The sequence below is a fragment of the Bacillus sp. MUM 116 genome (assembly GCF_001866655.1).
Lineage (GTDB): Bacteria > Bacillota > Bacilli > Bacillales > Cytobacillaceae > Neobacillus.
This window is the reverse complement of the sequence record NZ_MLYR01000085.1, coordinates 1-45026: the sequence shown is the minus strand read 5'-3', so window position 1 is coordinate 45026 and position 45026 is coordinate 1. Positions and strand designations below refer to the sequence as shown.

Annotated in this window: 33 protein-coding genes; 27 read left to right on the top strand and 6 right to left on the bottom strand. The window is 38.2% G+C overall.

What is annotated here, in order from left to right:
- Positions 1–153: 153 nt before the first annotated feature.
- The gene (locus tag BIV60_RS19700) at positions 154–783 is read left to right on the top strand and encodes a class I SAM-dependent methyltransferase (RefSeq protein ID WP_071357417.1); all 630 of its coding nucleotides are present in this window, start codon (positions 154–156) and stop codon (positions 781–783) included.
- Positions 784–1019: 236 nt separating this feature from the next.
- On the opposite strand, the gene BIV60_RS30055 is transcribed toward BIV60_RS19700, so the two are convergent.
- Positions 1020–1169 (bottom strand): hypothetical protein, encoded by a 150-nt coding sequence (locus tag BIV60_RS30055; protein ID WP_218145953.1) that lies wholly within the window; start codon positions 1167–1169, stop codon positions 1020–1022.
- Between the two features lie 192 nt (positions 1170–1361).
- On the opposite strand from BIV60_RS30055, the gene BIV60_RS19695 reads away from it, so the two are divergent.
- From BIV60_RS19695 to BIV60_RS19680, 3 genes are all read left to right on the top strand, one after another.
- On the top strand, positions 1362–3146 hold the full coding sequence (locus BIV60_RS19695; RefSeq protein WP_071357416.1) for a S9 family peptidase: 1785 nt from the start codon (positions 1362–1364) through the stop codon (positions 3144–3146).
- A 1259-nt stretch (positions 3147–4405) separates the two neighbouring features.
- Entirely contained in the window at positions 4406–4606 is a 201-nt protein-coding gene (locus tag BIV60_RS19685) for a hypothetical protein (protein ID WP_071357414.1), read from the top strand.
- Between the two features lie 107 nt (positions 4607–4713).
- Positions 4714–5160, top strand: a complete 447-nt coding sequence (locus tag BIV60_RS19680) for an NUDIX domain-containing protein (protein ID WP_071357413.1) — start codon at positions 4714–4716, stop codon at positions 5158–5160.
- An 83-nt stretch (positions 5161–5243) separates the two neighbouring features.
- Here the strand turns inward: BIV60_RS19680 and BIV60_RS19675 are convergent, their stop codons facing one another.
- Complete coding sequence (locus tag BIV60_RS19675) at positions 5244–5471, bottom strand: helix-turn-helix domain-containing protein (protein WP_141770497.1); 228 nt, start codon at positions 5469–5471, stop codon at positions 5244–5246.
- 644 nt (positions 5472–6115) lie between these two features.
- Between BIV60_RS19675 and BIV60_RS19670 the strand changes: the two genes are divergently transcribed.
- From BIV60_RS19670 to BIV60_RS19655, 4 genes are all read left to right on the top strand, one after another.
- Positions 6116–8212, top strand: a complete 2097-nt coding sequence (locus BIV60_RS19670; RefSeq protein ID WP_071357411.1) for a hydantoinase/oxoprolinase family protein — start codon at positions 6116–6118, stop codon at positions 8210–8212.
- Positions 8209–9996, top strand: a complete 1788-nt coding sequence (locus tag BIV60_RS19665) for a hydantoinase B/oxoprolinase family protein (protein WP_071357410.1) — start codon at positions 8209–8211, stop codon at positions 9994–9996. Before BIV60_RS19670 ends, BIV60_RS19665 begins: the two co-directional genes overlap by 4 nt.
- Before the next feature lie 273 nt (positions 9997–10269).
- Positions 10270–10815, top strand: coding sequence for a dihydrofolate reductase family protein (locus BIV60_RS19660; RefSeq protein WP_071357409.1), 546 nt, complete (start codon positions 10270–10272; stop codon positions 10813–10815).
- 687 nt (positions 10816–11502) lie between these two features.
- Complete coding sequence (locus tag BIV60_RS19655; protein WP_071357408.1) at positions 11503–12117, top strand: Crp/Fnr family transcriptional regulator; 615 nt, start codon at positions 11503–11505, stop codon at positions 12115–12117.
- 75 nt (positions 12118–12192) lie between these two features.
- Here BIV60_RS19655 and BIV60_RS19650 read toward each other — a convergent pair whose 3' ends face one another.
- Positions 12193–12816 carry a Crp/Fnr family transcriptional regulator gene (locus BIV60_RS19650; RefSeq protein ID WP_071357407.1) on the bottom strand — a complete coding sequence of 208 codons (624 nt, stop codon included), beginning with the start codon at positions 12814–12816 and terminating at the stop codon, positions 12193–12195.
- A 581-nt stretch (positions 12817–13397) separates the two neighbouring features.
- Here BIV60_RS19650 and BIV60_RS19645 point away from each other — a divergent pair.
- From BIV60_RS19645 to BIV60_RS31030, 4 genes are all read left to right on the top strand, one after another.
- Entirely contained in the window at positions 13398–14618 is a 1221-nt protein-coding gene (locus BIV60_RS19645; RefSeq protein ID WP_071357406.1) for an amidohydrolase, read from the top strand.
- 93 nt (positions 14619–14711) lie between these two features.
- Positions 14712–16055, top strand: coding sequence for an MFS transporter (locus BIV60_RS19640; RefSeq protein ID WP_083402346.1), 1344 nt, complete (start codon positions 14712–14714; stop codon positions 16053–16055).
- Between the two features lie 289 nt (positions 16056–16344).
- The gene (locus BIV60_RS29240; protein ID WP_141770496.1) at positions 16345–16446 is read left to right on the top strand and encodes an ankyrin repeat domain-containing protein; all 102 of its coding nucleotides are present in this window, start codon (positions 16345–16347) and stop codon (positions 16444–16446) included.
- Between the two features lie 12 nt (positions 16447–16458).
- Positions 16459–16536, top strand: coding sequence for a hypothetical protein (locus tag BIV60_RS31030; RefSeq protein WP_371261567.1), 78 nt, complete (start codon positions 16459–16461; stop codon positions 16534–16536).
- 1233 nt (positions 16537–17769) lie between these two features.
- Here BIV60_RS31030 and BIV60_RS19635 read toward each other — a convergent pair.
- A complete protein-coding gene (locus BIV60_RS19635; RefSeq protein WP_256218472.1) occupies positions 17770–18414 on the bottom strand; it encodes a GntR family transcriptional regulator in 645 nt (214 codons plus the stop codon).
- A gap of 546 nt (positions 18415–18960) precedes the next feature.
- Here BIV60_RS19635 and BIV60_RS19630 point away from each other — a divergent pair.
- The 7 genes from BIV60_RS19630 (at position 18961) to BIV60_RS19600 (ending at position 32956) form a co-directional block, all read left to right on the top strand.
- Positions 18961–20181, top strand: a complete 1221-nt coding sequence (locus tag BIV60_RS19630) for a cystathionine gamma-synthase family protein (RefSeq protein ID WP_071357404.1) — start codon at positions 18961–18963, stop codon at positions 20179–20181.
- Between the two features lie 28 nt (positions 20182–20209).
- Positions 20210–21250, top strand: a complete 1041-nt coding sequence (locus tag BIV60_RS19625; RefSeq protein WP_071357403.1) for a homoserine dehydrogenase — start codon at positions 20210–20212, stop codon at positions 21248–21250.
- A gap of 51 nt (positions 21251–21301) precedes the next feature.
- Positions 21302–22756, top strand: a complete 1455-nt coding sequence (locus BIV60_RS19620; protein ID WP_256218471.1) for an aldehyde dehydrogenase family protein — start codon at positions 21302–21304, stop codon at positions 22754–22756.
- A gap of 90 nt (positions 22757–22846) precedes the next feature.
- On the top strand, positions 22847–24283 hold the full coding sequence (locus BIV60_RS19615) for an amino acid permease (RefSeq protein WP_071357402.1): 1437 nt from the start codon (positions 22847–22849) through the stop codon (positions 24281–24283).
- A gap of 379 nt (positions 24284–24662) precedes the next feature.
- Positions 24663–25595 carry a homocysteine S-methyltransferase gene (mmuM, locus tag BIV60_RS19610; RefSeq protein WP_071357401.1) on the top strand — a complete coding sequence of 311 codons (933 nt, stop codon included), beginning with the start codon at positions 24663–24665 and terminating at the stop codon, positions 25593–25595.
- A 1468-nt stretch (positions 25596–27063) separates the two neighbouring features.
- Positions 27064–29649, top strand: a complete 2586-nt coding sequence (locus BIV60_RS19605; RefSeq protein ID WP_083402344.1) for a beta-propeller fold lactonase family protein — start codon at positions 27064–27066, stop codon at positions 29647–29649.
- 145 nt (positions 29650–29794) lie between these two features.
- On the top strand, positions 29795–32956 hold the full coding sequence (locus BIV60_RS19600; RefSeq protein WP_071357400.1) for an efflux RND transporter permease subunit: 3162 nt from the start codon (positions 29795–29797) through the stop codon (positions 32954–32956).
- A gap of 209 nt (positions 32957–33165) precedes the next feature.
- On the opposite strand, the gene BIV60_RS19595 is transcribed toward BIV60_RS19600, so the two are convergent.
- Positions 33166–34077 carry a LysR family transcriptional regulator gene (locus BIV60_RS19595; RefSeq protein WP_071357399.1) on the bottom strand — a complete coding sequence of 304 codons (912 nt, stop codon included), beginning with the start codon at positions 34075–34077 and terminating at the stop codon, positions 33166–33168.
- A gap of 212 nt (positions 34078–34289) precedes the next feature.
- On the opposite strand from BIV60_RS19595, the gene BIV60_RS19590 reads away from it, so the two are divergent.
- The 4 genes from BIV60_RS19590 to BIV60_RS19575 all read left to right on the top strand — a co-directional run bounded on the left by BIV60_RS19590 (position 34290) and on the right by BIV60_RS19575 (position 39355).
- Positions 34290–35600, top strand: a complete 1311-nt coding sequence (locus BIV60_RS19590; protein WP_071357398.1) for an ArgE/DapE family deacylase — start codon at positions 34290–34292, stop codon at positions 35598–35600.
- 20 nt (positions 35601–35620) lie between these two features.
- Positions 35621–36973: a flavin monoamine oxidase family protein gene (locus tag BIV60_RS19585; protein ID WP_071357397.1), complete on the top strand. Its 1353-nt coding sequence runs from the start codon at positions 35621–35623 to the stop codon at positions 36971–36973.
- 187 nt (positions 36974–37160) lie between these two features.
- Positions 37161–37796, top strand: coding sequence for a GNAT family N-acetyltransferase (locus BIV60_RS19580; RefSeq protein WP_083402348.1), 636 nt, complete (start codon positions 37161–37163; stop codon positions 37794–37796).
- Positions 37797–37996: 200 nt separating this feature from the next.
- Positions 37997–39355 (top strand): APC family permease, encoded by a 1359-nt coding sequence (locus tag BIV60_RS19575; RefSeq protein ID WP_071357395.1) that lies wholly within the window; start codon positions 37997–37999, stop codon positions 39353–39355.
- Positions 39356–39551: 196 nt separating this feature from the next.
- Here BIV60_RS19575 and BIV60_RS19570 read toward each other — a convergent pair whose 3' ends face one another.
- The gene (locus BIV60_RS19570) at positions 39552–40154 is read right to left on the bottom strand and encodes a response regulator transcription factor (protein WP_371261565.1); all 603 of its coding nucleotides are present in this window, start codon (positions 40152–40154) and stop codon (positions 39552–39554) included.
- A 291-nt stretch (positions 40155–40445) separates the two neighbouring features.
- Between BIV60_RS19570 and BIV60_RS19565 the strand changes: the two genes are divergently transcribed.
- The 4 genes from BIV60_RS19565 to BIV60_RS31025 all read left to right on the top strand — a co-directional run bounded on the left by BIV60_RS19565 (position 40446) and on the right by BIV60_RS31025 (position 44743).
- On the top strand, positions 40446–42071 hold the full coding sequence (locus BIV60_RS19565; protein WP_071357393.1) for a flavin-containing monooxygenase: 1626 nt from the start codon (positions 40446–40448) through the stop codon (positions 42069–42071).
- A 67-nt stretch (positions 42072–42138) separates the two neighbouring features.
- Positions 42139–42873, top strand: a complete 735-nt coding sequence (locus tag BIV60_RS19560) for an SDR family NAD(P)-dependent oxidoreductase (protein ID WP_071357392.1) — start codon at positions 42139–42141, stop codon at positions 42871–42873.
- An 85-nt stretch (positions 42874–42958) separates the two neighbouring features.
- Complete coding sequence (locus BIV60_RS19555) at positions 42959–43924, top strand: alpha/beta hydrolase (RefSeq protein WP_071357391.1); 966 nt, start codon at positions 42959–42961, stop codon at positions 43922–43924.
- A gap of 669 nt (positions 43925–44593) precedes the next feature.
- Positions 44594–44743, top strand: a complete 150-nt coding sequence (locus BIV60_RS31025; RefSeq protein WP_371261566.1) for a hypothetical protein — start codon at positions 44594–44596, stop codon at positions 44741–44743.
- Positions 44744–45026 lie beyond the last annotated feature (283 nt).

Sequence of the window (45026 nt, the reverse complement as noted above, 5' to 3'; positions counted from 1 at the left end):
AAAACAACAATCTATGCGAAAATAGCCTTTGAAAATGATAAAGAAGCAATAAAGGTAAAGAACTTTATGCTTTAATGTAATGTAGCTTATGCTTATCCAAAAACAGCAGATTTTAAAGAAAGAGAGCCAATATTTGTAAAGGAGACCTGTGGTATGACAGAATTTTGGGAATCGAGTTTTATAGAAAATCAAATGATGTGGGGATTTGAACCTTCAGACTCCGCCATCTTGACGAAGGACTTTTTCCTTGAAAAGGGAGTTAAGGATATATTGATTCCTGGTATTGGATATGGTAGAAATGCAAAGGTTTTTATTGACAACGGAATAAATGTAACGGGTATTGAGATTTCAAAAACAGCGATTGAATTGGCAAGGCAAAATGGGCTTAATTTTAGTATTTTTCATGGTTCAGTAACCGATATGCCTTTTGATAACAAACTTTATGATGGTATATTTTGTTATGCACTTATTCACTTATTGAATAGCCGCGCGCGAGAGAAGTTTATTAAAGATTGCTATAATCAGTTAAAACCAAACGGATATATGATTTTTACTACTATTTCAAAAGAAGCCCCAATGTTTGGAAAGGGTAAACAATTAGGTAAAGACTATTTCGAGACAACGGCAGGGGTAAAAATGTTTTTTTATGATTCTGACTCAATAAAACAAGAATTTGGCAAATATGGGCTGATAGAATTTTCTGAAATTGTTGAGCCACATAAGAATATGGAAAATAAACCTCCATTTAAATTTATAATGGTAAAATGTCAAAAAGGACTATAATTTATTATTAAAAGGCGAATTAAGGGAAGTCTAAGTGCTTCCCATAAAGCTTGTTAAACCCTTTGAAATTAATTTTATCCAATTCTCCAGATTCACTCATGTTTATTCAACCGGATTATATATTTCTCTTTCACGCTTTTCAAGGATTGGGATGATTATTCCTTCAATAATTTCTTTAAAGTGAGGGGTATTTCGATGAGCCTCAAGAGCCGCTTAATCCACATATTGTTCGTAAATTAGGAAAATATCTTTATTTTCTGTTGAACGATTAGCGATATAAACAGTTTTTCATATTGATGAACCAGAGGCTGCATTTCCTTGAGATATGCTTCAACCTCGTCACCTTTACCGGGTTTACAAAAATATTTAGCTGTTAAAACCACCATGTTCATTTCCTCCTAATCATTTTTACCACATTTGTTTCATTGTTTCGTATTCAGTATTGGCCAACATAGCATAATTACCCTTCAGTTAAATAAAATGGATTGGAGAGTTTTATCCTGTTTTATTTCATTTGACCTTTAAAAGGCTTTCAATTGTATTGAACGATTTTGATTGTATACAGGAAGGGGGATTTTATGGATGTCGTAAGTTTAGACCCGTATTTACATGTGCGTACTGCGAAAAATCCAGAATACGCTCCTGTTGGTAACAAGTTACGCTTTATTGCTGATTATACGGGTGTACCTCAAGTATGGGAGCTCGATCGAGGTGAAGGCTGGCCTGCCCAAATCTCATTTACACAGGATAGAATCACCCTTATTAAGTATGTAACCGGTACATCTGATTTAATTATTGGGATTGATATGAAGGGAAATGAAAATGAGCAATTACTTTTACTAAAGAAAGATAATAAACTAATAGAGCTGACAAACTCACCAGAACATATTCATCGTTATGGTGGAAGCTCTCCTGATGGAAAATGGATTTCCTGGTCTAGTAATCGCAAGCATCCAGCTTATTTTGATATATACATTCAAAATCTAGAAACACTAGAAATCCGTCTTGTTTATTCGGATAATGGGCTATATTCATCCCTTCAATGGGCCCCAGATGGAAATTCGCTATTAATTGAGAAAATAAACACACCTCTTGATAATGATTTAGGTATCCTTTACCTTTCAACTGGGAGGGTGAACTGGATAACAGAACATTCAGGGGAAGCAAGCTTTATAAATGCTCATTTTAATAAGGATGGAACTCATCTTTATTTATTATCCAATAAAGATAGAGAATTCTTTGGGCTTGCATATATTAACTTAAAAACAAAACATTTCGATTGGATGGAGCATAGAGAGTGGGATTTCGAAAATCTAGAAATGAGTAATGATAAAGAAAAGCTTGCCTTTACGATTAATGAAGGGGGGATTTCCAAAGGGATAATCTTAGACTTAAACACAAGTGATCTTTATACATGGAAAACACCCGTTGGTGCCATATCAAAAATGAAATTTTCTCCTGATAATCAAAAACTGGCATATGAATTTAACGGGCCAGCCTATCCACCTGAAATATGGGAACTGGATCTTAAAACAATACAAGCTGAGAGGCTTACATATGTTTCCCGCTCGCCAGCTCTGAAGGATAAATTGATTGAACCGGAAATCATAACCTTCCGCTCTTTTGACAACCTTCAGATTCCAGCATTTTACTACCAACCGAAAAACATCACTAAAAAACTGCCTGTTGTCCTTTATATTCATGGGGGGCCTGAGAGCCAAAGCCGTGCAGTTTATAACTCGATCCAGCAATACTTATTAAATCAAGGGGTTGCTGTTTGTGCACCAAACGTTAGAGGCAGTACGGGCTACGGAAAAACGTTCACCCATCTTGATGATGTTCAAAAAAGAATAGACGCTGTAACGGATCTGGTTTATTTAGTTGAATGGCTAAAGACAAATAGGAACATAGATTTTGAAAGGATTGCCATAATGGGCGGCAGTTATGGTGGGTTTATGGTTCTTGCTGCCATTAGCCATTTTCCTAAGTATTGGTCTGCCGCGATTGATATTGTAGGAATGTCAAGTCTTAGAACTTTCCTCGAAACAACAAGCCCCTGGCGTAAGAAGCAAAGAGAGGCGGAATATGGAACAATAGAAAGAGACGGAATATTTTTTGATAGAATTGATCCATTGAATCATACAGATAAAATCACTTCCCCGCTAATGGTTCTCCATGGGGAAAATGATCCCCGTGTCCCGATAGCAGAATCCGAGCAAATTGTGAAAAAATTAAAGGATCGAAATCACCAAGTTGAATTTATTCGGTTTGAAGATGAAGGCCATAAATTCGAAAAACTTAAAAATAAAAGTACTGCCTATAAAGAAATGGTACAATTTCTCAATCGGCATATTGGCGAGTGATTAATGATGTAAATTACTACTAGCAGAAAGGAAATATAGGAACTTCAGTCATCGATTACCTTAAAGGACCTAAGAAGCTGCGCCCCAATTGCTCGGTACAACTAGCAATTGGAGGTGCATTTTTTATGACCAAATAATAGACACAAAAAATAAAAGACAAATAAAGTCAACAAAGCCGTTCCGTTTTGAGGTGCAAAATAGAACAGTGCAATTTTATGAACAATTTCTACAGTTTAAGATTTTATCAGCTGATAAAAATTGTGTGTCATTTAATATCGGCGAGAGTGTACTTGAATTTACGAAAGATGACAAAGAAAATAATCATTATTATCACATTGCTTTTAATATCCATTCTAATTTGTTTAAAATGGCAAAAGAATGGCTATCTAAGAGAATCGAGTTATTAAAGGAAGATGGATATTTTCAACAAAAGGTGCAGTAGCATCCCCAGTTACTATTTATACAAATAAGGGAATCGTAAGTAATCTATAAATTGATGTTTTACAGAACAAGGTATCCTTTAATAAGGCATCGCTTTTTGGTTTGAAAATAAAGCAGATTGTGAAGTATTGTCCTTAAAGTAACTGGTGCTTGCTTGAGTTTAACAAAAAGTCGTATCTGCGGCTAATTGTAGCTTGAGAGTAACGTTTTAAGTTACATAGGTATTTAGGAAAATAAAAAAAGAGGGGAAATGGATTTATGTTAAAGAAGGCGTTGCGGCACAGCAGCACTTATTTTATTGGATAGTTTTAGAATATCGACATATGCTTAAATGAATCACTAGATTATTTGAAGGGAGCTGTACCCTCATGCAATGAATAAAACTTATGATTAGAGGGTTTCTTAATGAACCTTTGTGGTTCAAAATACTAATCTCCGTAACTTTCCTTGCCTCAATTATTTTAAGCAATTCAATTTTTTCAAATCATGCATATTTGCAAAGTTGTTCCAAATTAGCAGCTGCTATCTTCTTTTGCACTTACGGTATTAAATTTAGGAGAAATTTTAAAACAGCTTTAATTTTTTTTGCTTGTTCGGTTATATGTATTTACCTATCCATCATGTCATTTTTTTAGTATTATCCAGTCATTATATTGGTTTGAAAATAGCTTCATAAAAAAGATGAAAACTAAGAGTCCATCTTTAGCTAACGAGGGCTTATGGTTATAAGAGGGTCGCTGCTGCGACTTTTTTTCTTTTTCCACTCCCTAAGTTGAAGGGAAAAATGGTATTATGAAGTTTTAAGGAGGTTATTTTTTATGGTGATTCAATCAAATATGACTTCAAAAGCTATAACCGAATTGTGGGAAGAAACAATTGAGGTTTTTCAAAAATACAATGTTCCAATTACAGAAAAGGTATTACAGGTATTAGTTACAGAAAACACTCTCCAAGTTTTATTGACTGAATTAAATTATGTTATAGGTAGTTCCGCTGCAACTTGTATAGAAGGTGGCTGACAAATACCATCTTTAAAGGAGTAGGTTACTTCTTTTTATTCATATATTTGAAATCAGGTAAAAGGTTTTGTTTACTTTCGTAAAGAATTTTATCATTGGAGGTATTTATGGGATATTGTGAAGATATAAGAGAAATGATTGGAGATTCTCCACTAATCATCGTGCGACCTAGTGTAGCTATCATTAATGATAAACGAGAAATTTTACTGAGTCGAAACGTAGGTGGAATGTGGACTATTCCAGGGGGAACTTTACAGTTAAATGAGTCAGTTGAAGAGTGTATTACACGAATTGTCTTTGAAAATATAGGCGTTAAAATAAAGGTGTTAAAATTGTTAGGTGTCTATTCAGGCAAGGAATTAATAAATCGAGTCGATGAAAGGTATCATACTGTTGCAATTGGTTATTTATGTACCGAGTACGAAGGAGAAATAACTCCTCAGAGTGATACAGGAATTGAAGCCAGATTTTTTAGATTAAACCAATTACCCGAAGAAGTCGAACCTTTTATTAAGAACAAATTAATTGAATTAAAGGGTCACTTAAAAAAATAAAATCTCTTATTCAGCTAATGGGTTTTTTTGCTTTGTTAATTTTTAAGGGATTTCAAAGCGTGAAATCCCTCGAAATTATACACCTAATTTACCTCAACCCAATCCTCTGAAAAATCTGGAATTAATCCCAACATGACAGCTGTTTGTGGAGCAAACCAAAGCTCAGCAACACTTTTGGTGACATTAAGCCGGCGTCCTGTTAGTTGCTCGATTTTGCTGATACGATAAACCAATGTTTGTTTATGAATATATAATTTATTGGAAGTTATCTGCCGTGAACGGTTTTCATTTAGGTATATAAATAGAGTCATTACCAACTGACTTGTATTCTTTTTGTCATATGCTAACAGTTAGCCAATTACTTGTTTAACTAAATCATGTGCCTCTTCTCTGCTTGGGGCAAAAAGGGGAAAACCGGTAATTCCTCATTATAATAGACAATGTTTTTATCATTGTTTTCAGCTGCTTTTAATGCCCATAAGGCTTGTTGCAGAGCTTCTGGCGTTTGTAAAGGATTCTCAAAGATGTTACTGATTCCAAAGCGAACATTCGGCGGTAATTCATCTATTAAACTCGAAATTGCCTAAGTGTTTGAAGGAAGATAGGCTAATATATTATATTACACTTGTCTTCAAATGTGGGTTGCTAATTATTTCACGAATTGTAATCGACATAGGCATTCGTCCAATCGTATGAATGTAAGTTTTTAAGTTCGTCTTTTCGACGTATTGTAAGAGGCTTTCATATAAAATATACTGAATATATAGATAATTACAACCATTAAGGCGTAAATCACTTTCCTTTGTAATTATCTTTGTTAATAAGGAATGGATTGGACAAAGTGCCAGTAAATAGAACATTGTTTTTTTTTGGTTTCGCTAAAGGAAACCTGTAATCCATTTGTTATTAACAACTTCTTAGGATTAACAGAACTACCAAAAAAGGAGGAAGATATATGTTACGAGTTGGAATTGATGTCGGCGGAACCTTCACCGATTTATTTGCTTGGGATGATGGGGTTAAGGGACAAACTAGTGTACGTACTGCAAAAGTTCTTTCAACACCAAAGGATCCTGTAATCGGTTTTATGAATGCGCTTTCGAATGCAGGAATCAAGCCTTCTGAGATTGGTACAATCATACACGGAACAACCATTGGTACTAATGCTTTAATTGAACGTAAATATCCCGAGCCAGCACTCATTACAACAGCAGGATTCCGCGACACAATCGAAATTGGTCGCCAACGCCGCCGACATCTTTATGATCCCTATCAGGTTAAAAGTCGCCCAATCATCAACCGGAGTCGTCGTTTCACTGTAACAGAAAAATTAAGTGTTGATGGTTCAACTGTAAAGCCCTTAGACCGCGAAGAAGCACGGAAAACAGCTGAACATATCGCTTCACTTGGCATTAAAAATATTGCCATAGCATTCATTAACTCATATGTAAGCGGCCGGCATGAGCAAGAAATGCGGGAGATTATTTTAGACGTAATTCCTGATGCACGTGTTGCCCTCTCCTCAGAAACCCGCCCCAAGATCCGCGAATTAGGTAGATTTGTTACAACAGCAATTAGAGCTTCATTATATCCGATTGTCAGCGATTACTTCTCCCGACTGGAAGAAAGATTGAAAGAAGAAGGATCAACTGCCCCTATTTTCATTGTTAAAAGTAATGGTGGCATGATGAGAAGCAGCACGGCTAAAGAACGTCCTGAGGAGTTAATTGGTTCTGGACCAGCAGGTGGTGTTGCAGCAGGTGCTTTTTTAAGTAACTTACTCAATATCAAGGACATGATTATTACCGATGTAGGGGGAACAAGTTTCGAAGCTTGTCTAATGGAGAACGGACGCGGGCTGGTTACAGACGAATACGAGCTTGAATGGGATATGCCAATCATTACTCCAATGCTTGATATTAGGAGTATTGGTGCAGGCGGCGGCTCAATTGCATGGATCGACCAAGGTGGTTCATTACGTGTCGGCCCTCAAAGTGCTGGGGCAGATCCAGGACCAGCCTGTTATGGACGTGGAGGAACTCGCCCAACAGTAACAGATGCAAATCTAGTTCTAGGGCGCTTAAACCCGACACTTAATGGGAAATTCAAACTTGATTATGTTGCTGCAGTTACAGCTATTCAAACTGTAGCAGACCCACTAGGATTAACAGTCCATGAATGTGCTGAGGGAATTATCGAGATTGTGTGTGAAAACATGGCAGGTGCAATTCGGATGGTTTCAACTGATCGAGGCCGTGACCCGCGTGATCAAACACTTGTGGCATTTGGGGGCGCTGGTGCAATGCATGCCTTTAAAGTTGCTCGTGCTGCGGGAATTAATCGAATTCTAGTACCACCTTTTGCAGGTGTTGCATGTGCTTTTGGCGGTACTACCATGGAAGTACGTCATGATCTTGAATCCACATTCTATGCGCCTGTTGACGGTCTTGATTCAAAACAATTAAATATTGCATTAACCAAGCTGGAGCATGAATGCAGAGAATTACTTAAAGATGACGGAATACTTGATGATCAAATGACCTTTGAGAGAAATGCACTAATGCGTTATATCGGTCAGTCCTATGAAGTAGCTACACCAGTACCTAATGGTGAATTGGATGAAAAGGCTATTGCCGGGGTAGCAGCTGCATTCCATAAAGAGCATAAGCGTGAATACGGTGTTGCATCAGAAGATTTCCCTGTTGCTTTTGTCACCTTGCGCTTAACTGGATATGGCCAGGTGGCTAAGCCATCTGCAAAAGATTTAAAAGCTGCCCTTGGAAATGAAAGGATGGGCAAAGATTCTGTTTCGAAAAATCAGAGAGAGGTTTATTTTGACGGTCAACAATATACTGTTGATGTTTATAATTCTACCCAGCTTAACTGTGACCAAAAAATTCAAGGTCCTGCGGTTATTGAACAGCCTGACAGTGAGATTATACTCCCACATTCGGCTGAGGCAAATGTAGACCAATATGGCAACATTATTATCATTAATACGTCGAAGACAGGCAGCAAATCATTAGTAGCTAATAAGGAGGGTGCCCTATGACCACTATCAATACCAATCAGAGGAAACTTGATCCAATTACTTTTGAAGTGTTACGTCGTTCCTTCGAATATACTTGTGAAAGAATGAGTCAGGTATTACAAAAGGCATCGTTCTCACCAATTATTTATGATATGGTGGATTACTCCAATGCCATTTTTGACCCAGATGTCAATCTAATTGGTCAGACAGCTAATTGTCCAGTTCACATTGCAGCTATGCATTTTAGTGCACATGCTTCATTAAAGAAGTTCCCCATTGAAGAGTTGGGGGTTGATGATGTAATCATCCTTAATGACCCCTATGATGGCGGGACCCATACCCCGGATGTAACGATGACCATGCCTGTTTTTTATGATGGAGCCTTACTTGGATTTGCCGTGAGCAGAGCTCACTGGACGGATGTTGGCGGTGGGTTTGACACCCATATAGCCGGTGAAGGTCTACGCCTGCCTCCTTCCATGCTCTATAAGGGCGGAAAGCCAAATAAGGAACTGATTAGCATTATCAAAAATGCTACTCGGACACCACAATATATTGAGGGAGACATTCAGGCACAGCTAGGTGCACTAAGGGCGGCACGAGACGAGTTTACGAGATTAGCAGATAAATATGGACCGGATATTGTAAAGCAGGGAATGCATGAGATTCTTGATTATACACAGGAGATGACCAAAGCGGCAATAAGACAAATTCCAGATGGTGTCTACGAGGCAACTGATTACGTGGATAGTGATGGATATAGCAATGATCCTGTTCGGGTTTGCCTAAAATTAACGGTTATGGGAGACTCCATTGATGTTGACTTTACTGGAAGTGACCCAACAGCTATTGGTCCAATCAATTCTCCTTATGCCAATACTATTTCTGCAGTCTATTATTCTTTAAAGTTCTTTCTAAACCCAGAGGCGCCAGCAAACGCGGGAATGTATCGCCAAATTAATGTAAATATTCCTGAGAATACGTGGTTAAATCCGCAATGGCCAGCACCAACCCTTGGATGTACGACAGCTACTTCCTCTAAGATTACTTCAGCCATTTGGATGGCTTTAGCTCAGGCAATTCCTGATAGAGCAGTAGCACCGACTTGCTCTGATGCGAACTGGTTTGTAGCAGGTGCTACTGATCCGGATACTGGTGAATTGCATGTATTCACCGATTTGCCAGCTGGAGGTTGGGGAGGAACTCCAACACACGATGGTATGCACGTAACCATGGATCCGCTTGGCAACTGTCAAAACCTCCCTGCGGAAATAGCTGAGCTTCTATTTCCAATCCGGTACAATGCATTCGAAATGCGTACGGATTCTGCAGGGGCAGGACGCTATCGCGGTGGGGTAGGTGTCCATGTTGAAATCGAGTTTCTTGGCAGAGGTGAAATGATTTGGATGGAATGTTCCAGAACTCTCGAAGGCTCCCCGGGAGTTAATGGTGGATTACATTCGGCTCAACAACGGCAACTTCGTAGAACTCGCGATGGCAGATTAGAAACCATTGGCGGTTTGGCTGATGATGGGACTTGGCATCCACAAATGCTAGGAGGAGTACATTTCCAGCCTGGTGACTCCTTTGTATTCGAAAGTACCGGCGGAGGCGGCTGGGGTGATCCATTGACCCGTGAGCCAGAACAAGTTGCACAAGATGTAAGAGAGGAATTTGTTTCATTAGAGCAAGCGTTAAATGTCTATGGTGTAGTATTAACCAAGGACTCATCTGTAGACTTCCAAGCAACTGATGAAAAAAGAACAGAACTCGCATTAAACCGTAAGGCAATTGCTAAAAACTAGCTTTTGAATAAAACAATGAAGGAAGTGGGGAAAACCTGCTTCCTTTTCATTCATAAGCATGTTATAAGTTTAATATTTAAATCAAATAAATAGCATTGAAGTATCAAAGAGAGGAGGATTTACATTGGCTAATTTTAAAACCCTGTTTAGTCCTATTGAGATTGGAAACATCAGACTGAAAAATAGAATTATGAGTACAGCACACCAAACCAACCACGTCATTAATGGTATATTTTAAGAAAAACAAGTACTAATTAAGGGGGGATAAACTATATGACTACCGAGTTAATTTATCATGTAGCAACCACAGCTGATGGCTTTATTGCAGATCTCAATGGTGTAGCCGACAATTCAATTTTTCTTTATGATGATGAGCACGTTTCAGATTTTATTTCCGCCATTCAACAATATGATGCGGTTTTAATGGGTGGTAAAACATATGAGTATGGATTTCAATTTGGAAAAAAACCAGGTGAGCCGGGATATGACGGAATTAAACACTATATATTCTCTAAATCAATGGAGTTTGAGTCCAATGAGGAAGTAGAATTAATAAAGGACAATGGGGTTGAGTTTATCAGGAATCTAAAACAGACAGTGAATCAAAAAATTTGGCTTTGTGGTGGTGGTCAACTGGCGGGTTCACTTCTTGACTACGAATTGATCGACACTCTTATACTAAAAGTCAATCCTGTCATGATTGGAGAAGGGATCCCGCTTTTTGGATCTAGCAAAAAGAAGATTCATTTAGAATTAATGGATATTAAAAAATATGATAATGGTGTTGTTTTACCAAAATATAAGATCTTATATAAATAAGCAACAGCAGTGCGTCCGGGATTAAAAGGGCAACTTTAACTACGTCCCATTATGAAAAGCAATGTAGCCTGATCCCAAATGGATACAGGCCTTTTTACTTTTTTATCGAACCGTACTTTTATTTATGATATGAGAAGTAGAATAACGAATTAGTATTTATATATAAAAATATTACAACATAGGAAGAGATAATTTTTTAATCAAGCAGCGTTCAGAATAATCAACTCCTTTGTTTTAATATATGAAAAACTTAAGCAAAACTTATTTTTTTTATATTTTCCTTATAGTTATTCCTTTGTTAGCATATTTCTTAGAGGGACCGAAGCCATTGCAAGGAGTATGAGAAGGTAGCTACGATCTTATAAAGAAATCATTAACAAGGTAGGGGTTTATATGAACGGTTTTCCATTTTAAACAAGAAAAATTTATTTCATTCAAAAATAAAATTGCTTACATTGTGTTCGTCTATTAAACGCTGATTAATAAAGTATGCCTTCATGTATGTTGGTTAAGTATTTGACAGTCTGTTTACGTCCTTAGCTTCAACATATTTATCGGAATGTGATGGTTCGCGATTCATATTTTGGAATGTAGCAATACACATTTCTAAAGTTTCTTTAATTACTAATTTTTCTTGAATCCATTAGTTTCTTACTTGTTAATTAACCTGTTAGAAAAGGTGATGAAATGTTAGATCTTCGCTACACGTGGGAACCCTTTTTACACTATGGACAAAAGATTGAGTTAAAAAAGAACACAGTAATCTACCGCCAGGGGGAGAGTGGGAAAGGTTTTTACTATCTTAGTACAGGAGAGGTTAAAATTCTACTTCTTTCGGATAAAGGGGACGAAAGGATAGTTAATTACGTTCCGAAAGGGATGTTATTGGGAGAACATGGGGCTCATAAAGAGAACTATCTTACTACTGCAGTTACTATTGCCCCTTCCATTTTGTATTATTTCTCTGATGAAGATTTATCAAAAGTTTGTGCGGATTATCCGAATCTTGCTATGATATTTACCCGTTCACTCATCTACAAATTTAGGTTGCTTGCCGAAATTATGTCGTTTCTTGGTAGTGGTGTAGAACAGCGGATGGCTCACTACTTACTAAAGTTAGTGTACGAAAATAAGGGTGTTTCACTTAACCAAACATCATTTGCTCAATATATTGGGACTTCGCGTATCACCGTAAATAAGACGTTACAGAAATGGAAACAGGAAGGACTGATTGAAACCAAACGCCGGGAGATTCAGATTCTCGATATCGGGAAAATGAGCGAAATAGGGAAGGCTACATAATCGAATACGTATAAAAATGGGGGGATTTCACCACCCATTTTTTAGTTTGGATTAGTATAATTCATTTTTGTCTGGCTACTTTATAAGCCTTCTTAAAAGTTCGGGTTTTTTAATAATAAATCTCCGATTCTCGACTTGTATGATGTTCTGTTTCTTCCACTCCTTTAGTATTTTATAAACCGTGATTCTTGTTAGACCTGTACAATATACAAGATCTTGTTGTGATAGTGGAACACCATAGTTTTTGAAATCGTCGCAAATATTCAAGATAAGTACAGCAATTTGCTGTTTAGATGAAAGTGCATTCATATTTAAACCTTCAAGGAGGATGTGCATTTTGTGATTTATCGTTTTAGTAAAGAGATTTTGTAAATCGGTATGTTTCGTTAGTAAATCCTCAAACTGATTGCAAGGTAGATAATAAAGTACAGAATCTTTTACAGTTATAGCTGTCGTAAAGTGTGGGTGTTGGTCCATCGCTTGAACGCCGAAAATTTGTCCGGGAACTACAATGTTTAATATTCGGTCTTGCCCATTTGATGTTGCAGTCGAGATTTTCATTAATCCTTTGTGAAGAAAATAGAAACCGTCCCCAATAGAACCTTGGTTGTATATCACTGTTTTTCGTTTTACTGCTTGCCTTTTTCCATATTTTAAATAAGGTTCCCAATTGTATACGGTTTCAAAAACAGTTGTCATCATACCACTCCTAAATATGGGTTACTCATGGAATCATTAAAATGAAACTTCTGAAAATTATTATAATTTGTTCAAATACTATAAACAATAACTATTTTTTACAATGAGCTAAAGGGTATCAAGGGTATCTATTTTAACAAGTCATATTGGATAAGGATTATTCTATCGTTCTTTTTAAAATGTCGGAAACATTATCCACATAACTAATGCAAAACCACCGTTAGTCCACCTGAAAACTACTCATACACCGGGTTATGAATTAACTAACCTCAATTTCTATAATTTAACTACTGTACACAAATTCTATTTTAAACGTTAACTACTTTACAATTTATAGATAATAATAATGATAGTGTATTTATAACGATCTGTGAATTCAGAAAAGTCAGACGGATGATGCGAAGGGGGTTGAAAATACCGATTTTAAGTACATTAATAATTTATTTTCCTATACTTTCAATGCCAGTTTGTTCAAACTTTTTAGTTTCTTTATTAACACCTTAGATGTTATCAATAAGTCATCACAATTATACCGGCGATATTGTCGTCAAATTCTATAAAAAAGAAAGTGAGTGAAAAAAATGATTTCAGCCTACTGGTTGACAAATGTACGCTTGGATAGCGGTTTTAAACAGGATGAAGATGGTATTATTCATACACAATCTGAATTTTGTCATCTTTTGATTGAAAACGGTAAAATCACCAACATTATGCCAGCAGAACTGCCGTTGGTGACCGATCTACCTAAACGTGATGTGAACCGTTTACTTGCTCTTCCTTCCTTTGTTGAAAAACATATTCATCTGGATAAAACCTACATGGGACATGGATGGAAATCATGCAAACCCGTGAAAAATCTGATTGAACGATTGGATTTTGAAGCCAGAGAGAACCTTGCTATGCTGGATACAGTCAAAGAAAGGGCAGAAGGGATGCTAGAATTGATTTCTTCATCTGGTGTAACTCATATTCGCACTCATGTTAACATAGATCCCTATGTTGGGTTGAAGCATTTGGAAGAAGTACGTAACGCACTGGAGACATATAGTGATAAAATGACGTATGAAATCGTAGCTTTTCCACAGCATGGTTTGCTGCGCTCGCAATCGCTTGAGTTGATGAGGCAAGCCATGAAAAATGGAGCAACGATTGTTGGAGGACTTGATCCGGCCGGAGTGGATGGAAACATGGAGCTGTCTCTTGCGCAAATGATGGAAATCGCTGTTGAGGCTAATGCTGATATTGATATCCATTTACATGATCCTTCTGAACTCGGCTTGAAAACAATGAATCGGTTGGCTGCAATGACGAAAGAGGCCAATTATCATAATCGGGTGGCGATTAGTCATGCCTTTGCTTTGGGGGATGTCCCAATAGAGGAAGCAATTGAAACGATCGATTCATTTGCCGAATTAGGCGTCTCCATTATATCAACGGTACTGATTAACAGAAAGATCCCGCCACTCACGCTTTTGCATGATAAAGGAGTGAAGGTGGAACTGGGGTGCGATGGATTCTATGATTCGTGGTTCCCTTTCAGAAACGGGGATATTCTTGATAAAGCAAACCGGTTAGTTGAACGTTATAGTTGGATTGATGAACGATCACTTATGGAGGCGCTCGCATTCATTACAGGTGGAAAAACCACATTGGACCCAAACGGAAACCGGATTTGGCCGTCAGTAGGGGATGATGCAAATCTTGTCTTGGTGGAAGCATCCTGTTCGGCGGAAGCCGTTGCGAGAAGATCCAAGCGGTTGGCAGTCATGTTTAACGGAAACTTAATTCGTAGCGTGATCTAAATAGAGTAGGGGAATCTTGTTCTAAAGCTATCCCTCTCATTTCATACTTGGATTTCTGAATATTATGAAATATAATTAGGAAGGGGCTAAATCATGAGCGTCAATGAAAATCTCTCTATAAACAAAGATTCGGAGTCTGCTATTTTTCCAAAAAATCCAACACGAACTGTAAAATCGTTAACTGCTCTTGTCGTCTTTTGTTGTTTTCTAGCCATTATGTCTGAAGGATATGATCTAGGTATTTACGGAGCAGTTCTTTCAAGTTTATTAGCCGATAAAAACTGGACATTAACGCCCGTTCAGGCCGGCCTTATCGGCAGTTATGCCCTGATTGGAATGCTGCTTGGGAACATTCTCATCGGAACATTGTCGGATATAATCGGCCGCAAATGGTCACTTATCACTTGTCTTGCTATTTTCTCATTGACGATGGGTTTATCGGCGATGGCTTCTTCTCCGGAAATGTTGGGAATTGTCCGTTTTGTTGGGGGGATTGCCTTAGGGGGAGCAATGCCTATGGCTACGGCTATGACCATCGAATACTCTCCTACTAATCGTCGTTCTCTAATGAATGCGATAATGTTTTCTGGTTATTCGATTGGAGGCGTACTTGGAGTCGTGTTTTCCCTACTTTTCCTCAATGCATACGGCTGGAGATTTTTGTTCTGGTTAGGGATGAGTCCCATAGTCTTGGTACCTATACTTATTTGGAAGTTGCCCGAATCACTCGATTTTCTGATCTCGCGTAACCGTAAAGAAGAAGCAGAAGTCATTTGCAGAAAGTATCAGATTAATCAACCAGCAATACAGAAAGTAGAAAGCAGAACGGAGACTAATGCCAAGTGGGGTGCGATTGCTCTCTTATTTTCCAAACACTATTTACGAACAACCGTATTTTTTTGGCTTACGTTTTTCATGGGTTTACTATTAGTTTACGGGCTAAATACATGGTTGCCTAAAATGATGATTCAAGCTGGATACCCTCTAGGTTCTAGTTTGAGACTCCTATTAACTTTAAACTTTACATCAGCGCTTGGAGCCCTAGGAGCTGGTGCTGCTGCAGACCGGTGGGGTTCAAAACGAGTGATTAGCATTGCTTATTTTGCTGCGGCTGCAAGCATTGCTTTATTAAGCTTAAAACCTCCAGCACTCTTACTGTATCCACTAATTGGAATAGCAGGAATAGGGTCAACAGGAATCCTTATTATCTTAAGTGCTTACATTACAAAATACTTTCCTACACACGCTCGGGGAACGGCTTTGGGTTGGGCATCCGGCGTTGGAAGAATAGGTGCCTCTTGCGGGCCAATTCTAGGGGGGCTTCTATTGTCTTGGAAGGTCGATATTAATGTGAATTTTTATATTTTTGCGATTGCTGCCTTAATTGCTTCTATTTCTATCTTATTTATCCCCGTAGAAAAGGACAGATTGATATAAAGCGGCCATCTTTATAAAGGATTTAAAAATATTAAGAGCGTGTTTTGATCAATCAATTTTTCAAAACATGCTCTTTTTCTATAATCGTATATCAAGGTTATTAGTATCAACTTGATCAAACTTTATTTCAAAGCAACAGTAACGAAGAAATCCAATTTTTCAATTATAATACTGGGAAATTGGGCTTTTTATATTGGAATTTCCTTAACGTTTCTGTGTCTCCCAAGGAAATGATAAACCGACAAAACAGGTAGTAAAGACGGAAAATGGAGAAAAAGCGGAAAACGAAATGGAGAAACAATTAATCCAAGCAGCTGAACAGAAAGATTCTAAAACGGTAAACAGTTTAATTAAAAAAGGCGCTGATATCAATGCACAGGGCTCAAAATGAAGGACGGCTACTATGATAGCCGCCTATAATAATGATATCGAAACCGCTAAAATCTTGATTGATGCCGGTGCAGCCGTCAATACCCAGTAATGTCCGGCTGATCCTATGCCAACGATCGTTGTATCTAAGCCCTTCAAGTCTTTTAAACGGTTAATCCATTGTATTAATCTAGCAAAACCATCTTCTTAGGTACTTTCGTTATAGTGTTTGCAGGAAAAAAGGAGAAATTCCTGCAATTATGGCTATGGAGGAATTAAACATGAAAAAATGATTTTATTGGTTAGTTATAGAATATGAAGGAAACCTAAAAAAGTATTAAAATATAATAGAAGAAACTCGTCAAAAATAGCCGTTACTCATCAAGAGCAAAAGCTATTTTTTAATGGAAAAGTGCTTTTTTCCGAATTGAGGCTAAAAGGAATATGAGAGGCTGTAATTTTTTTGTTGTTGAACTAATAGGGAGTATTCTACGTATCTTGTGAAATAAAATTAGTTACTTTTAACTTTGTAGAAGGAATATATTCAGAAAGTATTTATTGTATCGGATTTCAATTGAAGTGAATTTGGAGACTTTAAGAATTAAATTGGTAAAATAAAAAGAATTCATTTATTTGCAGGGTGGAGCATTAAACTTAACCATTGCTTTTTGCGCCTGAAAAAACAGTTAATTTTTAGTCCAAGCGCGGTTTAAAGGATTAGGAACATTTGTATTTTTATATAAAGCTTTCATACAAATATAAAATGGCATGATCATTCCGCTTCTGTGTAAGCTTCATTTGTTGTGTCTCTGCACTCCCAGCATTCCGCTCGATTCCTCTCCATAGTAGATAATACTTCACCGCATGAAATGCAAATATCCATTAGCAATCCACCTTTCTGTGTTTTTAATAGAAAAACTACAACTTAATTTAGTAAATAAGTTGTCAGAATTATTATAACATGGAATTTTCTGAAAAGAAAGAACATAAACATGTTAAGTTACATGAATTGCGATCATATCACTGTACCATCTTGAAATAATGTAAAATCTAGAAAACTACAACTTCAGATTTTAGGAGATAACCCGAAGAGAGGGGCATAAATATAAGTGATAGGGCTAATACCGTGTGAGTTCTTTTCTTTAGAAAAGATAAGATTTTTGGAATTGGAAATCGCTATTTTTCCTTGGGAAATTTTTCGAAATGGATAATAAGGCCATAAGGCAGGCTGGGGGCGCTGACAAGAGCGCCAATTTATGTCTTTACGGGGGAAGCGAAATTACTAGAAAAATCATTTGACTCAAATTATTTTTCTAGTAATTCTTTCTTACCGGCCTCAAATACACTATATCATATCGATATGGGTTATTTTCCAATGTTCATTCTTAATAAGGTACTCCAAGCTTTCTTTGTCTTTATTCTTAAAGTAATCAATAATTTGTTTATGCTGTTCATTCATTTCTTCTAATGCTGTAAAGAGTTTTTCTTCGTCTTTACTTAAATAAATCTGCCTGACAAAACTATTCTGTAAAGAATCAAGAAGCTCAATTAATGTAGGGTTGTAACACTTATCAATGTATACTTTATGGAATTGGTTTTGGTATTTTTGATAATCTGTATAATTTTTCTGAGAAATGGAAAGGTCTATTTTCCTAACCAACTCTTCCATTCGTTCAATATCATCTTCGGTCAAATTCTCCAGAGCTAAAGTGGCTGCAAAGGCATCTAGTACACCAACAACGCTAAAAACATCGAGCTTTTTCTTGGTATCAATCTCTTTAACAATAAATCCTCTTCGAGGAAAGAACTCTAGGAAATTTTCAGAAGCTAGTTGGATTAAGGCTTCCCTCACAGGGGTTCTGCTGACTTCTAATTTCTCGCTTAGTGCTATTTCATTTATCTTTTGATTGGGAAGTAATGTTCCATTCTGAATTTCTGTGGCTATATAATCATATACATGATCTTTTAGTGATCGGTACCTCTTTTTGATAGTTATTCCCCCCTATGTTAAAAAGTGTGAATTCTCGCATTTTTATATTAGCATGAGCACCCAAATTCTTCAATATCTCTTCAATATTGTCCCTAAGTAACTCATTATCCTTTTAAATCTATTATCTCCAAGTCTAATATGTTATGAATCGATGCATATTAGATTCCTATTTTAGGAAAATTAAAAGAATAGGGATGAAGCGAGGCTGTGTTTTTTTAAGACCAGCCATACAAATAAATCTTAATTATTAAAACTAGACAGTTAAATTTTAAAATATTTTTTTAAATTTAACATTGAAAATGGAAAAGGTACATTATATAATCTTCATACGGATATTTGTCAGATAATTCAGCGTATTATACATTATACAATATATTGTATAATACTAGGTGTTTTAGTAAGAAGGTGTCCAAAGAACGCACTTCATTAAAAATGAGAAGTGCAAACAATTTAGAGAAAAGGGGGATTTTTTTAAATGAAATTTAGTTGGGATTTAAGATACAAAAGGACATTTTCAGAGTTATAAAAATGAGAGGTGGAAGAAGCATGAGTGAAAGTAACTTTAAAGATATACAAGACGGTACAAAAGCTGTATGGGCGGGAGAAAAAGAATCTCTTGCTTACAATGCAACCCAAGTTCCTGTAGTGCTTAGTGTAGCCTACAATTACGATGACGTGGATGAGTGGCAAGAGGTTGCTATCGGAAATAAACCTGGGCATATTTACAATCGAATGACAAATCCAACTGTGCAGGCTTTTGAAGAAAAAGTACGAATTCTTGAGGGTGCGGAGGAAGCAATTGGTTTCTCATCAGGAATGGCCGCTATTAGCAGCACCTTGTATACATTTTTAAGGCCAGGAGACCGGGTAATATCTGTAAAAGACACCTATGGGGGAACTAATAAGATCTTTACTGAATTTTTACCGAATATCGATGTAGATGTAACGTTATGCAACACTGGAAATCATGAAGAAATTGAATCTGAAGTGGCCAAAGGATGTAAAGTTTTATATTTGGAGTCTCCAACCAACCCTACCATGAAAATTACAGATATTGAGAGAATGGTGAGAGCCGGAAAATCGGTGGGGGCATTGGTGATAATAGACAATACTTTTGCTACTCCCATTAATCAAAATCCAATTCAATTAGGAGTTGATATCGTCATCCATAGTGCCACTAAATTTTTAAGCGGACATGCCGATGCGTTAGGGGGTGTGGTGTGCGGCTCCAAAGAACTGATGAAAAGAGTCTATCACTATCGCGAAATTAATGGAGCAACCATGGATCCGTGGTCAGCTTATCTGATTTTAAGAGGGATGAAAACGTTAAAACTTCGTGTCAGGCAGCAAGAAAAGAGTGCAATGGCGATTGCAAAGTATCTGCAAAAGCAAAAGCAGGTGGAAGCAGTTTATTACCCTGGATTAGAAACACACCCGCATTACCAAATCGCAAAGAAACAGATGAAGGGTTTCGGCGGCATATTAAGTTTTGTATTGAAAGATGAAATGGAGGCGATCAAAATTTTATTGCCAAAATTACAGTATGCAAACAAAGCTGGTAATCTTGGAGCTGTTGAAACGATATACGGACCGGCAAGAACGACCAGTCATGTCGAATGTACTCTTGAAGAAAGAAAAGCTCTTGGCATTCCAGAAGGTTTGGTTCGTATCTCCGTAGGGATTGAAGATACAGAAGATCTTATTTCGGATTTAGAACAAGCTTTTTCCCATTTAGAATCGCAATTGCCTGTTAATAGCAGCAAGTGAAAATATAACAATGGAAGAGGTATTGAGTATGACACATAAAATTGCGTTGCTTGGTTTTGGAGTAGTTGGTCAAGGATTTGCAGAGATTTTAGAAGAAAAAGGTGAATTGTTACGCAGCGGCCTTGGCTTTGATGCAAAAATTGTTGCCATTTCCGATTTTCTTAAGGGATCTCTTTATCATCCAGAAGGCTTGGATATTGCTAAAGCATTACAAGCTGTAAATGAAACAGGGAAACTTGATTGTTATCCGGAAAGCACTGGTTTGGTAAGAGGATGGGATAGTTTTCAGACAATCCGTAAGAGTAATGCGGACACCATTGTAGAAATTACTTTCACAGATGTAAAAACCGGACAACCTGCCATTGATCATTGTAAGGCAGCATTTGAAAGCAGAAAGAATGTAGTAATGAGCAATAAAGGTCCAGTTTCTTTAGCATACCAAGAGCTGATTGAGTTAGCCAGCAAGAATCATGTCCGATGGGGCTTTGAAGGAACCGTTATGAGCGGAACACCTGCATTGAGAATGCCCCTCGTTGCATTGGCAGGAAACAATATTTCTGAAATACGTGGGATTTTAAATGGAACGACCAATTATATTTTAACCAAAATGGAAGAAGGCTTGAGTTATGAGGCAGCATTGGCTGAGGCGCAAGCTCTTGGCTATGCAGAGGCAGATCCTACAAGTGATGTCGAGGGGTATGATGCTCAATATAAAGCTACTATTCTTGCTAATATTGTCATGAATGTTCCGATGAAACGAGAAGAAGTAGATTGTGAAGGAATTAGTCATCTTACACAAAAAGATATCCAATGGGCAAAATCTGAGGGGAAAAAGTGGAAACTTATTGCTAAATGTATAAAAGATGGCAATAAAGTCATCGCAAAGGTAGGTCCCGAAGCGATACCGATTACAGATCCTTTAGCTGGAGTCTCAGGTGCGCAAAATGCGATTACATATGATTGCGATTTAGCCGGTCCGATCACGCTTATTGGTGCGGGAGCTGGCCGAAAGGAAACCGGATTCTCTATTCTTATTGATTTAATTAATATTAGCCGCGGTCAATTGTAATCTTTTGCACTATTAAAATTACAAAATGAAAACATATGAGGTGGTTACAAAATGACATTTATAGAGACACAGACAAAAGAAAATAAGATGTTTCTAGCTGGAAAATGGGTATCCCGCTCCAAAAGTATTAAAATCTGCGACCCCCAAGATAATCGTTTAATCGCAACTGTCCCTGCTGCTGATCAGGAAGATGTCCTTTATACCATAGAGGAGGCAAAAAAGGGAGCAAAAATTGCTGCTGACATGTCGACACACGAAAGAATCACGATTCTAAATCGTGCTGCTGACTGGATTTTTGAGCATAAAGAAAAATTTGCAACTACCATTGCATGTGAGGGAAGTAAAACAATTAAAGAGGCAAAAAAAGAAGTATTACGCTGTATTGAGACTCTTCGTATTAGTGCTGAAGAGGCAAGGAGAATGAATGGAGAAACGATATTATTTGATCAAATGCCGGGAAGTGAAGATCGCATGGGATATTATTATCGTTTTCCTATTGGAATCATTGTGGCGATCACGCCTTTTAACGATCCATTAAACCTTGTTGCCCATAAAGTGGGGCCAGCTATTGCTGCTGGAAATGCGATCATCGTTAAACCAGCACCAGCTACACCACTAAGTGCTCTTTTATTGGCAGAAGCATTTGAAAAAGCAGGTTTGCCTCCTAAAGTTTTGTCTGTCATTACCGGTTATCCAAGTGATATGGGAGAAAGCCTGATTACCCATCCAGCGATACGAATGATCTCTTTTACAGGGGGGCTTTCTACTGGCCAAGCGATTATGCAAAAGGCGGGCATGAAAAAGTTCAGTATGGAGTTAGGATCGAACTCCCCGGTTATAGTTCTGGAAGACGCTGATTTAGAAGAAGCCGTTGAATCAACTGTTTCCGGAGCCTTTTGGGCTGCAGGTCAAAATTGCCTCGGAGTGCAAAGAGTATATGTTCAAGAAGGGATATATCAGGACTTTGTCGGAAGGTTCCTTACTCGTACTCTAAAGTATCGAGTGGGTAATAAATTTTCAGAGGAAACCGATATGGGTCCAATGATATCAGAAAAGGAAGCAAAGCGGGTGGAGAGTTGGGTTAATGAAGCCATTGAAGGCGGTGCAAAATTGCTTTGTGGCGGTAAACGTAAGGGATCTTTTTATTACCCAACTGTTTTAGAGAATGTCCCAGCTGATTGTAAGCTGGCAACAGAAGAAGTCTTCGGACCAGTTGTAACCCTTTATAGTGTTCCTGATCTCGATACTGCCATTTTTCAATCTAACAATGTGGCTTTCGGGTTGCAAGCAGGTATTTTCACTCAAAATTTAGATTATGCTTTGGGGGCTGTACGGAAGTTGGATGTAGGCGGAGTTATCGTAAATGACAGCTCCGATTATCGAATAGATGCGATGCCTTTTGGGGGGGTAAAAGGTTCTGGTATAGGTCGTGAAGGAATTAAATTTGCACTTCAAGAAATGACTGAACCAAAAGTTGTTTGTTTTAAGGTTGGTGTTAAAAGATAATAAACACAATGTAGTGGTATAATGCTAGTTTAATAGAAATTGACTTAATAGGTTGGCCACGTGGTTACCTATACCAAAGGAGGAAACTGGATGCAACAGGAAAATAATTCTGATCAAAATCAGTTAAAGCGTACTATGAAAAGCAGACATTTGTTCATGATATCGCTAGGCGGGGTAATTGGAACGGGCCTTTTTCTAAGCACGGGCTATACGATTAATCAAGCTGGACCAGGAGGGACGATTCTCGCATATTTGGTTGGGGCATTGATTATGTATCTTGTTATGCTATGCCTTGGAGAATTAACTGTAGCCATGCCGGTAACCGGTTCATTTCAAACGTATGCTACAAAGTATGTCGGTCCTGCTACCGGATTTACTATTGGAGTAATGTACTGGCTTACCTGGGTGGTAACAGTAGGATCGGAATTTACCGCATCCGGTCTATTAATGAAGAGATGGTTCCCTGATACTTCTGTTTGGATATGGAGTGCTATCTTTGCGATTGCCCTTTTTCTACTAAATGCCTTTTCAGTAAAATTTTTTGCGGAAGCAGAATTTTGGTTTGCCGGAATTAAAGTAATTACCATTATTTTATTTATCATATTGGGGGGAGCTGCGATGTTTGGTTTCATACCAATGAAAGGCCATGCATCTGCCCCGATGCTCTCACATTTTACTGGAGAAGGAGGTCTTTTTCCTAATGGGCTGCTTCCAGTTTTAATGACTATGATTTCCGTAAACTTTGCCTTTTCAGGAACAGAACTCATTGGAATTACCGCGGGAGAGAGTGAAAATCCAGAAAAAGATATTCCCCGATCCGTTAGAAATGTAATTTGGAGAACCGTTTTCTTCTTTATCGGTGCTATATTTGTATTATCTGGATTAATCTCTTGGAAAGAAGCGGGAGTCATTGAAAGTCCGTTCGTTATGGTCTTTGATAATATAGGAATTCCTTATGCAGCTGATATCATGAACTTCGTTATCCTTACAGCTTTATTATCCGTAGCAAATTCCGGTCTCTATGCATCTACCCGAATGTTATGGTCTCTTTCCAATGAAAAAACAATAAGCCCCCTGTTAGGAAAGGTAACCTCAAAAGGAGTGCCGCTTAATGCGTTAATAGTAAGTATGGCAGTAGCCTGTTTGTCTTTATTCTCTAGTGTAGTTGCACCAGATACGGTTTATTTAGTCCTTGTAGCTATTTCTGGATTTGCCGTAGTTATTGTGTGGATGGGAATTGTGTTATCACAGTATATGTTTCGTAAACATTTTATTAAAGAGGGTGGGGATATTACACATTTGAAATTTCGTACACCTCTGTATCCCTTTGTGCCCATCACTGCTTTTGTTTTATGTTTTGTTTCTTGTGTAGGACTTGCTTTCGACCAAAGCCAACGAATTGCTCTGTATAGCGGAGTACCTTTCATCGCTTTATGCTATTTTTTCTACTTTATTAAAAATCGTGGAAAAAAGAATCTATTAGATTCTCATGATGAACTCGATCAGTATATAGAGAATATTAAGTAGAGAGGGTCGGTGTAAGAGATCCGTTAAACTGGAATATACTACTGATACTATCGGGGGAAAAACTATAAATAAAATAAAAATACGTACAAAATCTTCGGTTGTCAGACTCTTAATCTATTAATCCAATCTATTGCTGAATGAACTTCACCTTACTTTGGACAGACTTCTCCGCAGGAGAGTCTGTCCTTTTTAACCAAATTTATTCGCTTTGACTCTACTTAAAATCTGTCTAACTTAAGTAACGGCCAAAGGCATTTTTCTACTTTGGTCTATATTGATGAACTTAATGAACACTGATGACATATAAGAAATAGAATGTCCTCGTCCTTTCATCATTTCTACGGGCGCAAAGAAAATTGACTTTAGCGGAGGTACTACAATGAATCCTATCGAAAACATATTACAGAAATTCCCGGTAGTTATACTAGACGGTGCAATGGCAACTGAGCTTGAGCGTCATGGCTGTGATTTGAATGACAGCCTTTGGTCGGCAACCGTACTTATGGAAAATCCGGAGCTTATCAAACAGGTACATATGGATTATTTTACAGCAGGAGCTGACTGTGCTATCACCGCAAGTTACCAGGCAACTGTCGAAGGATTTGCCCGACGCGGTTTAAGCGAGGCTGAAGCGCTAATTCTCATCCAGAAATCCGTCCAGATAGCCTTAAAAGCACGCGATGAATTCTGGGGGAAATCCGAGAACCGGTCAAACCGACCGAAGCCTTTAATAGCGGGTTCAGTAGGGCCATATGGCGCATTCCTTGCTGACGGATCTGAATATCGAGGAGATTATACGTTGACGGAAGATGAACTTATGAATTTCCATAGACCCCGTATGAAAGCCCTGATTGATGCCGGTGCCGATATCCTTGCCAGCGAAACTATTCCATGTCTGATGGAGGCCAGAGCAATTGTCAGGTTATTAGAAGAGTTCCCCAGAACCTATGCATGGATCAGCTTCAGTGCAAAAGACGGTCTGAATATTAGTGATGGAACCCCGATTGCTGAGTGTGCAGAATGGCTGGATAAACATGATCAAGTGGCTGCCGTTGGTATAAACTGCACGCGGCCCCAGTACATTTCTTCGCTGATAAAAAAAGTGCACAGTCACACAGTCAAACCCATCATCGTATATCCAAATTTAGGCGAGCAATACGATGCAGTCTCCAAAACATGGTATGGGGTATCATCCGAAGAAACTTACGGCGACAGTACCCATCACTGGTATGAATGCGGTGCTCGATTGATTGGCGGCTGCTGCAGGACAAAACCGGAGAACATAACGACCATTGCTGCATGGGCGAGGTAAGAATAAAAAGCAAGGATTTTAATGATAGAGTATACTCTTCATCCTTACTTTTTCGATTGAATTTGGTCATGATGTAACAATTGTTGGTTCTGCCAAAAAACTTCAATATAAATAAAGAGTCAGTGTAGAAAAATAACGCATCTTGATTCAGAAGGAATTAGGATTGATTTTTAAATAAGTAAAGCAAGGGACTGTAAATCGCTTTTTCTGGATTTGCAGTCCTTTCATATTTAAAAGCTACGCTTTATCACAGTAGACAAGAACCTCTTTTGTCCTATAGCGATTGAAGTGTTAGGGAAAGAGAAAAAGATGCCCATCGGCATTCAAATAATGCAAGTAAAATGTCTTAATTTTAATTCGCCCTCCTTTGTTTATTTGCATAATTTGATTTATCAATCAAATCAATTGCTCCCTCTTTTGTCTCCATGTACTCACCAATTCGAAGTTACCAGTGTATTTAGTAACTAATTTTATTTCAATCGTTCTGACCTACATGTGATTTGAAAATTATACAAACTTTGGCAAAAGCGCAGGTAAAGTTAGTCAGGATTTATATATAAATCATGTAAAAGTTATGCGAATTTACATTCCTTTTACAATGAATTCTTATTGAATTTACAAGCATGTTTTATACTGGACTTGTGTTTAAGGAGGTGAAAGGTTAATTGAATTACGAAAAATAAACAAAGAATTTGATAGGAGTTAGTATTAGAAGAATTTATTTTTGAAATTTAGGAAGGAGCAATTCATTACTAGATCCAAGTGGAAGAGGGAAAACAATTTTATTAAATATCATCTTAGGATTAACTCAAATGGATCTTGAAAAATCTTTTTTATTGGAATGAAACTAAGTAAGATTCCAATAATACATGGTTTAAATAAGAGGATTATCTGAGGAAGAATTACAAGGGTATATTGATTTCTCAATGCTAGAACTGCATTTATGCAAAAAAATTGAATTATACGATGATCAAAAACATAGGGTAGCTCTTGTGTCTGCGATTCTAACAAACCCCAAAATATTAAAAATCTTTATAACAGAGGAAGTAGTTCTAATTTGGATGCCTTTAGACATTATTATCTGCCGAATAAAGATATTGTTACATAATTCATTATAAATCAACTAAATAGAAACACTATCTTTTAAAAATTTTGGCGGAAAATATGCCTAAAGTAGAACCAGAATGCCATTTTATATATTCATTCTATACTTTGAAATGAGTCATGAGTTCAGTCTATTAAACAAACTGTTGTGCTTTCCAAAAAATGAGGGACCATTTAGAGAGAATGGAAGAGATTAATAAAATGATAGTACAAGGAAAACCTAAAGTATAATCATTAAAATTTGAGGCAAGAGGATGATATCCACTATAACCTCGAATGTATATGAAGTGTATTAATAAATCGATTTTTATATCTAATTTGATGATGCTGTTCACATTGATAAGAATCATAAGGAGTGTTATGTATGAAAGGAAACCTAAAAAAACGTAAACAGTTATTGAAACATAAATTTGTTCCAACTTCAGCCATTGCTGCTCTTACATGCGCTGGCGTTGTTGCACTATCTGGTGTTGGAATGGCATCCAATTTGTTCACGAATAGCCATCCAGGTCCACAGGGAGACGGAACCGCCTACACACCTGCAGGCTGGAAAATGACACCTGTAGGCCAGCAAAAAAATGCAGGGTATTATCCTATAAACGCAGTACTTTCACCTGACGCATCTGCGGTACTTATTCCTAATATTATTAAGAACCAGAACGGTAAACAAACGGTACAGGTCATGGACGCCAAGGATGGCAGTCTTATCCAGATGGTGGAACTAACTGGAGCTGGTCAAGGTGTAGCTCCTGGTATTGCTTTTAGTCATGATGGTAGTCATGTTTACCTAACGACTGCCAATAAAGATGCGGTGGTTGTGTTTGGTTGGGATAATAGCTCTCGTAAATTAACCATTCAGAAAACTCTCATGCTTCCGAAAGGTACCTACCCTCAAGGTGTTGCTGTAGCTTCAGATGACAAAACCATCTATGTTACCGGACAGCTTAGCCGTTCTCTTGTAGCAGTTGATGTTGATTCAGGTAAGACTTCCACGGCATCAACAGGTGACTATCCATTCGGAGTTGTTCTTTCATCAGATGGAAAAACAGCTTATGTTAGTAACCAAGGAGAAAATAACTTGTCTGTCTTCACAGTGGACGGGTTAACGCTAACACCAAAAAGCAATATTAAGGTTGGTACCCACCCGAATAATATGTTGATCGATAAAAAGACAAACAGAATGTTTGTCGCAAACGGTGACAGTGATAACGTATCTGTAATTGACACAACCAGCAATAATGTGACAGACACAATTTCACTTGCCCCCTTCAAAGAAGCGCATGCTGGATCGCAGCCAACAAATTTAGCACTCTCACCTGAAGGGGAAACATTATATGTTACGAATGGCGGCAATAACGACGTTGCAGTAGTAAATGTCTCTGATAAAGGTAAATTCGGACGTATAAAAGGACTAATTCCAACCGGCTGGTATCCAACTGGGGTACAAGTAACACCAGATAACAACAGAATACTTATCACTAGTGCAAAAGGATCAGGTACAGGTCCAAACAAAGGTACGGACCCGTCGAATCCTAACAATCACCCATATATAGAAAATCAGCTGCAGGGAACTTTATCGATTGTTCAGACACCCGATGAAGACCAATTGGCTAAGTACACCAAACAGGTGAACAACAATAATGATTTTGGTCAGCATAATAAAGTACGCGGTTTTGATGAAAAGTCACAGGGTACCATTATACCGCGTCATGTTGGAGAGTCTTCTCCAATCAAGCATATTATTTACATTGTGAAAGAGAACCGTACTTATGACCAGGTGCTTGGTGATTTGAAGAATGCTGATGGTACTCCGCGTGGAAACGGTGATCCTTCCATAACACTCTTTGGTGAGGATGTTACTCCAAATCAGCATAAATTGGCTCAACAGTTCGTAACGCTAGATAACTTCTACGTGAATGGGGAAGTAAGCCAAAACGGATGGCAATGGGTAACTCAAGGAAGTTCCAATCCTTATAACGAAGTAGCCACTGCCCAAGGATATGCAGGAAATGGTTCCGAATACGATTCTGAGGGCTATCATCCAATTGTCGCTGCGGGAAGTGCAGATCCAGCTAAAGCTTACTTATGGGATAAATTAGCTCAGAACAATATTTCCTTCCGTAACTATGGTCAGTTCGTTGTACCAAATAACTGGATTAGTTCAAAAGAGGGTATAAAAACAGAACCAGGTAAGTTTTATGCTCATGACAAAGTTTTAAACGAGAATACGAATCACGACTATCCATGGTTCGATATGGGTGTAAGTGATCAGCACAGGTTTGATTTGTGGAATAAGGAATTTCAGTCGTACGTTGAGAACGATAATCTTCCAACCATGCAATTCATCGATCTTCCTCGTGACCATACCGCGGGGGGAGCAACGGCTAAGGAATTGGTTGCTGATAATGACTTGGCATTAGGTAAGATTGTTGAAGCTGTATCGAATTCGAAGTATTGGAAAAACACAGCAATTTTCGTTGTGGAGGATGACGCCCAAGCTGGTCCGGACCATGTGGATGCTCATCGTACGCTTGCACAGGTAATCAGTCCATACACACAAATTGGAAAAGTTGACTCACACTTCTATAGTCAGGTTTCCATGCTGCGCACAATGGAATTATTCCTTGGTATCGAGCCAATGACTCAATATGATGCGGCTGCGCTGCCAATGATCTGGTCCTTTACTGACAAACCAAATTATACTCCTTTCACGAAACTTATACCTAATCAAACTGTGCAAAAGTCGACTCCTTCGAGCGATCAATCGGTCATGAATCAACAGCAAATGGTCGGACAGCCAGACCAAGTCGACCCGCAGAAGCTTAACGAGGATATCTGGAAATCAATCAAAGGACCGCATGTTCGTATGCCAGAGTCTCAGCACCATGTAATGGGTAATGGACCTGATGAAGACAAAGTGTCTAAGAAAAATGGAACAGTGGGCTGGTAAGAGTTTAACATTCTATTATTCGTAGGTTAATAATCGTTCGGGGTCTTGGGATTTTCCTAGGATCCCGAATCTTTTTCAAAAGTTTACCTGTTAACCAGATAGGCCGAGGAGGGATTTCGGGCTAATCTTAGCCCGGATATTTAATATGAAACGATTGATAGATGGATCCATGCACCGTGCATTCTTGATTGTAACCTTTGTCGTTCTATTAATAGTGTGGGGAGGAATGTCCGCATTGCAAATACAACGTGATTACCTTCCACAAATCAATAATTCGACACTAACGGTTACTGTACAAGCGGAAAATTACCAAGCGAGTGAAATAAAAGCCAAGATTACGAAGCCAATTGAACAGTCCGTTCGAGTAGTCGATGGTCTTCAAGATGTAGAGACAACCTCATTCAATGGAGGCTCTTTGATCAGACTTAATTTTCCAATGAGTTATAATATGGAAAAGGCTGAAACACAAGTATCCAAAGCATTAGAAGGGATTTCACTGCCAGCAGGGGTTCAAAAACCCTTGGTCTCACAACTTAGCACTAATTCGTTACCGATGATGCGAATGAGTTTGAAGAGCTCCTCTGAAAATATCTCAGAAAATATACTCAGAACTGCTATTCAATTGGACATTGTAAATGAATTAAAAACTGTCCCAGGAGTAAAAGACGTAGTGGTGACAGGAGGAGGAAGTGCTGGATATGCTGTAACCATTCGAATGATGGATTTAAAAAAATTTGAATTAACTGTAGATGATGTTAAACGGTCTCTAGAAGAGAATTTTACAACCGGGATGGAAGGAACGATTTCTAATCAACAGGTTTCCTTTCCCATACAAGTTTCAGGTTGGGGTTTAAATCAGCAGGATCTCACACAGCTGCCAATTCATCTTCAAGATGGGAAAACGATTCCACTTTCTGATATAGCTGATATCACCCATTCGATTGTGAACCTGCAAACCATTTCGCGAACAAACGGAACACCTAGTGTCCTTTTGGATGTAATGAAAACTCCCTCATCGAATATTACGGAGGTATCTGAAAGAATCAGGAGCAAAATCAAGGATATTCCCGAAATAAAAAATAAAGATGTAAAGCTTTCTATCCTTTTAGATCAAGGGAAGCAAGTGAATTCGTCTTTAAAGGGACTCATTAAAGAAGGATTGCTAGGTTGTGTGTTTTCGATGATTTGTGTTTTTCTGTTTTTCCGAAAAGTTCGTTCTACCTTATTAATAGCGATCTCGCTGCCAATCTGTTTACTAGTAACAACCGGCATCTTAAAAATGATGGGCATCAGTCTTAATATTCTTACTGTTTCAGGACTTATTGTAGCAATGGGAAGAGTCGTCGACGATTCGATTGTTATTTTAGATAATATGAATCGGAAAGCCCATGAGAAAAGAGGAAAGTTCAGCCTGATTCAGTTATCACAGGCAGTGACCGAAATGATTCCTGCTATTGTATCCTCCACAGCTACAACTGTTGCCGTTTATATTCCAATAGCTCTTCTTGGAGGAATGGTGAGTTCCGCATTTTCCGGATTTGCATGGTCTGTTGTGATTGCACTAATCTTATCTCTATTTGTTTCCATCTTGGTTGTACCAGCCCTTTACAACCTTTTTTGGAAGGGACAACCAATATCTGTAAACGATCATCTAGAACCATTGTCTCAGAAAATTTTAGCTTGGGTGTTTCAACGAAAGAAAATCGTTGTTGTTTCCTTCCTTTCATTATTTTTAATAACGGCAGCAAGTGCAGTGTTTCTTCCTGTTAATTTTTTACCAATGACAAATAATAAAGGTCAAATCAGTGTTCAAGTGGAAATGCCGTCAAGTGCTCCATTAAAAGAGGTAGATACTGAAGTAAAAAGATTGGAAACCTTATTAAAAACCAATCAAAAGGTTAATGAATTTTCTTCAAGTCTTGGTTCAACATTTACCCCCCAATCTGACGATGTTTTTGATGTAGGAGGCGGATGGATTCAGAAACCAAATGTTGCGAATCTTTCCATCCAAGTAAAGCCAGGTACAGATGTAAATACATTGATTCTCGAGTTGCAAAATCAATTTAATTCTTTATCCAGCAAAGCAATTTATACCGTTACCAATCAAAGCATCTCAGGGGATGATTCACAATTAAAGATAAATCTTACAGGTTCGGATAGTCATACATTGGAATATATGGCTGGTACAATCGCAAATCAGCTTACATCCGTTACAGGATTGTCCGTGCAGGGATTAGCTGAACATGAAGATAACGTAACCCAGTATAATATCAAGCTCAATCGAAAAGACATTGAAATGAACGGGCTTAAAGTTGACGATATTTTAAATCGTATCCAGCTATATATGGCCGAAGGATTAATAGGTTCAATTTCGCTCGATAATAATATATACCCAATAGTTTTCCACTCTGATTTACAAAAATATTCCAAGCAGCAGAGTGGAAGGAATATTACTAGTAAAGATCCCTCTCAAGATATATTTACCATGATAGGTAGAGAGACATTTAAGAATAACAAAGGGAAAGAGGTGCCTTTAAATCAACTTGCAACCCTTGTACCAAATTCAGATCCATCTGTCATACAAGAGAAGGATGGTCTTCCCTTTGCAGTAGTGACTGCTAACATTACTTCCAGTGATATAGAAAAAGTAACGAAAGAGGTTAAAAGTGAATTAAGGAATATTCCGTTACCTGTAGGAGTGAAGTATTCATTTGCAGGTGCACCTGAACAAGTAAATCAAATGATTTATGAAATGTCCATTGCCTTATTCTTTTCTATTTTATTAGTTCTCTTAATCATAAGTGCTGTTTTTCGTGGATGGAAAGCACCGCTCTCGGTTTTAATGTGCATACCATTAGCATTTAGCGGATCGGTAATCGGTATGTTCATCTTTCATAAGCAGTGGAACCTAGCAGCTCTTGTCGGATTATTGATGCTAACGGGAATTGTGGTCACAAATGGGATTGTTCTGGTTGATAAGATTGAAAGAAATATAGCCGGAGGGATGGAGCATGAAGAGGCTATATTTCAGGGTACACTGTCTCGGGTCCGTCCCATACTGACAACGGCTTTAACGACGATCTTAACTTTACTTCCTTTAGCTTTATCTTCAAGTAATGATACAGTAATCTCCCAAACTTTAGGGATTGTGGTTGTTGGAGGGTTAATCAGTTCGACTATTACAGGTATCCTCATCATTCCTATTATTTACAGATGGATGAATCGAGAACGAACAGCATCTTTTACTAGGCCTTCAGTAAAAGGATTACGCTTTAGGAAAGTGAAATTAAAGACATTTTATAAATAGGATCATTCTGTAATGTAAAATCAAGAACAAAAAGGACCTTCTGGGATAAAAGAAGGTCCTTCGTTACGGTTGTGATAGATTGAAAAATCAACTTAATAGACAAACATCTATTAAGTTGATAAAAACTATATATTTAACCTTTTTAAAAAATTGTTATAAAATAAAAACAATTCAAAATACTTTAAAGAGGAGGCGGAATATATTTATAGCTAATAGATACGCGCATTTAAATCTTGAGAAAATTGTACGACTTGTTGAATGAAGTGCTCAGTGGCGGCGCTTTTCACTCTGTCTTTTAACGTAATAAGTTCCAGGCTCGATCGTAAAATAGGGGATTCAATTTCTTTAAATACAGGTAATCCTTCTTTAAAGGGAAGTAGTGTATAGGATTTTGGCAAAAAGGTAACGCCGACTCCTAAACTGGCCATGATCATCATCGGTAGACCTTGGTTCCCCCAGTACTTCACTTTGGGAGTAAATCCTTCTTTTTTACACATTTTGAGAATGTAGTCAGATAAACCGGAACCGGTCGTTGTGGTATTAAGAAGAAAATCTTCCTCTGCAAAGTCTTTAAGATGTACCTGTTTCTTTTTTACGAAAGGATGTTCACGGTGCAGGCAAGCTACGATTGGTTCAGTGATAATCGGGTATGTATCAAAAAAATCATTTGAAAATTTGGTCCGAACAATCGCAGCATCCAATTGATTCGCAATCAGCTGCTCTGCAATAAATTTAGTATTTCCTTCAAGGACACGAATCGTAATATTGGGAGCTGTTTTCTGAAGGCTCTCAACAATTTTCGGAATCACCACTAAATTTGCAGCCGTCGAACAACCTATTTTAATTTCACCGGAAATCCCTTTGGAAGCGCCATCTAACTCAATGAGCATATTATCAACCTTAGAGATGATCTCTTTAGACCTTTTATATAATAAATCACCAGCATTCGTGAGAATTAGTTTTCTTTTTTCTCTTAAAAAAAGCAATACACCCAACTCATCTTCTAGTTTTTTGATCATGATGCTTAATGATGGTTGCGTTATATGTAATTTCTGAGCGGCAGCGGAAATTCCTTGTGCTTCTACTACCGCTACAAAATACCGAAGACGATTTATATCCATGGTAAGACATTCTCCTTTCGAGTGTTCTTCCATTTTACGAGAAAATTTTTTATCGCAGTAATATTCAGAATAACTATTTAATTTTTAAAATAATATTTCAGAATTGATTTTAATAGACAAACGAATAAAAGTCTACAGTATTTGGTAATTAGAGAGGCTCAACTATAAAATTCCAGAATCGTTATGAAAGACACTTGTAGGTGGTAGATGCTATGAATTCCTATCGTGAACAAATAGACCAGTATATCGAAACCAATAAAGACCAATTAGTAAAACATATACAAGAAACCGTGAAAATAAAAAGTGTAATCGGAAATGAAACAGAAATGCAGGAATATATGGAGAAAATTTATAAAGAAAGTGGTCTGGAAATACATGAAGTGATTCCCGATTATGGTAAATTGTCTGTGCATGAAGCATTCGTCGATTCAGGAATCCCCTTTTGGAATCGGAAAAATATTATTGGTTTGTATAAAGGGAAAGGCGGCGGCAGATCGCTAACCTTGCATGGCCACGTCGATGTTGTTTCACCCAATCCGCTGGAGAAGTGGTCAAAATCCCCATGGGAAGGAAAGGTCGAGGGAACGAAGCTTTACGGAAGAGGTTCAGCGGATATGAAAGCGGGCTTGATTTCCAATTGGTTTGCCTTAAAAACATTACTAGATTTGGACATCCCTTTACAAGGGACTGTACAGCTTCATAGTGTGATAGAAGAGGAAGCAGGTGGCGGGGGAGGTGCATTGGCCTGTTTAGAAGAAGGGTATGTAACAGATGGTTTTATCTCAACAGAACCGCATCATTTAAATGTAACCGTAGCACACGCGGGCATTATGTATTTCAGGGTCAAAGTTATGGGGAAGACGGCCCATGCCGGTTTGGCGCATGAAGGGGTAAATGCAATAGGGAAGATGTACAGGATCTATCACGCCCTTGAAAGACTTGGTCAAAAACGGGCAAAAGAAGTTCAATTCGAATTATTTAATAAAGGCTCTGGACAGTCTGTCCACTTAAACCCAGGCACCCTTCATGCGGGTGATTGGGTGTCGAATGTAGCGGGGCTTGCCGTACTAGAGTGCCGAATTGGATTTATACCAGGTGAGGACCGAAAGAGTATGAAACAACTTATCCATGAAATAGTAGTGAAAGCCGCGAGTGAAGATGAGTGGCTACAACAAAACCCGCCGGAAATCGAATGGTTCGGCTGGTCGACAGAGCCTTGGTTCCAAGATCCGGGGCATGAATTTGTCGAATCTTTTGTTCATACCGCTTCAGACATTTTGGAAAAGAAAGTAGAGATTATTGGCAGGGCCTCAGGAAATGATGCCCGCTTTACCCAATATTATAACAAGCCTGGGATCTGTTTCGGTCCTTCAGGGGGCAACATCCACGGTCCCGATGAGTTTGTCGAGTTGGAAAGTGTTGTAAAAGCAACGAAAGTATTGGCGAATTTCATTGTTGAATGGACGAGTGGTCACAACTGTTTAAAAAAAGAGCAGGAGCAAACAGAAAGGGCAACTACTTAAACAAATTGGAGGTATAAAGCATGGTTCACCCAAATGATTCTAAAAACTATGATGCGATTATTGTTGGTGCAGGATTTGCAGGATTAATTGCTGCCCGTGAACTCACGATGTTAGGACATCGTGTTCTTATACTAGAAGGCCGGGACCGTATAGGTGGGCGTACCTGGACCGACCACCGATTAGGGGCAGACCTTGAAATGGGCGGAACGTATGTCCATTGGTACCAGCCACATATTTGGTCTGAAATAACACGTTATAATCTTGAAATCTATCGTAGTCCAGCAGCGAAGAAGGCTTATTGGATTACCGGAGGGAAATTACGTTCGGGAACTCCACAAGAGTTAAACGATATCGTAAAAGAATGCTTTGAAGGTTTAATGGCAGAAGCGAACAAGTATCTTCCTCTTCCTTTCAGCCCATTGCACTCTTCCGCCTTTAAAGAGTTAGATGGAACAACCGTACGAGAGTATTTGGAACAATTTGACCTAACGACGGAAGAATACGATTTTTTAAGCAGCTTGTTAGCGACCGATTTTAATGGTCCTCCGGGTGAAGGAGCCATAACCCAAATGTTTCGATGGTGGGCTTTCTCTAATGGCAACCGCTATGTGTTTTCTGATACAGTGGCAGGGTTCAAAATTAAAACAGGCACACGTTCTCTAATCAACGGTATCGCTTCTGATGTGAATGCAGACATACAATTATCCACTACGGTTACATCGATTGAACAAAAAGAAGGACGTGTTACGGTTTATTCAGAGGATGGGCAAAGGTATCAAGCGAATGCAGTGATTGTTACCTCTCCTTTAAGCGTATTAGATCGCATCAATTTTGAACCGCCGCTATCAAAAGTAAAACAAGCTTTTGCAAAGGAAGGGCAGATCTCAAAAGGGGTAAAAGTATGGGCACGCGTAAAAGGGGAGATAGAGCCTTTTGTCTGTTATGCACCTGCGGAATATCCGCTTAATTGTGTCAATTTCGATACGATGGTGGATGGAGATAGTATTATCGTTGGTTTCGGTCCTGATGCCAATAGCTTAGATCCAAATGATTGCCATGCAGTAGAAAAGGCGCTGCGTTTGTGGCTCCCAGATATAGAAGTGGTCGAAAGCACGGGTCATAACTGGGCAGCAGATGAACTATCCCTTGAATCGTGGACAATGTTGAAGCCCAATCAATTAACCGCATATGCTGAGGAAATGAAGCAACCAGAAAATGGCGTATTCTTAGCAGGAACTGCCTATGCGAATGGCTGGGGCGGATTTATTGACGGTGCCATTGAAAGCGGTATCACCACAAGCAGAAAAGTACATGAATATCTAGGTGCAAAGAAAAGCGCAAACGCCGCGGTCAGCCCGACCGAAGCAACCTAGGAAAAAAGCAGTTCATTTTTTCCCTCGAAGGGCTAGGAGCTGGAGCTGGACAATTTTCAAAGTCAAAAATTTTCTTTCTTATCTTGAAAGAAAATACAGATGTCCCATCATTTGTAAAGCTAATAAATAGGAGAAGGAAACATGTAATCTACTAGAAAGGGGATAGAAGCATATGGAGAGTGGTTATTTGAAATTAGAAGATGAGGTTCAGGTTCACCCAATTATTCATGAGGATATTGATGAGATCGTTAAGCTGTCTCAGTTGGTATATGATCCTAGAATTGCTTACAAACGGGAACATTTAGAGAGTCAATTGGACATTTTCCCTGAAGGGCAAGCTTGTATTAAGTATAAAGATAAAATTGTGGGGTCCTGTTCCAGTTTAATCGTAAACTTTGATGAATATGGATTGAACCATTCTTTTTCTCATATTTCAGATGGGGGCTTTATCCGGAACCACAATCCAAACGGAATTCATTTATATGGAATTGACGTAACCGTCCACCCTGAGTATCGTCAGATGAATCTAGGCCGGCGTTTATATGAAATACGCCAAAATATATGCCAAAGATTTAACTTGAAAAGCATCATGATTGGCGGGCGTGTTCCAAACTACCATAAATATGCCAATGATTTAACCATCCAGCAATACGTTGAACAGGTGACCTTTCGAAACATTTATGACCCAGTCCTCACCTTCCAGCTCAGAAATGGTTTTGTGGTAAAAGATATCATGAAAAATTATATTCCGGAAGATGATGAAAGTTTAAAATATGGAATCTTGATGGAATGGACGAATGATCATTGCAATCAGAAGGATTAATGTTTTTGCCTTCCCGGAAATCGGGAATGATTATGTAAAGATTGTTGTTTCTCACAAATAAAAGATGCAATCACGGTGTAAAATTCACATGATCAGCCATTTCAAATGATTTATCTGCGGAAAATAAACATTTATCTGCGTAGCTGAGAAAAACAACAAACTTTTAGAAATGAGACCTTAAAAAAACGAGGAGGTAATGAATGGAGACCGGTGGGAGGACCTTAGAAAGGAAATTGAAGCTACGACATATTTTAGTTCTTGGACTTGCTTATATGTCACCGTTTGCTATTTTTGATACATTTGGAATTATTTCTGAATTAACAAAAGGCCATGTTCCCGCATCCTATGTTTTTGTCATGATTGCTGTCCTATTCACGGTGTACAGCTACATGAAAATGGCTAAAGTTTATCCATCATCCGGTTCTGCATATACCTATACAGGTCAAACGATCCATTCTAACCTTGGCTTTCTAGTAGGATGGGCTGTTTTACTAGATTATCTGTTTCTTCCGATGATCAACGCAATCTTTATCAACATTTATCTTTCTGCTGTATTTCCCTCCGTACCGGCTTGGGTCTGGATACTGGGAATGATTGCATTGATTTCGGCATTGAATATTGCCGGTGTTAGGGTTGCCGTTTCTGCCAACATCTTAATGGTCGTTTTTCAAGCACTCGTTGCGATTATTTTCGTTGTTTTATCCGTTTACAAGATGATAACGGGAGACGTAGGAAACTTTTCTTTTCAGCCTTTTTATTCTGAAAGCATGAATTTTTCTTCCGTATTCTCAGGGGCATCCATTTTAGTATTATCCTTCCTTGGATTTGACGCTGTTACCACACTGTCAGATGAATCCGTTAATCCTAAAAGAGATATTCCAAGAGCTATTTTCTTGGTTGCCTTACTTGGAGGTATTTTCTTTTTAACTGTTTCCTATGTGATGCAAAGCTTGTTTCCTAATCTGAGTTCACTAAAAGCCGTATCGCCGGATATCGCAAGTGCTTCTCCGAACATCGCTGTTTACATAGGGGGAACGTTATTCCAGGCAATATTTCTTGCTGGAGCACTTATTGCCTGTATTGCCTCTGGATTAGCAGCCCAAACAAGTGCATCCCGCTTATTGTATGCAATGGGCAAGGACGGGATGATCTTTAAAAAGGGATTTTCCTATATTCATCCAAAGCTGAAAACGCCAGTATTTAATATTGTTTTTACTGCAATTCTTGCAAGTTCTGCTTTGTTTCTTAGTTTATACACAGCAACATCATTGATCAATTTTGGGGCATACACGTCTTTTGCCTTTGTGAATCTGTCCGTCATTTTTTACTATTTTAAACAAAGACAAAGATTTACCGTAAAATCAGTCATTGGTTCCGTGGGAGTTCCTGCTATTGGATTTATCACCAATGCTTACCTATGGTACAAACTGGATGCATCTGCCATGATCATCGGATTAATTTGGACGGCAATAGGTGTAGCCTATCTGTTATACGCAACCAAGTTATTCAAAAAAGCTCCACCTAAAATTCAGTTTGATGAATCGATTGTTGGTCAGTGATAAAAATTACCAATCGTCAATATATGGTTTCATTAAATTAAAACTCAATAACATGATGTTTTTAGAATGGGAGTATGTAGTTTTAATTTTAAATATTTTAGGCCAACTATTATCAGTGTTACCGATAGTGGTTGGCCTATTAAATTTTATTATATCATTATATCTACGTATTAAATGAAACGCTTTCAATTCGAGGCTATGAAATAATGCCATTTCTAAATAATTCGCCAACTGCGTGTGATCGATTTTTTGCTCCCAACTTTTTAATTGCAGTTTTAACATATTGATTAATTGTTAGTTCACTAATCTCCATACTTTCAGACATTTCCTTCGTACTTTCTCCTGATGCAATTCTTCTCATTACTTCAAATTCCCGTCGGCTTAAGATTTGTATACTATCTTCATTAGTCAAACTAGAAATCTCTTCTCCAACTAGTTTTCCATATAAAGTAAAGGATGTTAGCATTTCAGCATCCATAATCGCGTTCTCTTCAAATTCTGAAGTACAAATATAACCGAAAACAAACTGACCACGACAAATCGGAACAACTAAAAGGGAATTGAAGTTAGAAGTTATGGAATATTTGCTGCTCATTTGTTTAAGGTATTCGAGCCCTGTGCAATATTTAGCTTTTTTTTCACTAATTGCTGAAAAAATTATGGGAAAAGAACGAATATCATCACGAATTTCTCCAATATGTACTCCTCCGGTTGAATTGAGGCAAATCACTCCCTCAGCGAGATAGCCGAGAGGAGAGTATCTTAACAAATAAGAATCTAAGACAGGAAAGAGTTCCATGTAAATCTCCAATATTTTAAAAAGCCGCTCCTCGTGACTTGAGACAGACTCTAGTCTTTGAATAGATTGTTGGATGGTATAGTGAGAGACCATAAAACATCCCCTTTTTTTAGGGATATTATACTCTAAAAATGCGGAATATTCAATTATCTCAAAAAAGGATATTCTTTAAATAGACAGCTTGAGATTTAAAGCTTCCAAGAGTTTACGGATTAAGGAGGAAGATTATTCATTTACAACAAAGTAAGATGATTTTTCATTAAGATTTAAAGATAGGGAGGAAGGTAAAAGATGTCAACGAATAAAGTGAAAAATTTGGATGCTGTCGTGCTGGGAGCGGGCTTTTCAGGTTTATATATGCTCTATCGCTTACGAGAGGCCGGATTCTCCACCGGTGTTTTTGAAGCAGGAGAGGGTGTTGGCGGTGTATGGTACTGGAACCGTTATCCCGGAGCACGTTGTGACATTGAAAGTATTTATTATAACTATACTTTCTCTAAAGAACTTTATCAAGAATGGACTTGGACTTCTAAATACCCTGAACAGTCGGAAATTTTAAGTTACCTAAATTACGTAGCGGATAAATTTGATCTTCGTCGGGATATTCAGTTTAATACACGAATTATTGCTGCACATTATGATGAGACAATAAACCGCTGGAAGGTTCAAATGGATGATGGTACAAATGTAATAGCAAAGTATTTTATATCAGGAGTGGGATGTCTTTCTGCAGCAAATCTCCCTAACTTTAAGGGATTAGAAGATTTTGAAGGTAAATGGTATCATACCGGCAAATGGCCTCAAGAAAAGGTGGATTTTAAAGGCAAGCGAGTTGGAGTTATCGGCACTGGTTCAAGCGGTGTTCAGTCTATCCCTGTCATTGCGAAAGAAGCGGATCACTTGACTGTTTTTCAACGTACCCCTCAGTATACACTTCCAGCGAGAAACTATCTTTATGACCCAACGTTTATTCAACAAACGAAAGAAAACTTCGATGAGATTAAAAGATTGATGCGCGAATCCCCAACGGGCAATGGAATCCAAATTCGCAATATCTCCGCACTACAGGATTCACCAGAAAAACGCACGCAGGTATATGAGAAGGCATGGAAGGAAGGAGGTTTTGCTTTCACATCATCTTATAATGATCTTTTAATCAATGAGGAGGCAAATAAAACCGCTTCTGATTTTATTAGATCAAAAATAAAAGATATTGTCTTCAAATCTGATATAGCTGAAAAATTACTACCAGACTACTATTTTGGTACGAAACGTCCGATTTTGGACACTGATTATTATGAGACCTATAATCGGGAGAACGTTACATTAGTGGATGTTAAGAAAGAACCAATAGTAGAGATTACTCCAAAAGGACTGCGAACAAAGGATGCGGAATATGAACTTGACGTTCTTGTTTTTGCAACTGGCTATGACGGGATGACAGGACCATTATTTAATATCGATATCCGTGGCAGAGATGGAGTGGTTTTGAAAGAAAAATGGGAAGAGGGTTCTAAAGTAAGAACTTTCCTTGGTTTAACAACTGTGAGTTTCCCCAATTTTTTCATGATTACTGGGCCTGAGAGTCCGTCCGTACTGGTTAATATGCCAGCTGCGATTGAGCAGCATGTTGAGTGGATTGCTGATTGTATTGAGTACCTTCATAAGCATGGTGTAGAAACATTGGAGCCAACAATAGAGGCTGAGGAAGCATGGAGCCAGCATTGCCGAGAAGTAGCTGAAATGACTCTTTATGTAAAAACTGAATCCTGGTATACGGGTGCGAATATTGCTGGTAAACCACGGAGTTTCCTCATTTATCTAGGTGGATTTGATCGATACAAACAGAAATGTAATGAAGTGGCAGCATCAGGATACGATGGATTTATTCTGTCCAATTTAAAAACTGTATATTAATCTAAGAATCATTGCTTGCTAGATTTATATTTCCATTAAAGAGAAAAAAGGAGAAGAGAGTGATGATATGATTTTAAATGATGGAGTAGCGGTTATTACGGGAGCTGGAAGCGGCATCGGTAGGTCAGTCAGCTTAAAACTTTCAGAAAAGGGAATGCGAGTCGTCCTTGTTGATTTTAATGAAAAAGGGGGAGAAGAAACACTTCGCCTTGTAAATGAAAGTGGGGGTGAAGGAATGTTTATAAAAGCAGATGTGTCAAAGACAGCAGACGTTGAGAAGTATGTTTTCCAGACAAAGAAAGAATATGGAAGAATTGATGTGTTTTTTAACAATGCAGGGATTCTCGGCATCCCATCTCTTTTGGCCGATTATAGTGAGGAGACTTTCAATCGCATCATTGCGGTGAATTTAAAAGGATCTTTTCTAGGGCTTAAATATGTATTAAAGGTAATGGAAGAACAGCAATCGGGAGTCATTATTAATACAGCCTCAACGGCTGGAGTTCAAAGTACACCATATTTAGGCGGTTACGCTGCAAGCAAACATGGTGTTGTGGGTCTTACCAAAACCGCTGCAGCTGAATATGGGCCAAAAGGAATTCGAATTAACGCTATATGTCCGGGAGGTGTTGTGACAAATATGACGAAGGATATGGATATGTCTGATCCTGCGCTGAACGGTCCATTAAGAAGACCTGCTTCTCCCGATGAAATAGCTAATGTTGTATGTTTTCTCGCATCAGATAGGGCCAGTTACATGAACGGTTCTATTGTAACCATTGATGGCGGTTTAACCGCATAATTTTTAAAAAGATATTGATATTTTAAAATTTTAAGCGGATACAGCTAATAGATGTAAATTTGAATATTAATGAGGTGATTGGTTGATGAAACATAGAATTGATCCGGAATTAAGAGAAATGCTTGAATTGTTTCCTCCACTTGATTTAAATAATGTTGAAGCAACTAGACAGGCATTGGCTGCCATCTCACCTAATGAAACATCGGTGGATAATGCTGTTACGGTTTATGATAGAATGGTACCCGGTCCAAAAGATAATCCTTCTGTTCGGGTACGCATCTATCAACCAAAGGAGAAAAGTGAAGCCTTGCCAGGACTATTATGGATTCATGGCGGCGGTTATGTTCTTGGAGTACCTGAAGGGGATGATGGTTTGTGCCAGCGTTTTGTCAAAGAGGCAAATTGCGTAGTCGTTTCCGTCGATTATCGTCTCGCTCCGGAACACCCATACCCAGCAGGATTAGAGGATTGCTATTCAGCTCTCAAATGGTTTTCAGAACATACTGACGAGTTAGGGGTGGATCCATTTCGAATTGGTGCTTCAGGAGCTAGTGCAGGGGGGGGATTAACTGCGGCCCTTTCTTTACTGGCAAGAGATCGTAAGGGGCCTGCACTTTGTTTCCAGATGCCATTGTATCCCATGTTAGACGACCGCAATAATACGCCGTCAAGCTTGGAAATAACGGGGAACATGGTTTGGAATCATGATTTGAATCAACAAGGTTGGACCATGTACCTAAACGGGGCTAATGGAACAGAGAATGTTCCCGAATACGCAGCACCTGCTCGGGCAACCAATTTATCTGGACTTCCGTATACTTATATTTGTGTTGGACAATTAGATCCCTTTCGTGATGAGACTCTTGATTATGTCACACGGCTTTGCCGTGCTGGCGTTGATGTTGAATTCCATTTATACCCTGGATGCTACCATGGTTTTGAGGGGATTGTACCAAATGCAAAGATCAGTCAGCGTGCACTCGCCGAATATGTCGGTGCAGTAAAACATGTGCTGCATCGACATATACTGGAAAAAAATAAGGTTATATAATAAGAAATAAAGTAAAAAATATAGAGCCCACCTTTTTCCGGTCGGGTTCTTTTCATTTTATTCGAAATTTAGGCAATAAATACAACAATAGCCGTACGGTAAGTCTTCACTTGGGACTTTTTTCTGTTGGTTTTAAATCCTTTTTATAATTGCTTATGTCAATGTTGAAGAGAAATTTAGGATAACGAATTAATTTCTCTTCAATAATGGGACATTCTTCTGTATAACGACTTTCGTTATTTATAAGATATTTTTTATAGCAAGAAACTTAGGTAGTGCTGAGTTCATCTTTCTATGTAAGATAATATTACTCATACTATTAAGAAACATTCTGAAATCCTATAGAGGGAGTGGTTAAAAACCTGTAATTGTTAATATTCTGAAAAAAGCCGATGGTTTTTAACGTGCCAGAGTTGTCAAATAGTAGTTCAAATTAGGGGTATTTATTTCAACATCTTCTAATTGCAATATGTGCTAAATTCAAAGTCTCTATTATATATACGCCCGGACAATGTATGGTTTATAATCCAAATAACACCACCCAACGGTTAGTAAGGAGGGTTTATTTTGGAGGATAATATAATAGAAGAAAAAGAGGTAAAACCACGGAACCGAGATAACTTTTTAATCAAGCAGTGTGCGTTTGTGAAGCTGTATTTGCTATCGTGAATTGAGCAGGGGAGACCAAATGGGCAAGAAATGTTGGATGATTTTTATAAAATAATTAAAAACATTAATTATAAGCCCAACCATTCTGAAATTTACAAAGGATTGCAGGAGCTGCTGGATGATGGAATTATCACAAGGTCCGGATTATAAAAGAGGGGTCTAAGAGAAAAGACCTTAAGGTGTATGAAATTGCCTATAAGGATGAAGCAAGAAGATATAAGAAGCAAGGAAGATTTAGATCGCAGCATTGGCCTTTTAAATAAGGCAGATAGAGATAATTTCTAGATGAGTCCAATCCATTTTGATACTTAAAAGCCTTACCTATCTGTATCAATAAGCTTGTTATAATTTAATAAAGGCTATTTTCGCATAGATTGTTGTTTTTCGTATAAGATCATCAACCCGTATAACTAAATGCTTCGTGGCATCTTTT

Coding starts and splice junctions, on each gene's coding strand:
- BIV60_RS19700 (WP_071357417.1), top strand. CDS start 154: ATGACAGAATTTTGGGAATCGAGTTTTATAGAAAATCAAATGATGTGG.
- BIV60_RS30055 (WP_218145953.1), bottom strand. CDS start 1,169: ATGGTGGTTTTAACAGCTAAATATTTTTGTAAACCCGGTAAAGGTGAC.
- BIV60_RS19695 (WP_071357416.1), top strand. CDS start 1,362: ATGGATGTCGTAAGTTTAGACCCGTATTTACATGTGCGTACTGCGAAA.
- BIV60_RS19685 (WP_071357414.1), top strand. CDS start 4,406: ATGGTGATTCAATCAAATATGACTTCAAAAGCTATAACCGAATTGTGG.
- BIV60_RS19680 (WP_071357413.1), top strand. CDS start 4,714: ATGGGATATTGTGAAGATATAAGAGAAATGATTGGAGATTCTCCACTA.
- BIV60_RS19675 (WP_141770497.1), bottom strand. CDS start 5,471: ATGACTCTATTTATATACCTAAATGAAAACCGTTCACGGCAGATAACT.
- BIV60_RS19670 (WP_071357411.1), top strand. CDS start 6,116: ATGTTACGAGTTGGAATTGATGTCGGCGGAACCTTCACCGATTTATTT.
- BIV60_RS19665 (WP_071357410.1), top strand. CDS start 8,209: ATGACCACTATCAATACCAATCAGAGGAAACTTGATCCAATTACTTTT.
- BIV60_RS19660 (WP_071357409.1), top strand. CDS start 10,270: ATGACTACCGAGTTAATTTATCATGTAGCAACCACAGCTGATGGCTTT.
- BIV60_RS19655 (WP_071357408.1), top strand. CDS start 11,503: ATGTTAGATCTTCGCTACACGTGGGAACCCTTTTTACACTATGGACAA.
- BIV60_RS19650 (WP_071357407.1), bottom strand. CDS start 12,816: ATGACAACTGTTTTTGAAACCGTATACAATTGGGAACCTTATTTAAAA.
- BIV60_RS19645 (WP_071357406.1), top strand. CDS start 13,398: ATGATTTCAGCCTACTGGTTGACAAATGTACGCTTGGATAGCGGTTTT.
- BIV60_RS19640 (WP_083402346.1), top strand. CDS start 14,712: ATGAGCGTCAATGAAAATCTCTCTATAAACAAAGATTCGGAGTCTGCT.
- BIV60_RS29240 (WP_141770496.1), top strand. CDS start 16,345: ATGGAGAAACAATTAATCCAAGCAGCTGAACAGAAAGATTCTAAAACG.
- BIV60_RS31030 (WP_371261567.1), top strand. CDS start 16,459: ATGATAGCCGCCTATAATAATGATATCGAAACCGCTAAAATCTTGATT.
- BIV60_RS19630 (WP_071357404.1), top strand. CDS start 18,961: ATGAGTGAAAGTAACTTTAAAGATATACAAGACGGTACAAAAGCTGTA.
- BIV60_RS19625 (WP_071357403.1), top strand. CDS start 20,210: ATGACACATAAAATTGCGTTGCTTGGTTTTGGAGTAGTTGGTCAAGGA.
- BIV60_RS19620 (WP_256218471.1), top strand. CDS start 21,302: ATGACATTTATAGAGACACAGACAAAAGAAAATAAGATGTTTCTAGCT.
- BIV60_RS19615 (WP_071357402.1), top strand. CDS start 22,847: ATGCAACAGGAAAATAATTCTGATCAAAATCAGTTAAAGCGTACTATG.
- mmuM (WP_071357401.1), top strand. CDS start 24,663: ATGAATCCTATCGAAAACATATTACAGAAATTCCCGGTAGTTATACTA.
- BIV60_RS19605 (WP_083402344.1), top strand. CDS start 27,064: ATGAAAGGAAACCTAAAAAAACGTAAACAGTTATTGAAACATAAATTT.
- BIV60_RS19600 (WP_071357400.1), top strand. CDS start 29,795: ATGAAACGATTGATAGATGGATCCATGCACCGTGCATTCTTGATTGTA.
- BIV60_RS19595 (WP_071357399.1), bottom strand. CDS start 34,077: ATGGATATAAATCGTCTTCGGTATTTTGTAGCGGTAGTAGAAGCACAA.
- BIV60_RS19590 (WP_071357398.1), top strand. CDS start 34,290: ATGAATTCCTATCGTGAACAAATAGACCAGTATATCGAAACCAATAAA.
- BIV60_RS19585 (WP_071357397.1), top strand. CDS start 35,621: ATGGTTCACCCAAATGATTCTAAAAACTATGATGCGATTATTGTTGGT.
- BIV60_RS19575 (WP_071357395.1), top strand. CDS start 37,997: ATGGAGACCGGTGGGAGGACCTTAGAAAGGAAATTGAAGCTACGACAT.
- BIV60_RS19570 (WP_371261565.1), bottom strand. CDS start 40,154: ATGGAACTCTTTCCTGTCTTAGATTCTTATTTGTTAAGATACTCTCCT.
- BIV60_RS19565 (WP_071357393.1), top strand. CDS start 40,446: ATGTCAACGAATAAAGTGAAAAATTTGGATGCTGTCGTGCTGGGAGCG.
- BIV60_RS19560 (WP_071357392.1), top strand. CDS start 42,139: ATGATTTTAAATGATGGAGTAGCGGTTATTACGGGAGCTGGAAGCGGC.
- BIV60_RS19555 (WP_071357391.1), top strand. CDS start 42,959: ATGAAACATAGAATTGATCCGGAATTAAGAGAAATGCTTGAATTGTTT.